This is a genomic window from Streptomyces sp. 150FB, assembly GCF_000818195.1.
GTDB lineage: Bacteria > Actinomycetota > Actinomycetes > Streptomycetales > Streptomycetaceae > Streptomyces.
Genome location: NZ_JTHL01000001.1, coordinates 7,483,852 through 7,541,057 on the forward strand (window position 1 = coordinate 7,483,852; position 57,206 = coordinate 7,541,057).

General features: G+C 68.5%; 51 protein-coding genes and 3 pseudogenes (1 of these 54 running past the window's edge). 28 read left to right on the forward strand and 26 right to left on the reverse strand.

Going from position 1 to position 57,206, the window contains the following annotated elements:
• Window positions 1–218: 218 nt before the first annotated feature.
• On the reverse strand, window positions 219–1,679 hold the full coding sequence (locus QR77_RS32085) for a glycosyltransferase family 39 protein (protein ID WP_236710893.1): 1,461 nt from the start codon (window positions 1,677–1,679) through the stop codon (window positions 219–221).
• Between the two features lie 605 nt (window positions 1,680–2,284).
• On the opposite strand from QR77_RS32085, the gene QR77_RS32090 reads away from it, so the two are divergent.
• The 7 genes from QR77_RS32090 to QR77_RS32120 all read left to right on the forward strand — a co-directional run bounded on the left by QR77_RS32090 (window position 2,285) and on the right by QR77_RS32120 (window position 10,087).
• On the forward strand, window positions 2,285–4,966 hold the full coding sequence (locus QR77_RS32090; RefSeq protein WP_078877411.1) for a M14 family zinc carboxypeptidase: 2,682 nt from the start codon (window positions 2,285–2,287) through the stop codon (window positions 4,964–4,966).
• A 197-nt stretch (window positions 4,967–5,163) separates the two neighbouring features.
• Entirely contained in the window at window positions 5,164–5,889 is a 726-nt protein-coding gene (locus tag QR77_RS32095; RefSeq protein WP_040029012.1) for an amino acid ABC transporter ATP-binding protein, read from the forward strand.
• 31 nt (window positions 5,890–5,920) lie between these two features.
• Window positions 5,921–6,832, forward strand: a complete 912-nt coding sequence (locus tag QR77_RS32100; protein ID WP_040025550.1) for a transporter substrate-binding domain-containing protein — start codon at window positions 5,921–5,923, stop codon at window positions 6,830–6,832.
• 2 nt (window positions 6,833–6,834) lie between these two features.
• Window positions 6,835–7,515: an amino acid ABC transporter permease gene (locus QR77_RS32105; RefSeq protein ID WP_040025556.1), complete on the forward strand. Its 681-nt coding sequence runs from the start codon at window positions 6,835–6,837 to the stop codon at window positions 7,513–7,515.
• Window positions 7,515–8,171, forward strand: coding sequence for an amino acid ABC transporter permease (locus tag QR77_RS32110; RefSeq protein ID WP_040025558.1), 657 nt, complete (start codon window positions 7,515–7,517; stop codon window positions 8,169–8,171). The genes QR77_RS32105 and QR77_RS32110 overlap by 1 nt, the downstream gene beginning before the upstream one ends.
• A 99-nt stretch (window positions 8,172–8,270) precedes the next feature.
• Entirely contained in the window at window positions 8,271–9,053 is a 783-nt protein-coding gene (locus tag QR77_RS32115; protein WP_063798105.1) for a GntR family transcriptional regulator, read from the forward strand.
• A gap of 62 nt (window positions 9,054–9,115) precedes the next feature.
• The gene (locus tag QR77_RS32120) at window positions 9,116–10,087 is read left to right on the forward strand and encodes an SDR family NAD(P)-dependent oxidoreductase (protein ID WP_040025560.1); all 972 of its coding nucleotides are present in this window, start codon (window positions 9,116–9,118) and stop codon (window positions 10,085–10,087) included.
• 107 nt (window positions 10,088–10,194) lie between these two features.
• On the opposite strand, the gene QR77_RS32125 is transcribed toward QR77_RS32120, so the two are convergent.
• The 9 genes from QR77_RS32125 to QR77_RS32165 all read right to left on the reverse strand — a co-directional run bounded on the left by QR77_RS32125 (window position 10,195) and on the right by QR77_RS32165 (window position 21,395).
• Window positions 10,195–10,968 (reverse strand): dienelactone hydrolase family protein, encoded by a 774-nt coding sequence (locus tag QR77_RS32125; RefSeq protein WP_040025561.1) that lies wholly within the window; start codon window positions 10,966–10,968, stop codon window positions 10,195–10,197.
• A 96-nt stretch (window positions 10,969–11,064) separates the two neighbouring features.
• A complete protein-coding gene (locus tag QR77_RS32130; protein WP_040025562.1) occupies window positions 11,065–11,589 on the reverse strand; it encodes an SUKH-4 family immunity protein in 525 nt (174 codons plus the stop codon).
• A 44-nt stretch (window positions 11,590–11,633) separates the two neighbouring features.
• Complete coding sequence (locus QR77_RS50080) at window positions 11,634–13,238, reverse strand: nucleic acid/nucleotide deaminase domain-containing protein (protein ID WP_040025563.1); 1,605 nt, start codon at window positions 13,236–13,238, stop codon at window positions 11,634–11,636.
• A gap of 132 nt (window positions 13,239–13,370) precedes the next feature.
• Window positions 13,371–14,852 (reverse strand): hypothetical protein, encoded by a 1,482-nt coding sequence (locus QR77_RS32140; RefSeq protein WP_236710894.1) that lies wholly within the window; start codon window positions 14,850–14,852, stop codon window positions 13,371–13,373.
• 188 nt (window positions 14,853–15,040) lie between these two features.
• Entirely contained in the window at window positions 15,041–15,916 is an 876-nt protein-coding gene (locus tag QR77_RS32145; protein ID WP_040025565.1) for a nucleic acid/nucleotide deaminase domain-containing protein, read from the reverse strand.
• A gap of 179 nt (window positions 15,917–16,095) precedes the next feature.
• Window positions 16,096–17,190, reverse strand: coding sequence for an NlpC/P60 family protein (locus tag QR77_RS32150; RefSeq protein WP_040025566.1), 1,095 nt, complete (start codon window positions 17,188–17,190; stop codon window positions 16,096–16,098).
• Between the two features lie 21 nt (window positions 17,191–17,211).
• Window positions 17,212–17,694, reverse strand: a complete 483-nt coding sequence (locus tag QR77_RS32155) for a poly-gamma-glutamate biosynthesis protein PgsC/CapC (RefSeq protein ID WP_040025567.1) — start codon at window positions 17,692–17,694, stop codon at window positions 17,212–17,214.
• On the reverse strand, window positions 17,691–19,085 hold the full coding sequence (pgsB, locus tag QR77_RS32160) for a poly-gamma-glutamate synthase PgsB (protein ID WP_078877415.1): 1,395 nt from the start codon (window positions 19,083–19,085) through the stop codon (window positions 17,691–17,693). The genes QR77_RS32155 and pgsB overlap by 4 nt, the downstream gene beginning before the upstream one ends.
• 6 nt (window positions 19,086–19,091) lie before the next feature.
• A complete protein-coding gene (locus QR77_RS32165; protein WP_052489211.1) occupies window positions 19,092–21,395 on the reverse strand; it encodes a cache domain-containing protein in 2,304 nt (767 codons plus the stop codon).
• A 494-nt stretch (window positions 21,396–21,889) separates the two neighbouring features.
• On the opposite strand from QR77_RS32165, the gene QR77_RS32170 reads away from it, so the two are divergent.
• Complete coding sequence (locus QR77_RS32170; RefSeq protein WP_150130471.1) at window positions 21,890–22,915, forward strand: hypothetical protein; 1,026 nt, start codon at window positions 21,890–21,892, stop codon at window positions 22,913–22,915.
• 31 nt (window positions 22,916–22,946) lie between these two features.
• Here QR77_RS32170 and QR77_RS47050 read toward each other — a convergent pair whose 3' ends face one another.
• Window positions 22,947–23,087, reverse strand: coding sequence for a hypothetical protein (locus QR77_RS47050; protein ID WP_160310977.1), 141 nt, complete (start codon window positions 23,085–23,087; stop codon window positions 22,947–22,949).
• Window positions 23,088–23,616: 529 nt separating this feature from the next.
• Window positions 23,617–24,435, reverse strand: a complete 819-nt coding sequence (map, locus tag QR77_RS32175) for a type I methionyl aminopeptidase (RefSeq protein ID WP_040025569.1) — start codon at window positions 24,433–24,435, stop codon at window positions 23,617–23,619.
• Window positions 24,436–24,529: 94 nt separating this feature from the next.
• On the opposite strand from map, the gene QR77_RS32180 reads away from it, so the two are divergent.
• Window positions 24,530–24,796: a helix-turn-helix transcriptional regulator gene (locus QR77_RS32180; RefSeq protein WP_040029016.1), complete on the forward strand. Its 267-nt coding sequence runs from the start codon at window positions 24,530–24,532 to the stop codon at window positions 24,794–24,796.
• A 398-nt stretch (window positions 24,797–25,194) separates the two neighbouring features.
• Here the strand turns inward: QR77_RS32180 and QR77_RS32185 are convergent, their stop codons facing one another.
• Window positions 25,195–25,437, reverse strand: a complete 243-nt coding sequence (locus tag QR77_RS32185; protein WP_040025570.1) for a hypothetical protein — start codon at window positions 25,435–25,437, stop codon at window positions 25,195–25,197.
• A gap of 701 nt (window positions 25,438–26,138) precedes the next feature.
• Between QR77_RS32185 and QR77_RS49390 the strand changes: the two genes are divergently transcribed.
• Window positions 26,139–26,330, forward strand: coding sequence for a hypothetical protein (locus tag QR77_RS49390; protein WP_236710895.1), 192 nt, complete (start codon window positions 26,139–26,141; stop codon window positions 26,328–26,330).
• 71 nt (window positions 26,331–26,401) lie between these two features.
• Here the strand turns inward: QR77_RS49390 and QR77_RS32195 are convergent, their stop codons facing one another.
• The 3 genes from QR77_RS32195 to QR77_RS32205 form a co-directional block, all read right to left on the reverse strand.
• Window positions 26,402–26,617: a hypothetical protein gene (locus tag QR77_RS32195; protein ID WP_040025571.1), complete on the reverse strand. Its 216-nt coding sequence runs from the start codon at window positions 26,615–26,617 to the stop codon at window positions 26,402–26,404.
• An 85-nt stretch (window positions 26,618–26,702) separates the two neighbouring features.
• A complete protein-coding gene (locus QR77_RS32200; protein WP_040025572.1) occupies window positions 26,703–27,320 on the reverse strand; it encodes a hypothetical protein in 618 nt (205 codons plus the stop codon).
• A 123-nt stretch (window positions 27,321–27,443) separates the two neighbouring features.
• Window positions 27,444–28,106: a hypothetical protein gene (locus tag QR77_RS32205; RefSeq protein WP_040025573.1), complete on the reverse strand. Its 663-nt coding sequence runs from the start codon at window positions 28,104–28,106 to the stop codon at window positions 27,444–27,446.
• Window positions 28,107–28,204: 98 nt separating this feature from the next.
• Here QR77_RS32205 and QR77_RS32210 point away from each other — a divergent pair, with 98 nt between their 5' ends.
• A complete protein-coding gene (locus tag QR77_RS32210; RefSeq protein WP_040025574.1) occupies window positions 28,205–28,813 on the forward strand; it encodes a TetR/AcrR family transcriptional regulator in 609 nt (202 codons plus the stop codon).
• Window positions 28,814–28,885: 72 nt separating this feature from the next.
• On the opposite strand, the gene QR77_RS49395 is transcribed toward QR77_RS32210, so the two are convergent.
• Window positions 28,886–29,029 (reverse strand): hypothetical protein, encoded by a 144-nt coding sequence (locus QR77_RS49395; protein ID WP_236710896.1) that lies wholly within the window; start codon window positions 29,027–29,029, stop codon window positions 28,886–28,888.
• Between the two features lie 614 nt (window positions 29,030–29,643).
• Between QR77_RS49395 and QR77_RS44235 the strand changes: the two are divergent.
• Together QR77_RS44235 and QR77_RS44240 are read left to right on the forward strand one after the other, a co-directional pair.
• A pseudogene (locus QR77_RS44235) lies at window positions 29,644–29,856 on the forward strand (ATP-binding protein); the annotation flags it as partial.
• Window positions 29,857–30,281: 425 nt separating this feature from the next.
• A complete protein-coding gene (locus tag QR77_RS44240; protein ID WP_078877417.1) occupies window positions 30,282–31,112 on the forward strand; it encodes an enoyl-CoA hydratase/isomerase family protein in 831 nt (276 codons plus the stop codon).
• A gap of 230 nt (window positions 31,113–31,342) precedes the next feature.
• Here the strand turns inward: QR77_RS44240 and QR77_RS42930 are convergent, their stop codons facing one another.
• From QR77_RS42930 to QR77_RS32240, 4 genes are all read right to left on the reverse strand, one after another.
• Complete coding sequence (locus QR77_RS42930; RefSeq protein ID WP_078877419.1) at window positions 31,343–31,813, reverse strand: helix-turn-helix domain-containing protein; 471 nt, start codon at window positions 31,811–31,813, stop codon at window positions 31,343–31,345.
• A 178-nt stretch (window positions 31,814–31,991) separates the two neighbouring features.
• A complete protein-coding gene (locus QR77_RS32230) occupies window positions 31,992–32,822 on the reverse strand; it encodes an enoyl-CoA hydratase/isomerase family protein (RefSeq protein WP_040025576.1) in 831 nt (276 codons plus the stop codon).
• A 524-nt stretch (window positions 32,823–33,346) separates the two neighbouring features.
• Window positions 33,347–34,300, reverse strand: a complete 954-nt coding sequence (locus QR77_RS32235; protein WP_040025577.1) for an alpha/beta hydrolase fold domain-containing protein — start codon at window positions 34,298–34,300, stop codon at window positions 33,347–33,349.
• 21 nt (window positions 34,301–34,321) lie between these two features.
• Window positions 34,322–34,684 (reverse strand): nuclear transport factor 2 family protein, encoded by a 363-nt coding sequence (locus tag QR77_RS32240; RefSeq protein WP_040025578.1) that lies wholly within the window; start codon window positions 34,682–34,684, stop codon window positions 34,322–34,324.
• Between the two features lie 134 nt (window positions 34,685–34,818).
• Between QR77_RS32240 and QR77_RS32245 the strand changes: the two genes are divergently transcribed.
• The 10 genes and pseudogenes from QR77_RS32245 to QR77_RS32295 all read left to right on the forward strand — a co-directional run bounded on the left by QR77_RS32245 (window position 34,819) and on the right by QR77_RS32295 (window position 44,799).
• Window positions 34,819–35,661, forward strand: a complete 843-nt coding sequence (locus tag QR77_RS32245; RefSeq protein ID WP_040025579.1) for a MerR family transcriptional regulator — start codon at window positions 34,819–34,821, stop codon at window positions 35,659–35,661.
• 857 nt (window positions 35,662–36,518) lie between these two features.
• Window positions 36,519–36,802, forward strand: a pseudogene (locus QR77_RS32250) (Hsp70 family protein); the annotation flags it as partial.
• Between the two features lie 259 nt (window positions 36,803–37,061).
• Complete coding sequence (locus QR77_RS32255; RefSeq protein WP_040025581.1) at window positions 37,062–38,738, forward strand: cyclic nucleotide-binding domain-containing thioredoxin-disulfide reductase; 1,677 nt, start codon at window positions 37,062–37,064, stop codon at window positions 38,736–38,738.
• 47 nt (window positions 38,739–38,785) lie between these two features.
• Window positions 38,786–39,226: a DUF1931 family protein gene (locus QR77_RS32260; RefSeq protein ID WP_173476384.1), complete on the forward strand. Its 441-nt coding sequence runs from the start codon at window positions 38,786–38,788 to the stop codon at window positions 39,224–39,226.
• 604 nt (window positions 39,227–39,830) lie between these two features.
• Complete coding sequence (locus QR77_RS32270) at window positions 39,831–40,688, forward strand: STAS domain-containing protein (protein ID WP_236710897.1); 858 nt, start codon at window positions 39,831–39,833, stop codon at window positions 40,686–40,688.
• The gene (locus QR77_RS32275) at window positions 40,685–41,122 is read left to right on the forward strand and encodes an STAS domain-containing protein (protein WP_063798107.1); all 438 of its coding nucleotides are present in this window, start codon (window positions 40,685–40,687) and stop codon (window positions 41,120–41,122) included. Before QR77_RS32270 ends, QR77_RS32275 begins: the two co-directional genes overlap by 4 nt.
• Complete coding sequence (locus tag QR77_RS32280; protein ID WP_040025585.1) at window positions 41,119–41,517, forward strand: anti-sigma regulatory factor; 399 nt, start codon at window positions 41,119–41,121, stop codon at window positions 41,515–41,517. The genes QR77_RS32275 and QR77_RS32280 overlap by 4 nt, the downstream gene beginning before the upstream one ends.
• A complete protein-coding gene (locus tag QR77_RS32285; protein ID WP_040025586.1) occupies window positions 41,505–42,746 on the forward strand; it encodes a SpoIIE family protein phosphatase in 1,242 nt (413 codons plus the stop codon). The genes QR77_RS32280 and QR77_RS32285 overlap by 13 nt, the downstream gene beginning before the upstream one ends.
• Window positions 42,743–44,074, forward strand: a complete 1,332-nt coding sequence (locus QR77_RS42490; protein ID WP_052489214.1) for a PP2C family protein-serine/threonine phosphatase — start codon at window positions 42,743–42,745, stop codon at window positions 44,072–44,074. The genes QR77_RS32285 and QR77_RS42490 overlap by 4 nt, the downstream gene beginning before the upstream one ends.
• A gap of 446 nt (window positions 44,075–44,520) precedes the next feature.
• On the forward strand, window positions 44,521–44,799 hold the full coding sequence (locus tag QR77_RS32295; protein ID WP_040029020.1) for an ATP-binding protein: 279 nt from the start codon (window positions 44,521–44,523) through the stop codon (window positions 44,797–44,799).
• A gap of 556 nt (window positions 44,800–45,355) precedes the next feature.
• On the opposite strand, the gene QR77_RS32300 is transcribed toward QR77_RS32295, so the two are convergent.
• Window positions 45,356–46,873, reverse strand: coding sequence for an amino acid permease (locus QR77_RS32300; RefSeq protein WP_040025588.1), 1,518 nt, complete (start codon window positions 46,871–46,873; stop codon window positions 45,356–45,358).
• 840 nt (window positions 46,874–47,713) lie between these two features.
• Here QR77_RS32300 and QR77_RS32305 point away from each other — a divergent pair.
• The 4 genes from QR77_RS32305 (at window position 47,714) to QR77_RS32320 (ending at window position 53,043) form a co-directional block, all read left to right on the forward strand.
• Window positions 47,714–49,204, forward strand: coding sequence for an FGGY family carbohydrate kinase (locus QR77_RS32305; protein ID WP_052489215.1), 1,491 nt, complete (start codon window positions 47,714–47,716; stop codon window positions 49,202–49,204).
• Entirely contained in the window at window positions 49,204–50,631 is a 1,428-nt protein-coding gene (locus tag QR77_RS32310; RefSeq protein ID WP_040025589.1) for an NAD(P)/FAD-dependent oxidoreductase, read from the forward strand. The genes QR77_RS32305 and QR77_RS32310 overlap by 1 nt, the downstream gene beginning before the upstream one ends.
• Complete coding sequence (locus QR77_RS32315; RefSeq protein ID WP_236710898.1) at window positions 50,628–51,932, forward strand: FAD-dependent oxidoreductase; 1,305 nt, start codon at window positions 50,628–50,630, stop codon at window positions 51,930–51,932. Before QR77_RS32310 ends, QR77_RS32315 begins: the two co-directional genes overlap by 4 nt.
• A 130-nt stretch (window positions 51,933–52,062) precedes the next feature.
• Window positions 52,063–53,043 (forward strand): alpha/beta hydrolase, encoded by a 981-nt coding sequence (locus QR77_RS32320; protein WP_040029023.1) that lies wholly within the window; start codon window positions 52,063–52,065, stop codon window positions 53,041–53,043.
• 144 nt (window positions 53,044–53,187) lie between these two features.
• Here the strand turns inward: QR77_RS32320 and QR77_RS32325 are convergent, their stop codons facing one another.
• The 3 genes from QR77_RS32325 to QR77_RS32335 all read right to left on the reverse strand — a co-directional run bounded on the left by QR77_RS32325 (window position 53,188) and on the right by QR77_RS32335 (window position 56,028).
• Window positions 53,188–53,904, reverse strand: coding sequence for a DUF998 domain-containing protein (locus QR77_RS32325; protein ID WP_107069016.1), 717 nt, complete (start codon window positions 53,902–53,904; stop codon window positions 53,188–53,190).
• 220 nt (window positions 53,905–54,124) lie between these two features.
• Window positions 54,125–54,814, reverse strand: a complete 690-nt coding sequence (locus QR77_RS32330; RefSeq protein ID WP_040025590.1) for a response regulator transcription factor — start codon at window positions 54,812–54,814, stop codon at window positions 54,125–54,127.
• Entirely contained in the window at window positions 54,811–56,028 is a 1,218-nt protein-coding gene (locus QR77_RS32335; protein ID WP_040025591.1) for a histidine kinase, read from the reverse strand. Before QR77_RS32335 ends, QR77_RS32330 begins: the two co-directional genes overlap by 4 nt.
• Before the next feature lie 407 nt (window positions 56,029–56,435).
• Between QR77_RS32335 and QR77_RS32340 the strand changes: the two genes are divergently transcribed.
• The gene (locus tag QR77_RS32340; protein ID WP_040025593.1) at window positions 56,436–56,699 is read left to right on the forward strand and encodes a hypothetical protein; all 264 of its coding nucleotides are present in this window, start codon (window positions 56,436–56,438) and stop codon (window positions 56,697–56,699) included.
• A 317-nt stretch (window positions 56,700–57,016) separates the two neighbouring features.
• On the opposite strand, the pseudogene QR77_RS49405 reads toward QR77_RS32340, so the two are convergent.
• A pseudogene (locus tag QR77_RS49405) lies at window positions 57,017–57,206 on the reverse strand (IS5/IS1182 family transposase) (its annotated part continues 8 nt past the right edge of the window); the annotation flags it as partial.

Here is a 57,206-nt window from a genome sequence, read left to right on the forward strand (position 1 = left end):
CCGTCAGAGTCGCGGCGAGCCGCGAACCGGCGATCGTTCGACGTGACGAGGTGGGGGGACGTCGACGCATCATCCTGGTCCTTTCGATGACATGGGGGGACGTCATCAAGGTGTGCGGGGGTCCCGAACGGTGTGGGGGCCGTCCGGGTCGACATCTTGACGGCGTACTGCCACGAGATTGGACTAGACCAGGTTCGGCGTCAAGACCTCCGACAGGCTCACCGGGGCAGGCGGCACCTGCCGGGCCGGGCATACACGGTGATCTGAGCGCCCCTCACCCGCGTGCGCGAGCATTGCGCGAAATGTGTCCGCAGGACCTCACGCTTGACGGTCTCCTGCGCGGAAGTGTCCTCGGGCTGGTCGGCCGGATCGCTGAGCACCACGAGTCGTACGGCCGACATCATCCTGGACCGGATCCGCGACGCCGGGATCTCGGTCCCCTCAAGAGTCCCCGACCGTACAGGATCCCGCGCCAGCGCCAGATCGTTCAAGCCGCTGAATTGACGCGGGTAGGAAAGCTTCCACTCGCGGCGGCGGGACGGCGCGAAGATGACCGCGTCCCCTTTTCGGGCGACGTTCTCCACGGTGTCGGCAATCGCGGTGACATTGTCCTTACGGCTTGACGGGGTACGCAGTTCAAGGGTCGGGGGGACCAGGGCGGCAACGATCGCACATGACGCGATGAGGGCCCCGGCCCGGTACATTCTCCTTCGGCTTCCCTGCCGGAGTGCATTTACGCGATCGAGCCCACGGCAGAACGCCGTCCCGAGCAGCAGCGATACGCCGATGCTGGAATACAGCACATATCTGTCCACGTACATCTTCTGAACAATCGAGCCCAGCAGAAGAAACAGGGTGGGGGCGATGGTCAACGGAATCGCCATCTGATTCAGTACGCGATACCGCCCGTCCCTGGGTGGATACTTCAGACACAGAGCGGCCAGGACGGCGAGTCCAGCTATCTGGAACCAATCCGCGAGCTTCGGGTTGCCGATCCAGGAGACCTGCCCCGACTGCCCCGCGCTGAAGTAAACGACCGGCAGCAGGCAGAGGAGGACGATCCCCGCCGACGTCCACCAGTGCCTCCGCATCCGGGCAGGGTGCGGGAGAGTCATCACCGTGACTCCGTGGGCCGCGAAGGCCAGAAGGGCGAATTCATGGAGCCAGGTCGCGGTCAGCGCGGTCAGCGTGTACGCCACCCAGAGTGCCTTCGACGCGTCCTCCAGTAGTCGGACAAAGAAATACGTCGCCAGAGCAACCAGCGCGCAGACAATGGCGTAGGACCGCCCTTCCTGCGCGTACATCTGCACTTCCGGGTTGACGGCGAAAACCAACCCCGCCACAACGCCTACACGTGCTCCCGCGATTCGGGATCCGATGAGTCCGACGAGACCGGCTGACGCGCAGATCGCCAGGACGGAAGGAATCCGCAGGGCGAACAGACCGCCGTCCCAGAACGAGAACAGCTCGTGCATGAAGAAGTAGTAGACACCGTGAACGGCGTCAGCGTTTCCCAGGAGGTGCATGATTTCCGAAGGACTGCGATGCGCCACCTGATAGGTGACCGACTCGTCACGCCACATGGAATTGTCCCGGCCCAGCCCCCACAGCCCCAGACCGAAGGCAGTTATTACCGGAAGCAGTACGGCCAGGAGTTTCCCATGTCCGGTCGACGACACGGCTCTTGCTGTCGGCGTCGCGCCCGCAACCGGATCCCCGGCCTCCGCGGCCGTACCCGCAAGGGCCTGATCGTGAAGTGCGATGCTGACCTCCGAAAAGCATGAAGGGGAGCGAACGGGCGACCTGCGCGATTCGTCCCACGTCGTAGTTTGTCAAGTCACCTTACTGGAAAGTCGTTTGCGGCTTATCGACCGGCTCGGTAAATGCGCGGTACCCGCTCCCGGGGACGCGGGGGGCACCGCGGGTCAGCCAAGTCGCCTGTGCGCGACCCGGGTTCGCGCGTCCCGAGACCGTCCCACCAGGCCCTCCTGCAACAGGCTTTTAACATTAAATCCAAGATGGAACCGTTGCCCTCCCTACCGCCGGGTGGCAGATTGCGTTCGCACGCAAGGTTTCTCACGGCCAGGGGTCGGGGCGCTCGCGGACACCGCGATCCTCCCGACAGCAGCGCGCGGCACCCAGGCATCGCGACAACCATCGTGGCGCAGCGTCGCGCCACGCGTGGCGTTGCACGACACCCATAAACGGCGGAGCCGGCCCACCCCGGCCCCGTGACGGACAACGGCCCTTTGCCCGGCCGGACCGTGAAAGGCGATGTCGGTAGATGACCAGCAGCGAAAGCTCAAGACTGTCCCGTCGAGCGCTTCTTCGGACCACCGCGGTCGGCGCCGCGGCGGCCGCCACAACGGTGATCAACCCGGGCGCCGCTTCCGCGGCCCCCGCGATACCCCCCACCCACGCCGACCAGGACCGGCCGTCCGCCGGAACGCGGCAGAAGGGGCCGATACCGACCCCGGCGGAGTACTTCGGAACTCCGATCGGAACCGACGGCTTCCTGGCCCAATGGGACAAGATGGTCCCGTACTTCCAGCTCATCGCTGCCCGCAGCGACCGGGTGAACTTCCAGGAGATCGGCAAGACCACCCGCGGATACCCGTACATCCTGCTGACCATCAGCTCGCGGAAGAACCTCGCCAATCTCGACAAGCTGGTCGCCACCAACGCCAAACTGGCCGACCCCCGAGGGCTGTCCGAGGCCGAGGCGAAGAAGCTGGCCACCGAAGGCAAGCCCTTCTACTACGTGCAGGCCGGCATCCACTCGACCGAGGTCGGCAACTCCCAGGCCGCCATCGAATGGGCCTACCGGCTGGCCACGGAGCAGTCCGACTACATCGAGAAGATCCTCGACAACCTGGTCATCCTGCTTCAGCCGTGCCAGAACCCGGACGGCATCGTCCTCGTCAACGACTACTTCGCCGCCACGGCCGGCACCGACTACGCGCGCACCTACCCCGACCTGTACAACAAGTACACCGGCCACGACGACAACCGTGACTGGATCATGCTGACCCAGATCGAGAGCAGGCACAACGTCTCGATTCTGAACAAGTACCGGCCGCATGTCTTCCAGGACTCGCACGGTGCCGGCGCCGGCGCTCCCCGGCTGTTCACGCCGCCATACCTGTCGCCGTACGACCCCAACATCGACACCATCCAGGTGCAGCAGACCGACACACTGGGCCTGGCGATGCAGCGGGGCATGACCGTCGCCGGCATGAAGGGCAACGGCTGGGGCTCCGAATACGACTACTGGTCACCCTCCCGGCAGTACTGCGTCTACCACGGTGCGGCGCGCATCCTCACCGAGGCGGCGTCCGCCTCCAACCTCGCCTACCCGCAGGTGGGCACGAAGCCGCTCGGCCAGCAGACCACCGACATCAACTTCATCGAGCCGTACGACTCGAAGACCTGGACGCTGCGCAACATCATCGACTGGGTCTCCCAGGCCTTCTACTCGGGCCTGGAGTCGGTCGCCTACGACAACTACAACTGGCTCTACAACTCCTACCGCATCGGCGCCAAGGCGGTCACCAGGACCAGCCCGTACGCCTATGTCATCGCGGCCGGACAGCGCGACCCGCAGGCCGTCCTCGACGCCCTGGAGATCTTCCACCTCGGCGCGGTCGAGATCAGCCAGGCGCAGGCCGCGTTCACCGCCGGCGGCAAGCAGTACCCCACCGGGTCGTACATCATCTATCTCCAGCAGCCCTACGCCGGGTTCGCCAAGACGCTGCTGGAGGTGCAGGACTACCCGCAGTTGCTGGAGTACCCGGGCGGCCCGCCGCAGCGGCCGTACGACACCACCGCGCAGACCCTGCCGATGCTGCTCGGCTTCGACGCCGATCTCATCGCCGAGTCCTTCTCGGCCAGGACGAAGCTGCTCAGCTCCGTCGAGCCCCCGGCGGTCAGCACGCCGTCCGCACCGCCGCGCACCGGGGCGTACGCGATCGGCCCGGAGTCCTACGGGGTGTTCCGGATCGTCGCCGCGCTGCAGAAGCAGAACATCCCCACCTTCCGCGCCGCCGCCCAATTCACCGACGGCGGCCGCACGTTCCCCGCCGGCACCTTCCTCGTACCGCCGACCTCGGCGGCCCGGAAGCTCCTGGAGACCCAGTCGAAGGACACCGGCATCCCGGTGTCCGCCCTCAGGTCCGTGCCCGCCGTGGCCGGCGTCCAGCTCAAGCCGGGTACGAGGATCGGCCTGCTCAAGCCCCCGGACAACATGCCCTCCGGCTGGCTGATGTGGACGTTCGAGCAGTACGGGGTGGACTACTCGGTCGTGGAGGCGAGCGACTACGCCAACCTCGCCGACAAGTACGACGCCATCATCATGCCGGACGGAGTCAGCAAGAACTCCATCGTCAACGGCCTGAACCCGAAGAGCTATCCGCCCGACTGGGCCTGGGCGTTCGGCGTCGGCACGACCGGCTGGAACCAGCTCCACGACTTCGTGACCGGCGGCGGCACGCTGGTCACCTACGGCAGCGGGACCGCCACGGCCCAGTCGCTGTTCACCCTGCCCATCACCTCCGTCCTGCCCAGCGGCTCCTCCTCGGACTTCTACTGCCCGGGATCGCTGCTGAGCCAGGAGCTCGACACGAACAACCCGGCGGCCTGGGGTGTGCCGGCGAACAACCCCGCGTGGTTCGTGTCGGACGACGCGTACAAGCTGACCAGCACGACCACCTACCCGGTGGAGGTCGTGGCCAAGTACCCCGACAGCGGTAACCAGTTGCAGAGCGGCTGGCTGATCGGCGGCGAAAGCCTCAACGGGGCGGTCAACGGCCTGTCCTGGACGATCGACAAGGGGTACGTCGTCACCTTCGGCAACGAGATCGGGTTCCGCACCTGGAACCGGTCCGAGCAGCGGATGCTCTTCAACGCCGCGTACTACGGGCCCTCGACGAAGCTCACCGCCAGTCAGTTCCAAGGCCTCGGAAAGTAGCTCGCGCGGTGGTGGGGGACGGGTCTCACCGTCCCCCACCACCGGCGGCCCCGGGCCGGACAGACAGACCGGACTGACAGACCGGACAGACAGAGAGGAAGGCACCGGTTGTACGCCGACGATCGGACACCGCGATGACGGAGTCGCCAGGAGTGGACGGTCCGCTCGCCCAGCCACCCGCCGACGCCCCGGCCGCGATGGTGGAGCTGCGCGGGGTACACAAGTCGTACGGCAGTGTCGAGGTGCTCAAGGGCGTCGATCTGACGGTGGCGCGCGGTGAGGTGGTCGCGATCATCGGTCCGTCCGGTGGTGGCAAGAGCACCCTGCTGCGCTGCGTGAACCTGCTGGAGCCGGTGACCTCCGGCCAGGTGCTGCTGGAGAACGAGGACCTGACCGGGCCCGGCGTCGACCTGAACAAGGTACGCCGGCGCATCGGCATGGTCTTCCAGCAGTTCAACCTCTTCCCGCACCTGTCCGTCCTCGACAACCTCGCCCTGGCGCCGCGCAAGCTGCTGAGGATTCCCAAGGACCAGGCGCGGGAGCGGGCCACCGCTCTGCTGGCCCGTGTAGGGCTGGCCGACAAGGCCGACGCGCACCCGAGGCAACTCTCGGGTGGACAGCAGCAACGGGTCGCCATCGCACGGGCGTTGATGATGGACCCGCACGTGATGCTGTTCGACGAGGTGACCTCCGCGCTGGACCCGGAGCTGGTCAGCGAGGTCCTCGATGTGATGCGCGACCTCGCCCGCTCCGGGATGACGATGCTCTGTGTCACCCACGAGATGGGCTTCGCCCGTGAACTCGGCGACCGCCTCGTGCTCATCGACGGTGGCGTGATCGCGGAACAGGGCCGCCCGGCCGATGTGCTGGACCGGCCCCAGAACGACCGTACCCGCCAGTTCCTGCGCAAGGTTCTCAGATAGCCCGCCCCAGCGGGCAGAAGGTAGTTACGCCGTGAGATCGAAATTCGGCATCGTCATAGGTACGGCGATGGTCCTGCTCCTCGCCGGGGGCTGCTCCTCCTCGTCCGACGGCGGTTCGGGCGGTTCCACCGCCGCCACCGCCAAGCCCGTGAACGTAGGGGCGCCACTGCCCGCCGAGGTGAAGAGCAAGGGGAAGCTGACCGTCGGCGTCAAGTGCGACTATCCGCCGTTCGGCTACATCGACGAATCGTCGAAGAACGCGGGCTTCGAGATCGACATCGCCCACCAGATGGCCTCCTACGCGTTCGGCGACCCCAACGCGCTGACCCTGACCTGCGTGACCGGATCCAACCGGGTGTCGTTCCTGACCTCCAAGCGCATCGATCTGATCGAAGCGACGATGAACTACACCCCGGAACGCGCCCAGACCATCGACTTCTCCACCCCGTACTTCGACAGCGGCGTGAAGCTGCTGGTCCCCAAGAACTCCCCGATCACCTCCTTCGAGCAGTTGGCCGGCAAGTCGGTCATCACCACCAGCGGCGCCACCGCCAGCCTCTGGCTGACCCAGTGCATGAAGGACGTCAAGCAGACCCTGTTCACCGAGACCAGCCAGGCACTGACCGCACTGAACCAGAAGCGCGGCGACGCCTTCGCCCAGGACGACACACTCCTGCTCGACCTGGCGGCGAAGAACCCTGAACTCAAGGTCGTCGGCGACGCCAAGGCCGACAGCCCCTGGGGAATGGGCGTCCGCAAGGGCGACGCTCAGATGCTCGCCTGGGTCAACGGCGCGCTGGCCCATATGCAGCAGGCCGACTTCTTCTGGACCGAATTCCAGAAGACCGTCACCGACCCCTCGGTGCAGAAGCAGTTCGCCAAGTTCGTGCCCCGCCCGAAGAGCGATCTGACCTACCCGTCCGGCTCCACCATGAAGTGCTGAGCATGCTCGACGCTTCCGGTTACGACTTCGACCCGGGCTTCATCGCCGACCATCTCGGCGATCTGGGCACCGGCCTGCTGCGGACGCTGGCAATCAGCGCCATCGGCATGGCCGGCGCCCTGCTCGTCGGTGTGCTCCTCGGCGCGATCAGCGCGCTGCGCATACCTGTCGCCCGACAACTGATCACGGTCTACGTCGAGGTGTTCCGCAACACCCCGCTGCTGGTGCAGATCTTCTTCCTCTTCTTCGCGCTGCCGGAAACCGGGCTGCGACTCGACGGCTTCACCGTCGGCTGGCTGTCGCTGCTTCTGTGGGGCGGCGCCTACAACGTGGAGAACTTCCGCGCCGGCTTCGAAGCCGTCGAGGGCGGTTACGTGGAGGCCTGCCGAGCCCTCGGCTTCCCCCGGCTGTCCGCCTTCCGGCAGGTCACCCTCCCCCTCGGCGCCCGCATCGCACTGCCGTCGGTCACCAACATCCTCATCTCCGTCTTCAAGAACTCGTCGTTCATGGTCGCGATCAGCTACCCGGAGCTCACCGAAACCGCTGTCAACATCGTCGCCGTCACCTTCCGGGTGTTCGAGATGTTCCTCGCCATCGGCGTCGTCTACCTGGGACTGGTCTGGCTGATGTCACTGGGCGCCGGAGCCGTCGAGCGTCGCTTCGCGATACCAGGAGGACACTGATGCCCCCATGGGTCGGACCCGTGGCGAGCTACCTCGCCGGCGGCCTGCGCGAAACCGCCCTGCTGGCCCTCGTCAGCATCGCCGCCAGCCTGCTGGCCGGAATCCTGCTCGGCGCCGTATCCACCCTGCCCAGCAGACCGGTCAGGGCGGTGGTCCGGGTCTACGTCGAAATCTGGCGGGGCCTGCCGATCATCATCATCCTGTTCTTCATCTTCTTCGTCCTGCCCATCATCGACATACGCGTGAACACCTTCATCTCCGCCGCCATCGGACTGTCCCTGTGGGGCAGCGCCAACATGGCCGAAGTCGTGCGCGGCGCCGTCCAGTCGGTGCCCCACGGGCAGGCCGAGGCCGCGGCGGCGCTGGGCTTCTCCTGGACCGGACGCATGCGACACGTACTCCTGCCGCAGGCCGCCCGGCGAGCGCTGCCCCCGGTCATCGGACTCGTCGTCAACCTCATCCAGCAGACCTCGCTGGCCGCCGTCATCGGACTGCTCGACATCCTCGAAGCGTCACAACGCTCCATCGAACGGCTCACCCTCTCCGGCGGCTCCACCCACGCGGTGCCGATCCTCGGCGCCGTACTCGCCGTCTTCTTCGTCATCTGCCTGCCACTGACGATGCTGTCCCGCTGGTACGAGCGCAGACTGCACTGACGCTTTCACTGACACCTCATGACACCTCACTGACACCTTGCTGACGGCTCACCGCCGTCTCACCGACGCTTCACGGAGAGAAGGGGGGCACCGGCGACCGTGACTGTCCAGCGCCACACCCTGCTGAACGCTGCCTACGACCACCTGCGGGCCGCCATCCTCGACGGCTCCCTCACCCCGGGCTCGCGCGTCACCGTCCGCCCCCTGACCGAACAACTCGGCCTCAGCCCGACCCCCATCAAGGCCGCCCTCGCCGCGCTGGAACGCGAAGGCTTCCTCATCTCCGTACCGCACCGCGGTTATTTCGTCCCCGAGGCCGGCACCGACGACCTGTTGGAGCTGTACGAGCTGCGCGAGACCGTCGACGGGATCGCGGCGCGGCGGACGGCCGGGGCGCCCAACCACGCCCAGATCGCCACCCAGTTACGCCGACTGCTCGCCAGGCAGCGCAAGGCCATCGAGGCGAACAACCTTCAGCGCTACGGGGAGTTGGACCTCGCGTTCCACCGCCTGATCTGGGAGGGCGCGGGCAGCCGACGGCTCATCCCCATCGCCGAGAACCTGATCGCTCAGGTGCGCATGGGCAACCGTCTCTCCGCGCGGGCGACCGGCCGGCTGCCGGTCGCCGTCGAGGAGCACGAGGCCATTCTGGAGGCGATCCGGCGGGGCGACCCGGGGGCCGCGGAGGCGCACATTCGCGGCCATGTCCGCGAGGCGGGCCAGGCGCTGCGGCGCTACCTCGCGGTGCAGGAGGAGGCGCCGGAGCAGCCTCGGCAAGCCGTGACTTCACGGGACCGGCACGCGCCCGGTCCTCCTCGTCCCGGCTGTCGGTGTGTTGCGGGGTGTCTGTCGGTGACCTGTAGGCAGTTGCTGCGATCTTGAGGTGTGGGCAGGCGGCGCGTGTGTGCCTGTCCAGCCACCCCGAGCGCGAGGAGCCTGCTGCCATGACCCCCGAATCCCGGACCCGTACCCGGACCCGGACGTGGGACGTTCATCGTCTGCCACCTGCCGAGGGCAAGACCTTCCTGGTCACCGGTGGCAACGCGGGGATCGGCTACTTCGTCGCCGAACAGCTCGCCGGAACCGGGGCCGACATCGTGCTCGGCAGCCGGGACCCCGTGAAGGCTGAAGCCGCCATGGCCTCGATCCGCTCCCGCGTCCCCGGCGCGCGCGTGCGTCACCTGCGGCTCGACCTCGCCGACCTGTCGTCTCTCAGGACCTCTGTGGACACACTGGAACTCGACCACCTCGACGCCGTGGTCCACAACGCCGGGGTCGCGCTCGACGAACCGCGGCGCCGCGAAACCAAGGACGGCAACGAGCTCATGTTCGGGACCAACCATCTCGGCCACTTCGCGCTGACCCGATGGCTGGCACCCCTGCTGTCGGCCGCGCCGGGGGGCCGTGTCGTCACGGTCGGCAGCTTCGCGGCGAAGTCCGAGCGACTGGATCTGGACGATCTCCAGTCCACCGAGGACTACCGGCCGAAGCGCACCTACGGGCGGTCGAAGCTGGCGCAGATGTACTTCGGCCTCGAACTCGACCGCCGGTTGCGGGCCGCCGACAGCGCGGTGCTCAGTGTGGTGGTCCACCCGGGTGGCGCACTGGATTCCCTTACGCCCGACCGCCCGCCGCTGCACATGAGGACTGCCGGTGAGCGGCTGGGCGGCCTGCCCCCCGGCCTCGTCCTCCAGGGCAAGGACGCCGGAGCGTGGCCCGCGGTGCGGGCCGTCCTCGACCCGGAGGTGCGGGGAGGGGAGCTGTGGGGACCGAGGCTTTTCGGCCTACGGGGCAGGCCACGGCCGGAGCCCCCCTACAGTCACCTGGCCGATACCACGGTCGCGGCTCGCCTCTGGGACGCCAGTTGCGAACTGGCCGACGTCGACCAGGATCTCGGTCTCCTCCGGGCGTCCTAGGTTCCGACAGATCCTGGCGTCACCGCACCGCGGGTACGCCAGGTGTCGAGGTCGACGACGACCTGCGGGCCGGGCTGGACCTCAGTTGGCCCGCGTGGTCAGGAGCGTCAGCCCTTGCCCAGGCTACGGTCGAGGAGGGGGAGCAGGCGGTCCCAGTGGCGCCGCATCGCTGAGGCGTTGAAGGCCTCGGTGTCGGCCATGGTGAAGCCGTGGATGGTGCCGGGGTATATCTCGGCGGTGTCGCCGATACCCGCCTCGCCCAGGATCCGGTTGAGCTCGCCGATGCTCTCGGCCGTCATGTCGCCTTCGGCGAGGCCGAGATGGAGCTGCGCCGTCAGCTTGGGGAAGAGGCAGTGCGGGCTGTCGGCCGCGTCGGAGACCAAGGGGCTGGGGTGGAATCCGGCGACGGCGCCCACCTGGTCGGGGTGAGCGGCTGCGGTACGTATCGCCAGGGGGCCACCCATGCAGTAGCCGATCACGGCGACCGGCCCGGGGCTGACCTCGGGCCGCGCGGTGAGGAACCTGAGATAGGCGTCGGCGTCGCGCAGGGCACGTTCGGTGGTGTGCGCCTGGATCAACGGCATGAGCCGCGCGAAGACCGCGGGCCGTACCTCTTCTCCGATGTACTCGGGAAGTTCCACCACCGGTGCCGGCCCGTGCCGGTAGTAGAGGTTGGGGACGAGTACGTAGTACCCGTGCCCGGCCAGCTCGCAGGCCATCTCCTCCAGCACGGGCCGCAGTCCGAAGGCGTCCTGGTACAGCAGCACCCCCGGGTGCCGCTCGCCATCCTCGGGGAAGGCGGCGAAAGCGTCGGCCTGGCCGTCGGTGGTGGGAATCCGCAGTGTCCTGGTGGTGCTCACGTGGGCGTGTTCGTGATCCATCTCCGTGACCCTAGTGGGGGAGTTCGCCGTTCGTAACGTGGTTTCGCAGAGCGGGCGCCGCGGCGCGAACCCGGTCGATGTCGGCTGGAGTGGTGGTCACCAGATCTCGTCGACCAGTTCTTGCAGGGAGAGGTTCCACTGGGAGTCCTCATCGGCAAACGGTGTTGTGTCGAACTCCTCGACGGCCAGCCTGAAGCGCTCGGCGAGTTCCACCGGCTCCAAGGTCTCGTTCTCGTGGTCGACTTCGAGCTTCCGGAACTCGATCAGCGCACGAAGGAACGACTCGACGTCCCGGTGGAGAAGGATGTAACCCGTCTCGCCCTCCGGGAACGCGTATACCTTTCCGGACCCCGGATCAAGCGCGATGAGTGAGGTGAACAGATTTCCCAGCATCCACCAGGACCGGCTCTCCGGGGGGCACGGGAAGTTGTAGTAATCGAATCGGTTTCCGAGAGCTACCGGGTCCATTTCCGCGTCATACGGGTCTTCGGGATCGATCCGCGAAGAGAAGACTTCGGAATGAGGTAGCCCCACGAGGCTCAGAAGGGATCCGGCACGCGGATCAACGTCGGCATATTGTGGAAAAAATACCACGTTCTCCAGGCCGTAGGCTTCGATCATTCCCGCAGGGGACACTGAAAAATTCACTGGTACATCCTAGCGCATCACAGAACTAGCAGTTTCTTCAGTTGATTGACATAGGCTATGTGCTCCTTGTTGGTCGTCTTCCCGCTCGCGTCATAATAATCTGCGGCATGCGTGACTTTTAAGTCGTCAGAGAAATGGTAATCGAGCCAGCGTGCACAGACGGGGTTCTTCTGACAGGGTTCGCGCGAGCTGAACACCTCGGTGAGGCCGTTTTGCAGCCCACCATGGATCAGCGGCCGGCCGATCATGCGCTCGGAGTGACCGAGTTTGTTGCTGTAGCCGACGAGGATGGACTCCCGGCCCTTGGCGTCGAAGTAGCGACCGGCGGCGTAGTTGGTTCCTTTGCTGTCGCCACGGGCTTTGCGCGCCGCATGTGTGGCCTCCGCGAGGTCGTAACCGTAAGGGTCCACCTTCTTTGAGACGACCCGCCCCTTGTGGTCACTGTCGGCGTGAAAGTCCGCCTTTTCCTTGTCGGTCTTCGGGATGTAATAGGTGTCCGTCGGCCTGACAATCCCGTCGAGGCGCGTCCTGTCGTGGTCGTCGAGTTTACCCGTGGTGCCGTCGGGATGGACTCTCTGTATTGTTCCGTCAGCGTTCAGAAGGTACGTCCGCTGCTCGGCGTCCGGCCCCTTCTTCTCCGCAATACGGTTGACTTCGTCGCGGATATCTTGGTCGTTGTCCTTGTGGATCTTGGATGTTGACTTGACTCGGTCGGGTAAGGTCTCCGTGACATGCTTCGTGATCTTTCCGAGTGCACGGTCCGTGCCTTTGATGGCGCCGTTCAGAACACTGTCAAAAGCCTGGGTGAACGGGTCACGCCCCTTGCTCCTTCCGAAAGCGTTTTTCGCCTTCGTCAGGTGTGTCGAGGCGTTCAGGTGCATTTCTCTGCCGTGCGCCGAGACTTTCCCTGCTCCGTCCTCGAACTCGACGTGATCGATATGTGTGACCACCGCGCCCGACCCCGATATCCCACTCGCCGAGGCCAGTTGCATGCCGCCGTGGCCGCCCTTGCCACCGGCCGTGCCACCTCCGCCTGCGGAGGGTACGGAGAACGCACCCGAGACGAGGTCGAGCGCCACGTCCTCGACCATCGCCTCCAGCTTCGCGTTGACCGGCTCGGTGATCTTGGCGAGGACCTCGTCGACGATCCGGTCCACGGCCTCGTCGATGATCCGCTTGACGAGCTGTCGCATCGCGGTGACCTCGGCGGCGCCGATCAGCGCGGAAAGGCCGCCGGTGACGACGGCGAGTCCCGCGGAGATGCCCACCGAGGCCGCCATGCTCGCGAGTTCGATCTCGGCCTTGGTCTTCAAGCCGAAGATGATGTCCGCGAGGACGTCACAGGCAGTCGCGAACAGCCGGGCCAGCGCCGGTAGTTTCTCCAGGTGACTGGCCTTGACGTGGCCCCAGTGCTTCTCCATCGCGTCGACGGACCAGCCCTCGGAAGAGGACAGAATCCGGGTGACCGCCTTGTGCGCGTCCCCGCCGTGTCCCTCGAACTTGTCCGCGAAATCTCGCATGGCGGTGGCCATTTCGCGGTAGTCGTCCTCGTCCACGTTCGGGAACTTGATCCCGATGAAGTCCAGGACGTCGTCGAGCCAGCCCGGAATCGTGTAGCCCATCCCCCGTCGTCCCCTTCTCGTCGGCCCCTACGATGCGCGTGCGAAGAACGTAGCGACCCAACTGCCAAGTAGGTAAGGGGAATTGAAGGCTATGGCGGGACTGTGGCAACACTGTTTCCAGATTGGCCTGTTTCAGGCGAGGCGAAGGCAGACGAGCGTCTCGTCCGTGCCCACGATCATCTGCTCCGCAGGTGTCAACACCACTGCGTTCACGTGGATGCCGGGGCGGAAGCGGCGCACAGTGTCACTGTCCAGGGCACGGTGTTCGACCAGGCCGTCGGCCCAGGCGGTTGCCAGCACCGGGCCGCCCTCGGTGGCTGCCACGGCCAGCGCTGTCACGGCGCAGGGCCGCGACAGCACGGGAGAGGCCATGGGATCGGCGTGCGGCGCCCAAGCCCGGACCGTACCGTCCATACCCCCGCTGTAGAGCACGGGAACAGTCCCGCCACCCTCGGCGAGCTGAAGATCCAACGCCGCCAGAGCCGTCACCGGTCCACGGTGGAGTGTGGCCGTATGCGGATCGGCGCCGTTCTCCGTGAAGGCGTGCACTGCCCCAGCCCCGTCGGCCACCGCCAGCACCCTGTCCGCGGACGCCAGCGCCGTCACGGTGAGTTTCCGCGCGTAGGCCCTTACGTCGTCCAGGAGTTGCTCCAGTGGCGTGGCACCGCCACCCAGCAGTGCGGAGAGCCCCGTGCCGGAGGCTGTTGGGGCGCCGCGCTGGGTGTGCGGCCGCCCCTGGGCGTCGACAGTCGTAACGGTGCCGTCCGGATGCGCGGCCAGAGCCGTCGGCAGAGGCACCGGCGCTGAGAGACGCCCGACGGGTACGGCGTCCTCGCTCCGCAGCAGACGGATGGTCCCCTGGTGGTCGGCCACCACCAACTGCCCGGCGAGCGGCCCGCGTCCGGCGGCGAGGGCGCGGGTCGGGCCGGTCCACGGCGGCGCGATGTCGCCCCTCACGCGCCGCCAGATGACGCGCCACGGGGCGCCCTCGGTCAAGCTCGCGAGCGCCTGCGGCAAGCGTGGGTCCGCGTCGTCGCCCAGCGCGGCCAGCAGTACGACGGCCCGGTCCGCTCTTTCCTGCTCCCGCGTCAGGGAGGCGCCCGCCCGGAGCCACGCCGCCCGCAGACCTCCGTGACCATCACCGGACCGCTCGTACAGCGTGGAGACGCGCCAGGGGTCCGCCGCGCAGACAGCGGCGGGGTCGTCGAGATCGAGCAGCTCCTCATCCACGGTGTCGGCGTCCGCCGCGACCGGCCTCGGCTCCGCTGCCCGTTCGGCGTACCGCTCCTGGTCGGTCCACCGGGTCTCATCAAGATCCATGACTGCGGACCGGACGGTCGTGAGTCTCTCGTACTCGGTCTCCGTACTCCCGCTCCGCATCTCGACGATCAGCCGGACATGTCCAACGTCCAGGAGCGCCAAGGCCAGTTCGGTGACCGCTCCGGGGTCATCGGCTGCGTGAAGGTCCGGGAGTACGATCACGGTGCGGCGCGCGTCCCGCGCCAGCATGCTCACCAGCTCCCCCGGAGTACGGGCCACCACCGACAACTGATCGGCAAGCATCCATGCCGCCGTCGTCGCTGTCCGGCCCGCGAGCGGCACGAAGCCATGCACCCTGCGTTCCACCTCCGTGGCCGGCCGGGTGCCGTGGGCGATCAACCAGGCCAACAGTGTCGACTTGCCGCACCTCGCGCCGCCGGTGACCATGCACAGCCTCGGGGCCGCGGAATCGGCCAGCCACGAGAGGAGTGCGGCGGCTGCCGGTTCCCGCCCCGCCGCCGGCCGCCCCCACCGTCCCGCGGTCACTGAGGTCCGGTCCGCTGCGCGGCGTACGTGATCAGCTCCTTGAGTCCCGCTTCCCGCGAGTCCGCCGTGTCTCCGTAGTCGAAGCTGTGTGTGAACTCCGCCTGTGGGAAGGTCTGCTGGAGCCACGCCGCGCAGTAGTGGCCGGGCATCACGCAGGGCTGGAGCTCGCAGTACACCCGGCGCACCCGCTCCGGAGCCACTCCCTCCGCGGAGAGACGCGCCCACAGCAGTTCCTCGGGGTGCGCCTTGCCAGGGCCCGTCATCTCCGTGGCGATCTGTTTTCCTCCGGCGTCGTCCACGTACTCGAAGGCCGACGAGAACGGGAAGTTGAGCGTGTGACGTACATCGTCCAGCACGCGCGGCCACCAGCTCTCGTGGTCCTCGAAGGCGTCCGGGTCGATCTGCCGCAGCTCCGCGGTCAGTTCCCGGAAGGCTGCGGCCGCCTCGGGGAGGCTCCTGGACGAAGCGATCACCGGGAGGAGCCGGTCCAGCGAAGCCAGTGATGTAGTGAACGCCTCGACATCGCCGCTGACGAACAGATCGGGCTCGGGACGTGCCAGGAACACCGCCCGTACGTCTCCCTCGGGCCGCACGCACAGGTGAGCCAGGCGATCCGTGCCGAGCCGGATCCAGTCGACTCGCTCGTCCCGCATTACGAGCCCGCGGTGACCGGTGAACATTCCCAACGTCAGGCCGTCGGTCCCGCCGGCCGCGGTGAAGTACGGGGCCACGTGCAGGGGAACGCCTACTTCGCGCAGCACCCGGCGGACGGTCTCGGACAGTCCTGCTCCGTACGAGCTGGGCACCACGATCCGGCGCAGGCCCTCAGGACCGAAGTGGGCGACGGACGGGTCCGGAACGTGCTCGGACATCGGGCTCCCTGGTCACGGCAGGCTGGCGGACGCCATCACCCTAAGGTGTGTCTCCCCGATGAGGTAGTTCGTTGTTCCGGCCATGCTCAGCGGCCGGGATCCGGCTGACGGGCGGCCGTCTCGGCAACACTCTCGGCTCCCCGAACTGAACATCTCGCCCACCGAGAGGCCCCCGCACGTCAGAGGCGCTTCGCGCTGCGCAGCGCCGTCGCGTAGTAGCCGTTGCCGTCGAGGCGTGATGTGCCGCCTATGTCGCCGATCGTGGGGCCGTTGACCTCTTTCCTGCTGGACACGAACATCTGGTGACCGTCTCTGTCGTTGCCCAGATACATGCCCACGTGGTCGAGCCGATCGTCGGTGTCGTTGTCCAGCTCGAAGAACACCAGGTCGCCCGGTTGCAGGACGCTGATGAGATTCGGCCGCTCGTATTCCGGTGCCGGACCTGAGAGTTTGATGATGTCCGTACCGACCGTGGAGCGTGCCATTCCGTTCGCCGTGCGGGGCAGGCCGGCTCCCGAAGTGTCGGACGACATCAGCGGAAAGTGGGCCCGATAGCCGAATATCAGCCGCATGAAACCCGAACAGTCGACGGAACGGTAGCGCGCGCTTTTCGGTCGTGCGGTGACGCCGTCGCTGAACGTGTGGGGGCTGCCGAGGTAGTCGTAGAAGTCGGACTGCTCCAGCCGGAGGTCGCGGGCCTCGCCGCCCGCCGGATTGATCGGCCCGTAGGCCGCGTCACCGGCGTACGCAATGCCCTTGGCGTCCTTCTTGACCGGCGCGCCCTCGACGTACTGGAAGGCGTGGGCGAGGAGGTCGTCCTCCTCGTTTCCGGCGAACTCGCCGTACCAGTCCATGAACCACTTCTCCTTCTCGGCGCCCTTCTTCCACACCGCGGGCATCAGCCGCACCCAATTCTCGGTCACCACACGGGAGTTGGTGTCGGCCGGCTCGGCGAAGGTACGGCTCGGGCCCGTGAGCGTCGCGGTGCGCGCGCCGTCGGTGAACGTGGCGAGGACGTCACCGTCCTTGCCGCGCAGCGCGGAACGGGCCGGGTTCGACAGCCGTTCCCAGGTCGGTTCGCCCGGTTCACCCGGTTCGGCGTCGCCGGCCGACGTCAGGTCCGGGGTGTCGGTGATGACCTGGACCGCGGGTGCCTTCGCCTGTTCGTCCTTGCGCAGGTCGTACGTCAGGAAGACGCTGCCGGCCAGCAGCGTGAGGAGCGTCAGGGCGTGCAGGAACCGGCGGGTTCCCCGCCCCTCGGACTGAGCACTCATGAGGATTCAGCTCCCGTGGGGTCAGGCTGACGGCAGGGCGCCGAGCAGGATGCCGGCGGTGAGGACGACGTACGCCATGAGCGTGACCGAGCCGGTGGCCAGCACGGTCGCGCCCTTGGGCTGGCGGACGAGCTGGTAGGCGATGAGCCCCGGCACGATGAAGCCGAGCGTCTGGTTGGAGTACAGCAGGGGGAATTCCAGCGACAGCGCGATCATCACGGTCCCCTGGAGGAGCACTCCGATGAGGACGACGGCGGAGAACAGCCGCTTCCCGTAGAGGATCACGAAGCGCTGGACGACCAGCGTGCAGAGGTACGTCAGTACGGTCACGCCGACGACCATCGCGGCGCGCTGAAGGTCCTCGACGAGGGTCAGCGCCAGCCAGCCCGGGGTGATCATGCCACCCGGCGAGAGGTTGGTCGCGAGATAGCAGACCAGGGAGAACATCAGGCCCAGACCGATGCCGATCGCGGCGATCTCGGGGGTGAGGACTGAGGGGATCAACGGGGTTCTCCTGGGTTCAGCGGCACAGCGGTGTGGGGGGAGTTCGGGGTCCGGGGGTGCGTTTCGTCGTGGTACGGGTGTTCCACGGCCTCCAGGGGGGAGGGGGACCCGGCAGCAGGGGCGGGGGAGGTCTCGGTGGCCGCGCAGGGCTCCCCGGGCGCGACCGCCGGATCGGCGTGATCGGCGTGATCGGCGTACGGGTCCGGCGACTCGTCGGCCGTCAGCCCGGCCAGGTGCTCAAGCAGCGTCTCGCCCTGGCCGTGGAAATTGCCGATCGCGACAAGCGAGGAGTCCGGGCCCAGTTCGCCGAGGAGATCCCGCATGAACTCCTCGGGATCGCGCCGGTCACCGCCCAGGTCCACAGCGCGGGAGCGCCAGGGCGCGGGGATGGCGTCGATGGCGCTCTTGGCGGGGTGCCCCACGACGAACACCTTCTCCGGCCGCAGATCGGGCACGATCCCGCCCATCTGGCCGTTGCGCTCCACCCGGTCGGGACGGCAGTTGATGAGGACATGGAGCGGTCGCTCGATCGCGCCGAGGGAGATGAGCTGGTTGATGTTCATCAGCGTCGACTCGGGGTCGTTCGCCGCGAAGACGTTCGCGAACCGCAGCCTCTTGCCATCGGGCGTGAGGTAGCGCTCCACCGAGAGGACCCCCGGGTCGGGCGGGGCCTCGTACATGCCCTTCAGCGCCGTATCGCGCTCCACGCCCAGCAGTTCGGCCACCTTCAGCGCGATGGCCACGTTCTCCTTGAACGTGAACCAGCCGAAGCCGCGCAGCTCGGCGTCCGAAACGGTGTCCGGATCCGCGTAGACCAGCTCGCAGTTACGGGCATCCGCCTCCTCCTGGAGAATGGCGAAGCGCTCCTTCTCCGCCGTGACGCAGACACCGTCCTCGGGCATGGAGCGGGACAGCGAGCGCGCCACATCGTCGAGGGTCGGGCCCATCTCGGCGAGATGGTCTTCACGGACGTTGCAGAGCACACCGATCGTGGACCGGATCAACTTCGACTGGTTGATCTCCTGGAGCGCGGGCATGACCGCCATGCACTCGATCACCAGCGCGTCGGGGCGACAGGCGGCGGCTCGCCGTACGATGCCGATCTGCTCCACCACATTGGCGATGCCGAACTTGCGGTGGACAGGCTCCTCGGTCGCGTCCGGGTGGATGAACCTGGCCGCTGTCCCGGTGGTCTTGGCGACCGTCACCAGCCCACCGCCGCGCAGCGCGCCCGCGCACAGCCGGGTGATCGACGACTTGCCGCGGATGCCGTTGACCAGCACACGCGTGGGGATACGGCGCAGGTTGGAGAAGTGGCGCCGCTGCTCGACGAGTCCGGCGACCAGCAGGACCACGCTGCCGACGAGCAGTACCGAGTAGAGGAAGAGCATGCTCGGTCAGCTCCTTCCGGCGAGGGTCGACGACTCCGACTCCGACGGGATCCCGTCCCACGCGCGTCGCTCCTGAAGCTGCTGCCGCAGCAGTTCGAGGGAGCGGGTGACGGCGCCGACCTCGTCGTGGTGGCGCGGGAAGAGCACAGTGCGGCGGTCGCCGTTCGCCAGCGCTTCGGCCTGCTCGGCCAGCGCGCGCAGCGGACGTACGACGACGATCTGTAACCAGCCCAGGCAGAGGGCGGTGGCCGTGACCCCGAGCAGCCCCGCCAGGACCGTACGGTTCTGGGCGCTGTACTCGGGGATGGCGAGCGCGGAGGCCGGCTGCCAACTGAGGACCGTCCAGCCCAGCGGCTGGGCGGCGCCGCCGGAGAACGGGGCGGCCGCGGCGAGCTGGATCCCGCCGCCGTCGCGGAAGAGCACACCGCTGGAGCGCGCACTCCCGGTTTCCTTTTGGGCGGCCTCGACCAGCGAGTCGAGCCGGTCCGACGGCAGCTTCTCGAAAGCCAGGTAGCCGTTGTTCGACCCCAGCACGCGGCGCTCGGCGTCGACGATCCGTATCTCGCCGAGGCCGGGCCGGTTCAGCAGCGAGTTGAGGAAGTCGATCCGGAACTCGCCGACGAGTGAGGCGCCGTTACGGCCCGGCAGTTGGGCGTACCCGGTGATCCGGGGCTCCTTGGAGCCGGTGCCCAGTACGGTGATCCGCGCACCGCCGGGCTCGTGCTCGCTCCCGGTGGGCGGAGGCGCGTCGCCCGCCTTGGCGAGGACCTTGCCGTCGGCGGACAGGACGTACAGCGATCGGTAGCGGGGCTGCGCGGTCCTGACGCGTTCGAGGACGGCGGACATGTCCTCCGGCGTGGTCCTGTCGCCGACGAGGGTCGCGACGGAGAGGAGGTCGGCGTCCCGTTCGTCGAGGGCGCGGCGCACCCGGTCGGTGAGGGTGGCGGTCCGGTCGCGCTGGTCGTTCACGAGTTGTCGCGGTACGACGGCGGTGCTGCCAGCGCGGTTGAGCAGCAGCATCATCGGGACGGACCAGAGGAGCAGCAGGATGCCGCTGCCGGCCAGCAGTGCGCCGGTGCGTACGCGGCGGCCGCGTCGCCCGCGGCCGGTGGCGGACTCGCCACCGCTGCCCGGGGCGCCGGCGAGGCCGCCGAGCAGTTGGCGGCGCAGCCTCTCCAGCGCCTCGCCGACGCGGCGCGCCTCACCGAGTCGGGGCACGGCCGTCGGGCGGGTGAGATCGCCGCCGGCGAGGCGGCGGCTCTCCAGGAGGAGCACGATCAGCGGGCGCTGAACCGTACCGATCAGCAGGGCCACGGCGAGCGCGCCGATGAGGAGGAGCGCGGCCGCCGACAGCAGTCCGAACAGCCAGTCGTCGGTGGTACGACCGGTGTTCTCGGGGGCGTTCACCACGGTGACGACGGAGAGGCCGAAGCCCGTCGCCTCGGTGTTCGTCCCCGCTTCGGGCGCGGCGAGCGTGGCGTATCCGGCGAGCGGGCGTTCACCGCTGATCCGGGCGCCTGTCATGGTTCCGCTGACGCCGAGGAAACCGCCGGAGCCCGGATCCCCGCCGGTCCCAGGGTTCTCCTCGGCCTTCCCGGGCACGAGTTTCGCGAAGGTACGAAGCTGCTCCTCGGCCCGCTTCGTCTCGGTCCGCTTCGTCCCGTCATCGGCGGACCCGGAGGCGACGTCCTCCAGCCCGCCGAGGCCCGCGAGACCCCCGAGGCCGTCGCTGCTGAGGATCGCGCCGCCCGCGCCGACCACGGCGATCGCCCGGGACGTGCCGAGACTGACCTCGGGGACCTTCAGGGGGTGCGACGTGATCAGAAGCTGCTGCGGATGCCCGGACCAGGACAACAGGGCGAGGGTGAGCAGGCGTTCCTCGCCGTCCGGCAGCCGCACGAGCCGGGGCGCGAGTCCGTCGTCGCCGGACAGCTTCCGCCGGTCGATCGCGAGGAAGGGGATGTTCTCACCGTGCGCGGCGAGCAGCTTGCCGGACTTGATTTCGATGACCGCCGACCCGGTCCACTTCTGGTAGACGCTCCCGAGCTTGTCGAGAACGGTCTCGGCGGCGACCGGCTCGCCGGCGTTGAGCAGCGAAGCCGTCCGGTCGAGATCCGTGATGCTCTCGTCCAGCGAGGTCCGCAGCGCCATCGCGCCGTCCTCGGCGAAGTGCTGCTGCGAGATCCGTACGGCCTTGGGAAGCGCCCCGCCGCCCGGGGTGCCGAGCCCTAACGCCGTGAGGCCGGCCAGCGCGAGTAACAGGGCGGAGAGGAGCGCGATCGGCGGGCGTATGCCACCCAGCAGTGACATGTCGTCATATACTCTTCCGACCTTCCGCCGTCGAATCTTCTGCCGTCGTTGCGCAGACGAGATGGCCATGTGGGGGGTTCCTCTCGCAGAGCGGGCGGCGGGCGGCGCACGCGGGCGCGCGCCGCCCGTCGGCAAGCGGTCTTCGAGGGCGGCGAAGGCGCGACGAGACAATTGGATGAAACGGCTCGCGCCACCCATTCGAATAATTGTATACAGTATTCTGATGAACGTATGCAATGGCTTCTCCGATGGTGTTACCCACGAATGTCTGACACGTGGCAACGGTGGTCGACGGACTGAATCAGCCGTCAGTCGAATAAGGGCACGGCGTGCCAAAGGCGGTGCAACGGTAACCATTCGCGGTTACGGCAACCGGTACCCGTGCCGGCAGCGCACTGAAGATCTATACCGCGCCCGGACGCCCGGCGCGGCCTATCTGCTTACTGGAATTTGACCGAGATATGACACGAGCGCTTCTTGTGAAAACAAAGATCATGGCAACTCTGCTGGTCGGTGCATTGATAACGACTGCCGCTGTACTGATCACCACGGTGGGGGAGCGCCCTTCCAGTGAGCGTCCCAAGGAGGCCGAAGGCAAAGGCGCCGAACTGGAGGTCGACCTGGGGCGCCGGATTGCGGAGTTCAGCGCGGAGGTGGTCACCGACGCGCATTACCGGCCACCGGACCGTACCGAACGCGACACCGTGGCCGACGGGGTGGCGTTGTATCTGGACGGAAAGCGCGAGGAGGCGGCCCGCAGACTCGCCGAGGCCGACTTCCGGATACAGATCATCAGAGACACCGCGGCGGGCGACGCCGGGGCGAACGGCGCGGACGGCACCGACGGCACCGACGCTTCGCGTGGGCGCCGGTACGCGGAGATCGCCGACCGGGGCGGCGCGGCAGCCGAGTCCCGCCGCGGCTGGGGCCGCGTCTACATCGCCCTCGGCGCACCGGTCAGCTACTCGGTCCAGGTCCCGCACCCGGTCGCCGACGCCCACAGCGACGCCCTCGGAGTGGGGATCCTGCGGGGCGCTCCTGGTGGGGTCCTCGTCATCGCGGGGGCTCACCGCAGGGCGGGCGAGGGCAACGCGGCCGACATGGCTCACCGTACGGACACCGTCTTCCACGCGGTCTGCGAGCAGTTCGCCGCCCGCCGGATGCCGGGCATCCAGGTGCACGGATTCGCCGACGCGAGCGACCCGGCCCACGACATCGTGGTGTCCCCGGGAATCGGCGAGGAGGGCCGCCCGCGGGCGGAGACCCTGAGCGACGACTTGGGCGAAGACGGCTTCCGCGTATGCCGCGCCTGGTTGGACAGCCGCTGCCAACTGGCAGGCCGTACCAACGAACAGGGCAGGCTCGCGGCCAAGGAGAACCTGCCGTTCCTCCACGTCGAGGTCAACCGCACGGTCCGGGACGACGGGAAACTGCGCGCCCTGGCGGTGGAGGCGATGAGAGCCGCCACGTGGCCAGGGACCGCGTCGAGATCACCGGCGCCGGGGCCTCTCGGGCGCTGAGCCGCGCCCCGCCGGCGCACGGCTGTACGCCTCAGCTCAGGTGCTTCGCGATCTCCCAGCTCGCCGCCAGTTCGATCTCACCGTTGATGCGTACGTCGATCACCACCGGGCCTTCCTCGGCCCCCAGCGCCAGCGCCTTGTCGATCTCGCCCAAGTCGTCGGGCGTCCGCACGGAGAAGCCCTTGGCGCCGAGCCCGACGGCCAGCTTGGCGAAGCCCGCGGCCTGTCGGCGGGCTGCTCTCTGCCTGGCGCCGGTGCTGGCCCTCAGGACAATACGGTCAGAGTGTGGTCAGGTCGGACATCTTGCCACTCCACGACCACCGCGGAAACGGCAGACAGGGCGTCCAGGCGGAGCGCGCCGACGTGCTGAAGCGGGCGAGGTCTCGTCATACGTCCCCGCGCGGAAGGAGGCGTCGATACGAAGGCCGGTGCGATCGGGCGTCACCGTCCGGTGGGCCGTGCCCGCCGCGGAAGGGAGGGTCCGCGCTCTTACCGGGGCCGGCGTCCGCCTGCTCCTCCAGAACGCGGCGAACCGTGAAGCGGCCCGCAGCCGGCCTCGCGCCGCCGACGAGCCCGGTGCGCCTGGGGTCGGCGCTCGCCCGGCCGACCGCGCGGCGGCTGAAGTCGGCCCGGCTCGTGGCCGATCATCGCGGTCGCCGTGTCGTCGGCCACCGAGGGGCTCCTGCTCGATGAAGCTCTCGTCAGCGTCCGGTCGCCGATGATCCCCGGTGGTTCTCCAGCCCCTTTGTGCTCTGGGGGCGCCGCGTGAGCACGAGCGGGCCGGTCTCGGTGATGGCGACCGTGTGCTCGGAGTGAGCGGTGCGTGAGCCGTCGGCCGAGCGGATCGTCCAGCCGTCCGGGTCGAAGACGATCTTGTTGGTGCCGGCGGCGAACCAGGGCTCGATCGCGATCGTCAGGCCGGGGCGCAGCTTCCAACCTCGTCCAGGACGACCGTCGTTGGGGATGTGCAGGTCCTCGTGCATCGTGCGGCCGATACCGTGACCGCCGAACTCCAGGTTGACCGGGTAGCCGTACTCGGAAGCGACGCGGCCGATCGCCGCCGAGATGTCCCCGAGCTGTTTGCCCGGCAGGGCGACCTTGATCGCGGCTTCCAGGGCGACCTCGGTGGCCTCGATCAGCCGCCGGTCCTCCTCGGCCGGGGTACCGACGATGACGGAGTGGGCCGAGTCCGCGGCCCAGCCGTCGATGGTCACCGCCATATCCATGGTCAGCAGGTCCCCGTCGCGCAGCTTGTAGCTGTGCGGCAATCCGTGCAGCACGGCATCGTTGACCGAGAGGCACACGACGTTACGGAACGGGCCCTTGCCGAACGAGGGCTCGTAGTCCCAGTAGCAGGACTCCGCGCCGCGCTCCTTGATCCGGCGGCGAGCGTGATGCTCCAGGTCCAGCAGGTTGACCCCCACTGCGGCGAGGTCGCCGAGCTCGGCCAGCACCTGACCGACGAACTGTCCCGTGACGTGCATACGCGCGATGTCTTCGGGAGATTTGTGCTCGATCACTGCGATCCTCGATTCTCCGGGGCGACCGACAGGTATATTTATACCAGGGGCTGGAGTGGTTGCTGCCTGTCACCTGCGGCTCTAGCATGTGCGCATGGTTCGCTATCCGCTCGCCCCCGAACAGATCGAGGCGGGCCGACGCCTCGGGGCCGCGTTGCGCTCCGCCCGGGCCGGACGCAGCCCCGTCGAAGTGGCCTTGGCGGCGGAGATCTCGCCGGAGACCCTCCGCAAGATCGAGACCGGCCGACTGCCGACGCCCGCGTTCGGCACAATCGTCCGGCTCAGCGAGGTACTTGGCGTACCACTGTCGGAACTCGCCATCGTCTGGCGCACCGATCCTGCCTTGAGCGAGGCCTCTTAGTGAGCGGGTTGTGAGTTCGTTCGGCACCTCGTGAGTCGTCTCCCGAGATCGCCTTGTGCGAGCGGACCACGGACCGTGTGGGCAGATCCTCGGCACTCGGCAGGATCGCCCGTTCCCGGGCAACTGGCCTTGGGGGCCTGGCGGATGCGCCGCCCGGCACCTGCGCGAAGCGCCCCGTCCGAGGCAGGCTCTACTGGGCTGAATCAGGGCGATGTCGCCGCGGACGATGTTGGGAGCTTGCGGTCGCGATGTCGGCTGCCGCGCCGGGACCTTCCAGGGCCCATCCGCACTCCTGACGCGTCGCGTACACGCCTGACGCCTCTCCCCTTCCTGGGACGAGGAAGGGGAGAGGCGTCAGGTTCGCCGTCTCGGGCGCGAACGGCTGGGCCGACGAGGCGTCAGTCGTCGGTGGGGGCGGGCGCGGCCGCGGACGAATTGTCGAGCGTTCCGTCGACGGTGCAACCGCTGTTCTGCTCGGGGCTGCCGACGGGGATGATGGAGCCGATCAGGGCAGGGCCACTACCGCAGCTCGCCGAACCGGACACCTTGGGGCCCTCGTCGGCGGTGGCGATGCCCGCTGTTCCGGCGGTGAACAGGGCGGCCGCGGCGAGAGACACAGCGGTGTACATGATTTTGCGCATGGAGCGGGATCTCCTTCAGTGGGGCGGAACCTCATGTTTACCGAGCCGGACCGCCCCGACCCGTACCGGCCGGGCCAGTCACCCGGAATACGCCTCGGTGCCACCCGTGGGACGCAATTGTCGTACCGGGCCCCGGCCGGAGATCCCCCTGCGATCCGTTCGGCGGGCGCCGACCGCAACCGGCTCGCCCGCCCGCCGGGTGCGGCCGCGCCTGTCGTTCAGATGTCGCGGAACTCCCATACGACGCATCTGACCTGCAGAAACGAATCGTCCGCAGATCATCTTGCCCGGACGTTGCACAAGCCGAACAGCGCAGGAGTCACGCGGCCCTCATGTAGGCGCTCCGGACCGCGATGCGGATCTTGGAACCGGCTCCGGCGATCCTATGCACCTACTTACGCAGAGTAAACGCAGACGGCGGCACCACCGCCATGCTTCTGTCCACCCTCGTCCTGGTCACCATCGCGCCGCACGCTGGCACACCGCACGCGGCCACGCCCAGCAAGCCGCCGCCGCCCACCACACGCGACCGTGGCCGCGCGCTGCCCGAACCCAGCCGCGAGCGGCCCGCTGACACAACTCCACTACGAGACGCAGCCTCCCGCAGGTCCCCACGCCCACCGGTACCTCCGGCACCCGGGGGGAATCTCCCTGCGCGGCATACCCGTCATGTGGGCAGACGCGGAGCCCGTCGAGACTGGATGCTCACCAACTACCGCCGCGACGTGTGGATCCGCTGTCGCTGCCGCCACGAGTGGCTGGAGCCCGAGATCACCCGTACCCACTTCGACACCATGACCGCGCTCCCGGACCACAAGACCTACCCCACAGTCGAACAGGCCCTGACCGACCTTGGGTTCGAAGGAAGCTTCGCCGGCATCTACCTGGAGTAGCCGAGCGGGGGCAGGCAAACGCCGAAGAGCGCCACCGGTTTCCCCGTGGCGCTCCTTCGTTGTGCGAGTGCTCAGCCGCGGTTGCGGTTCTTGGGTGGCCGGCCCCGGAAGTCACATCTGGGGCAGGCGTCCTCGCCTTCGATGTGGCCTTCGTACCAGCCGTGAACAGCGGCGTGCACGATCGCCTCCTTCCAGTCGGCTTCGCCGCTCTCCACGGAGGCGATGGCGTTGCCGACGATCACCCGGAGCAAAGGGCTGTCAGGTGACGGGTACGGCGGTGAGGGCATCGGCGAATCGGTGATGCCCCGAGCCCTTAGGCGTTCACCCACGAACTACCATGCGCAGCCCGGCCCGTCAGCCGGCCTGATCCCGTCAGGTGCTGAGCACCAGCGGAACAAGGAAGTAGATTTCGACGGTTTCGTAGACGGCGCCGATGGCGAAGAGCGCGAGTGCGGGGATCCAGAGCCGGCCGAGGCGGCTCAGACCGCGCGCGTAGGCCTGGCGGCGCGTCCGGGCGCCCACGGTCGTCGGCCGGAGCCAGGACCTGCCCAGCAGGTAGGCGCCGAACATCACCAGTGCGTAGGCCTGGAACTCGATCAGGAGGGTCAAGGAGTGCGGGATGAGGATCAGTGTCGATGCCCGGTCGACGGGCGCGAGGATGATCCCCAGGTCGATCGTCTTGATGGCGAAGACCGCGAGACCCGCGAAGGGGATCACCATCGACGGCAGGACTATGAGCAGCAGGGCCGTCTCGAACACGTTGACCAGGAAGATGATCGTGCCGAAAAGCCAGGGGTTCCCGACCACAGTGTCGACGAGCGCGCCCTGGTCGCCGTTGGCGAACGAGGAAGTCCGCGCGGCGTGGAGGTCGGGGAAGATGATGGCGAGGGCCATGCCGACGAGCAACACCCCGTAGACGAGGGCATTGATGAGGAGGTAGGCGCGGAGGTCGGCGCGAATGATCTGGAACGGTCCGCGAAGGCGGTTCATGATTCTCACGTACATTTCTCTGATGAAGTGTCGTCAGCGGGCCTGGCCGGCGTGTGGAGGCCTGGCGCGTGAGGGCCGGGGACGTGGGGGTCCGGGCTGTGGGCCACGCTCGAAGTGGTCGGTTCAGTGGCCTCCGGCGTCGAGCAGCCAGTGGTAGCGCAGGCGGAGAGCTCGTTCCATGCTCGCCAGCGCGGCGCCGAAGGCGAGCGTGAGGTTGAGCCAGAGAGGCAGGCGGATGGGCGAGTTGAAGGTGCCAAGGCTTTCCGCGACGGGCGGCACCTGAGAGATCGGTTCCATGATCTGCAACAGGTTCAGTCCCACGCCGATCACGAGCATCAGCACCGAGCCGGCGGCGATCATGCGGCTCACCGCTGGGTGGTCACGCTCGAAACGAGCCCGCTTGCCCTCGCGCGACTTCGGGTCGGGAACGAGCTGCTGCTCCTCCCCTTCGGCGGTGACGTAGTGGCAGCGCTTGATCCCGAAGTTGCTCCTCGCCACCTCGATGACACCGCCCTCCAGGGGGAACACGGCGGGGATCGTGGACCGGGCGTGATGCCGGCCGTCGAGATACAGGTGTGCTGTGACCTCGCCGCCCGACTGGTTGCCCCAGTACCGGACGTCGACGGCGTAGGTCCCTGGCCTCCGGCCGTCGGGGGACGGACGGAGGTAGAACAGCGCACGTCCCAGCGGTATATGCCACCAGCGGAAACGCTTCAGAGGCCGCCCGTCGCCCTGCTTGACCCGCCGGATGGCCCGGCGGCGCCGCCATGTCGTGGACGCGTTCATTTCGCTCCCCTCGGCTCGACTAACACACTGTGTTAGTACCTGGATGGCAAACTATCACGGTGTACTAGTTGGGTGAACGGGTGGCGGAGGTTGATGTGATGACGGATCACGACGAGCAGTTGGGAAGCCGGGACAAGGTGTTGCTGGCGGCGATGCAGATGATCGGGGAGAACCCCGGCGCGAAGCTCAGCGTGCGGGCGGTCGCCGCGCGCGCCGGAGTGAGTACGGGTTCCCTCCGGTACCACTTCCCGACGCAGCGCGAACTTCAGGACGAGGTGCTCTCCCGCCTGTACGACGTGGTCATCGCCGAGGACCGGATCCACGACCGCACAGTGCCGGCCCGTGACCGTCTCGTCGACTGCCTGCGCCAGGTACTCGCCCCCGCCGGAGTAGGCGCCGGCGCACGGGAGGCGTCCCGCGTCATCCACGAGCAGTTCATCGCCACGGAGCCGACCGAGCAGGTGCAGGACGCCTATCTCGCCCTCGAACGGGAAGGGCGGCGTCGCGTCGAACACTGGCTGACGACGCTGACCCATGAGGGCGCTCTCGCCGCAGGTGACACCTCGCGGAGCGCGAAGTTCCTGCTCACCGTCCTGAACGGCCTCGCACTCGAACGGGCCCTCCCGGCCGAGGGCTCCATCCTGCAGGCCGAGAACGACACCCTCTACATGGCCGTCGACGCCGTCCTGCACTCCGGAGCCTCCTGACTCTTCGGTCCGAGCGCACGCATGCCGGTCGACATGGGTCGGCCTTCCGCGGTCGCTGTGGGGCGGGTTGGGTCAGATCTCGGACAGGCGGCGGGACAGGTCCAGGACGGCGGTGGCGAAAGTGAGGGCGTGGCGCAGGCCGGTGACCTCGTACAGGGTGGGGCGGACCAGGTCGGGCCAGTCGTCGGGGACTGCGGGCCGACGGGCGAGCAGCACCTCGGGGGTGGCGAGGCCGAGGTGGGCGTGGACGTTCCACCCCGTACGGGGGGCGGATTCCCAGCGTGGGCGGATGCGGCCGAGAGGGAGCCTGGTGGTGTCGGCGGGGCACCAGGCGACGTCAAGGGGGGCCGTCGGGAAGGCCGGAGATACGGCGGACGAGCGCGCCGTCCGCGTCGTTCGGCATCGGCTGAAGGGCGAGGCTGCGTAGAGGCAGCGCGGGGGAAGCGCGGGCTGGGGTGGGGATGATGGGTGCCTCAGGAGCAGGTGGCCGGGCGGATTCAGTTCCAGGCGAGGAGGTCGCGGACTCCGGTCGGTAGGTAGCCCTCCTGCCCGTTCTCAGCGATAAACACGACACCGTTGCTGATGACGATGCTTGCGCCGACGAGATGGGCGAAGGGCCGGTCGGGGGTGATGGCGAGGCGGATCGGCAGGGCGGGGTCGAGGTCGTGGAGCTGGCTCAGCAGGTAGCCGACGTCACCTCATGGGGCACGGGAACCTCCGAAGTGGGATATGTAGGTGACGACGGTGGTGCGGTGGGGCTGTCCCCTGGAGGGCTTCACGCGCGACATGCGCGGCGTCGGCCACCTCGGAACGGGTGACCTGGAGGTACGGCGGCGATGGGCAAGTCCGACTCCCACGATGGCCTCTCAGCGCTGTCCGACGCGCCGGCCGGCCTCGTCGTCATGATCCTGGTCCTGCTCTGCCCGTACGCGACGTACAAGTTCGTCCACTGGGCGAGCGGCGGCGGCCACGACCTCCACCGCAGCGGCATCGCCGGACTGACGGTCGCCGCAGGCGCGGCCAAGACCGCAGGAAGCGTCGCTGACGGCCAGCGCTCCGACCACCGCGATGATCGCGAACAGGTTGAGGGACCCCATGACCTCCTTGAGGACCGCAAGCAGAACCTTGGGGCCTTTCGGCGGGCCCGGTTCCGGTAGGCGATGTGTGGCCAGGTGACGGCGGCGTGACTGGGGGCCGTTCGGATCGGGTTGCTCCGGGGGCGTTCGACCCGCCCTGCGTCCGTTCCCCACCGGAGAAATGTCCGCCTTGGTTGCGGCGTCTCGGAAGCGTGAACGCTCCGAGTGATGCGACTGACGCGACTGGTGCGGGATCCCTCGCGCGCCGACCTCAACGTGGCTGATTACTCCATTCCAACGAGAGAATCGGACATGGAGCAACGTCGAACCCCACCGGACCTGTACGGGGGTACGTTCAAAGCGCAGCAGTTCGGAACGGCATCGGGGTACGCATGGTAAATCAGGAACAGCGTCTTGTTGTAAATGAAATCCTTCCTGAGTACTGGCAAATTACGATTGACAATCCGCCCATCAATCTTTACGACCCGGAGATGTTTGCGGAACTTCGCATGCTTATGGATCGAATCGAAGCGGATGAAAATCTTAAAATTGTCGTGTTCGACAGTTCGAATCCCGACTACTTTATCGCCCACTACGACATTACCAGGGGTAATGTTATCCCGGACATGCCGGGGGCTGCCAAATTCACTGAATGGCCGTCCTTCGTCACTCGCCTGGCGAACACTGGGGTTGTGAGTGTGGCCAAAATTCGCGGGCGCGCCCGCGGGCACGGAAGTGAATTGGCACTCGCATGCGACATCCGTTTCGCCAGTCGCGAGAAAGCCATTCTCTGTCAAGTGGAGGTGGGAGTCTCCGTCGTCCCGGGAGGTGGGGCCACGGAGTGGCTCACCTCCCTCGCCGGGAGGTCCAGAGCGTTGGAGATTCTTGTTGGATCAGAGGACTTCGACGCGGACACGGCAGAGAAGTACGGGTGGATCAATCGTGCTGTCCCGGATGCTGAACTGGACGGCTTTGTGGACTCTTTTGCGCGACGTGTTGCCCGTTTTGACAAGGGTGCAATCGAACTTGCAAAGAAACTCGTCAACTCCCGCGCGGGAATTCCCTCCGAGGCTGATCGATGGTCATCGAATCATTCATTCTTGGAGACGAGTGAGTGGCCGTCGACTCAAAGAACCAGCCGTATGATCCTTGAGCTGGGATATTGTAAAGCAGGAGACTTCGAACTCAACCTGGGTCGTCACCTGGGAGAGATGGAACGGTAGGAGTGGGGCTCGTGACGGCGTCCGCCGCGCTCCATACTGACGTCAGCGACGGAGTGTTGTCACGACGCCCGAATCTGTTACGTCCGCAGGCAGCCCCGCATACGCGGAGCCAGTGCTGGGTGAAGCCGAGGCGTCGGCGGCGGCCCGTGGCGATGTGCCCGCCCGGACCAGGACCGCGCTCGAAACCTTCGATGAGGGGCGCGCCGGGCGGTACGCCCCATCGGCGACCATCAGTAAAGACAGCCGAGGCCCGCAGCCGGTACTACCTCGTCGAGCCCTATGTCGGTACGGCCCTTTTCATCGATGAAGGCCAGACGCACCTGTGCGCCGTCCACCGCCGAGCACAGGACCGCGGCCGGACCCGCCTCATCGGCGAGATGCCGGTCTCCCCACTGCATGAGCGCGGCCAGCACCGGAAGGATCTCGTGACCCTTGTCCGTGAGCTGGTAGGCGTCGCGCACCCGCGATCCGGGCTCCTTGTAGGGCACCCGAATCAGGATTCCCTCCTCGGTAAGCGTCTGTAGCCGCTCAGTGAGCAGGTTGCGCGCACAACCGAGTACGCGGTGGAACTCCTCGAAACGGTAAGCACCGAGAAAAGCCTCCCGCAGAATCAGGAGAGTCCACTTTTCTCCAAGGATCTGGAGTGAACGCCCTATGGAGCAGTTTTGGGTGTTCTCCTTCGTCCTGTCTTCATGTTTCACCGTTGTTGCACCCACTTCCGCCCGGACGGACTCCGATAGATCTGGGTTGACAACTTTAACTCAGGCGCCCGCGATCTCGGCGGGCCGCGTGCGGCACCCAGGAGGGTGGCCGCCTTCTCCGAAAGGGGGAGGCCGCACCGCCGAGCGGGTGTCGCACGCCGTCCTCGGCTCGTCGCTGTCAGATCTCGTTGCCGAGGTTCCTCAGGAAGTCACCCGCCCGCAACTCGACGTGAGTGCGCTCCTGGAGCCCCCTTCCGGACGCGGCACCCACACGGCGCTGCGCACCCTCACGACCGACCGAGTCCCAGAAGGTGTCGAGGGCAGGCGGCTGAAGGGAGTTGTCGGGGAGGGACACCTGGCCGACGTACCGCTTGGTCTCGGCGAGGGCGAACTTGTCGAACGACGCGAGACGGTCGGCGACGTCGTCGACGAATCCGTCCAGCCCCGCATCGGGCAGGGCGCGGTTGACGTAGCCGTACCGCTCCGCGAGTTCACCGTCGTAGTCCTGGCTGGTCAGCAGGATCTCCAGGGCACGCCCCCGGCCCACAAGGTAGGGCAGCCGGAACATCGGTCCACCGCCGGGCACCAGTCCGTACCCGACCTCAAGCTGGCCGAGCAGTGTGTGCTCCCGGCTGGCGAAGCGCATGTCGCAGGCCAGGATGAACTCGCTGCCAGCCCCGCGCGCACGGCCTCTGATCTTCGCGATGCTTACCGCGGGGGCGCTGGCCAGCCGGGTCAGCACATCCAGCCAGGGGTGCATACCGGTCGGACCGGTCACCTCCATGCCGGTGGTCTCGGCCGGGTCCCGGGCGATGTCGTAGTGCGCGAGGAAGAAGTCGGGGTCGGCGCTGTCGAAGACGACCACCGTGACCTCAGGGTCGGTCTCCAGCTCCCCGACCAGCGCCTCCAGTTCACGGATCATCTCGGGGTCGATGAGGTTCATGGGCGCGTGATCGAACGTGACGTTCCAGCGGTGCGGGTTGCTTCGGTCGATCCGAATGGTGGACATAGCGCACTCCTGACATTTCGTGTGGGGGCGGAATTGATCCACACACTAGCATCTGGATTTAATTTTTAAACTCAGCCCTTGGTCGTATACCGCACAGCACGCCCCACCCCCTGGCGGGGCGCTACGTCTGCGGCCTCGAAACCCTCACGCGTCCGAAGCCCAACAGACCCTTCCCACTCTGTGGGACGACCTTCGCCGCGCACCCGCGCCGCTCCGCACGCCACCGAGGACGGGGTTCGACCCAAGCCGGCCCGCCGCACCCGCCCAGACAGGGCCGAGTTTCGAACTGCGCACTCTGGAGGGTGAGCGCGGTACTGCCGAGTCGGGCCGACACTCTGCTCTGCGGTCCTCCGCTCGTCGGACGGGGCCGGCCTTCGCGCGGTCGTCGGGTGCGGCACCGGTGCGGGCAGCGGGTAAGGAAGCTGGCATCCCCGCGAGTCGGCGAGAGCGACGCGCGGTAGCCGGGCCCAGGGCGACGGGGATCTCGCCCGCCATACGTTCGATCGCTGAAGGTCAAAAATCTCTCACAGCGAGGTGATGACGCGCAGCCGGTCCTGATAAGCACGGCGAGTCACGGCGGCGTGGGGAGCGAGGCGGTCGAAGCCGTGGGGCGCGCCGGGGTGGACGTGCAGTTCGACGGGTACTCCGGCGCGGGCGAGGGTAGCGGCGTAGAGGATGTCTTCGGTGCGGAAGATGTCCAGGTCACCGGTCTCGATGTAGGCCGCGGGCAGGGTCGCCGCGTCCGTGAGGCGGGCAGGCGCCTCTACGGGTGAGACGTGGTCGCTTCCGGCGCGCTCGCCGAGGAGTGCCTGCCAGGCGGTCGCGTTGTTGTCGTACGTCCAGGTCGCTGTCCCGGCCAGTCCGGGGTCGGCGTCGACGTTGCGGTCGTCGAGCATCGGGTAGATGAGGATCTGGCGTGCGACGGGCAATTCGCGCTCGCGGGCGAGGATGGCGGCGCCTGCAGCGGGTGCGCCGCCGCCGCTGTCGGCCATGATCGCGATCCGATGAAGGTCTACACCCAGCTCTTCGGCATGCTGGTGCAGCCATAGGAGTCCGGCATAGACGTCCTCGGCCAGTGCGGTGCCGCAGGACTCCGGTGCCAGCCGGTAGCCGACCGACAGGAACGGCACCTTGGACTGCTCCGCGTACCAGCTGAGTAGCCGTTCGTAGGCGTCGAGGCTGCCCAGGATCATCCCTCCGCCATGCACGTACAGCACGGCAGGCCCCGGAGCGGTGTGACGATGCCGGTGCCAGCGCAGCTCGAGGGTGGCGCCGTCGGCTGTCGGTGTGGTGTAACGGGTGCGGGTGACGTCGGTGGATGCCGGGTCGAGTGAGGCCATGTACGCCTGGCCGGCCGTACCGACTTCGCGCAGCGCGGCCCAGTCCCCGCGGGCCGTGTGCGGGCGGGGCCCGCTGAACAGGTGGGCGAGTTCGGGGTCGAGCGCGTACTGGACGAATGGGTGCTGTGCGGTGCTCATGCGGTTGCTTCCGATAATCGGTCAGTACTGGGACGGCTTGAGCATGACGGTGATCTGTGAGGTGACCTTGTCGTCTCGTACCTGGAAGTAGTGGGTGAGGATCACCGGGTCGGGCAGGCGGGCCTTGTCGAAGGTGCCGTCAGTGACGGCCCGGACGATGATCTGCCCGGAATGTTCGAGCACCTCGGTAATCTCATAGGTGACCTTGTCTCCGACGATCTCCTTCGCCAGGAACGCCCGGATGGCCGCCTTCCCGGTGAACTCGCGAGAGGCGTCGGTGATGTAGGCGTCATCGGCGAAGGTGTCGACGATCGCGTCCAGGTCGAAGGCGTTCGTGGCGCGGAAGTTCTCCGCGAGCACACCGGGAAGCGATGTGGGCGTCATGGGAGGGTTCCTCTCTCTGCTGGTCCGGGCTGGTCCGGGCACCGGCGTCATCATGTTCCGGGTGACCGCGAGGGAGGCTCCAAGCCCCGCGAGCAGGAGAACCCTCCCTTGGGGGAGGGCTGATACTGGAAGTCATGGCCACCCTCCACATCGGCGACTTCTCCCGTGCGACCCACCTCGGTGTGAAAGCGCTGCGGCACTACCACCGGGTCGGACTATTGATCCCGGCCGAGGTCGACGAGGTGACCGGGTACCGCAGATATGGCACAGACCAGATCGGCAACGCGCTGCTGATCAAACGATTCCGTGAGCTCGATCTGCCCCTCGATCACATTCGCGCTCTGCTGGACGCACCAGGCGTGGAGGAGCGCACAGCACTGCTCGAGGACCACTTGTCCAGGATGATCGGTGACCTGCGACGGATGCAGACGGCGGCGGTGAACCTCAGGGCTTTGCTGAAACCGGACCCGAAGGCAGAGCGGATACGCTTCCGCATCGCCCCCGCTGCCGGCGGCGCGGCGATCCAGGCCGAGGTCGACACGAGCGCAGTCACGCCGTGGTTCCGAGGGGCGACCGCGGAGCTGTTGGCCACGGTGAGCGCCACCGGCGCCTCGCCGCAGGGCCCGGTCACGGGCCTGTACGACAACGAGATCTTCACGGACGGTGCCGGCCTGGCCACGGTCTTCGTGCCAACCGCCGACAGAATCCGCCCGCTTGGACGCGTCATCCCGCTGATGTGCCCCACCGCCGAGCTGTGCGTGGTGACCCACCACGGTGCCCACGCCACCATCGACCGCGCCTACGCCGCGCTGGGTTCGCACGTCGCCCGGCACGAGATCTCCACACCAGACCCGATCCGCGAGACATATCTGACTGGTCCGGGCGACACGAACGACGAGGACACCTGGGTCACCGAGATCGGCTGGCCCGTGTTCCACACCCACAGCAGCCCGGGTACCGACCTTGCGGCCACGTGAGCGGATAAGCGAGGGCACCGGCCGGTAACCCACTTTTGCCGGAGCGGTCCGGGGGCCGGAGAGCGGTCGCACGAACAGACCCGCACGAGGCCTTGTCGTCGAGCGCCTTGAGGCCGACTGAGCCAACCGGCGCTCGGTGGGTGATGTCCTGCTCGGTTCGGAGTCTTCCGCGATGCGGGTCAGTTCAAGACGATCAAGGGGCCAACCGCCCTGGTCAGTCCCCCCGGAGGGGTCAGGCCACGAGCCCACGTACCCGGCTCGTAGCCGTCACGCGCTGGATGTTCCGCCTCGTCCCGAGTCCTTCAGTGAGCGAGGCACGACCAGAGGTCCGCACGGACGGCTCGCCCGTGCAGTCCGTCGTGTTGTTTCCGCAGTGCGGGTGTCGACCCTGTGGTCTGTCACCTGCGGAGATGACCATGCCCGGCTTCAGAGTCCTGCGGATTTTCGCCGCAGCCCGCCCGAGCTACCCACAGGGCCGAGGGGCCCCTCATCTGGCGGCCCGAGCCCCTCTCGCGAGCATGACCATCGCGACGCCGCCCACGGCGGCCGGCACGGAGAGACCGGTTGCGACGGCAATCTGCTCGGATGAGCCAGTCATGGCGAGACTGGGCTTGGCCTTCCCTGAGGACGAGTCGGCTTCCCTCCCTTCACGCTACGCCGCTCGGCACGCGGTCTCACCTGCGAATCGTGTCGCGTCCCCGTCCTCGCGGGCCGGAACGTCGGCGCGGATTGGTCCTGCCGGGGCGAGGAAGCGCGCCGCGTACCGCGCGAGGCTAGGCGAATGGGCGCGGTATGCCCCGGCTGCGTACGTCTGGCAGCCCGCCGACCGGTCCCGCGTGGCGACGGAGGAGATTCTCATGGCGAAGGCAGGAGGCATCGATCTCGGCACCACCAACCCGGTCCTCGCGGTCCGGGAGGGCGGCGAGCCTTCTGTCGTCCCGAATGCGGAGGGGGCCAGGACGACCCCGTCGGTGGTCGCCTTCTCCGATGACGGCCGGCGGCTGGTCGGACAGCTCGCGTGCCGGCAGTCGATCCTCGACCCCAACGGCATCACCTCCGCGAAGCGGTTCATCGGACGTCGCCGCGACGAGATGTCCGACGGGCCAAGGCGGTCTCCTTCGACGTGGTCGAGGGGCCCGGCGAGGTGGAGCGACTTCCCGGCGTTATCGGCCGGCTTGCGCAGCACCTGCGCGCTGATCTCGACCGACGGGCACCCGATCGTCCGGTTGTTCGAACCCGGCGAGGACTGGCGGTGGTGTTTCGTGCACGAAGCGATGGTCTGAGCCCGGCGAGCGCGCCCGGCGCTTCTTCCGACGCTGTGGCTTCTGCGACTGTCTCCGCCGCTGTTTGCCAGCTCTGCTTTCCGCTTCCGCCTCCGTTTCCACCGAAGGGAGCGAATCATGCCGATGCGCACGCCGACAGCCGACGTCTACGGCGCCTACCCGCCGCTGACGGACGACCAGATCGCGATCCTGAGATCCTGCGGACAGGTACAGCCGGTCCGCGAGGGGGAACAGCTCTTCCGGGCGGGCGAACCCAGCGAGGAGTTCTTCGTCGTCCTCAGCGGCACGGTGGCCGTGGTCGAAGGCCACAGCGACCAAGAGCAGGTCGTCCAGTTGCACGGTCCGCGCAGCTTCCTCGGCGAACTCGGCGTACTGGAGGGCCAGACCGCCTTCCTCAGCGCGGTGGTGAGAACACCGGGCGAGGTGCTGGCGGTGGGTTCGGCCGCCCTGCGCGACCTGCTCAGCCGCGAACCCGCACTCGGCGACGTGATCCTGCGGGCCTACCTGCTGCGCCGTACGATGCTGGCCGGCGCCGGCACGGGCTTCCGCATCATCGGCTCCGCCTTCTCCTCCGACACCCGGCGGCTGCTGGAGTTCGCCGCCCGCAACCGCCTTCCTCACCGCTGGGCGGATTTGGAGAAGGACACCGAGGCTGAGGCGCTGCTGATGCGTCTTGGGATCGCTCCGGAGGAGACTCCGATTGTTGTCTGGCACGACTACCGGGTGCTGCGCAATCCCTCCAACGTCGAACTCGCCCGGGTCATCGGGCTGCGCGCCGAGGCCGCCGCGAAGACCGTCTGCGACTTGGCGGTGGTCGGCGCGGGACCTGGTGGCCTGGCCGCCGCGGTGTACGGCGCCTCCGAGGGACTCTCCACCGTCGTCCTGGATGCCGTGGCGACCGGCGGCCAGGCCGGCACCTCCTCCCGGATCGAGAACTACCTCGGTTTCCCCGCCGGGATCTCCGGCATGGAGCTCGCCGAACGGGCCGTCGTACAGGCCAACCGGTTCGGCGCCCGGATCGACGTCCCCGCCGAGGCCGCCGGCCTCGAACAGCGCGACGGGAACAGCGCGGTGCGGCTCGCCGACGGCGGCACGATCACCGCCACCAACGTCGTGGTGGCCACTGGTGCCCGCTACCGGCGGCTGACCGCCCCCGGCATCGAGCGGTTCGAAGGACTCGGGGTCCACTACGCCGCCACCGTCTGGGAGGCGCGGACCTGCCGCCTCGACACGGTGGCGGTCGTCGGGGGCGGCAACTCCGCCGGCCAAGCAGTCCTGTTCCTGGCGCGCGAGTCGCCCGCCGTCCATCTTCTGGTCCGTGGCGGAGACCTGGAACACAGCATGTCCCGCTACCTGATCGACCGGATCGAGCGGCACCCCCGGATCCACGTCCGGCTGCATACCGAAGTCCGGGAGGTGACCGGCGAGGAGCGGGTCGAATCCCTCGTCGTCGAGGACAACCGCACCCGCGAGCAGCAGGCGCTGGCAGCCCGCGCCCTGTTCGTCTTCATCGGCGCGAGTCCCGCCACCTCCTGGCTCGCCGACGCCGTCACCCTGGACCGGCGCGGCTTCATTCCGACCGGGCAGGACGTGGCCCAGGTAACAGCGGACATCTGGAGGCCCCTGGCCCGCGCCCCGCTCGCGCTGGAGACCGGTCTGCCGGGAATCTTCGCCGTCGGCGACGTCCGCAGCGGCTCGGTCAAGCGGGTGGCCTCCGCAGTCGGCGAGGGTGCCATGGCCGTCCGCCTGGCACATGAGCACCTCGGGGAGGTGGGACCACCGGCTATCCGATGACCTCAACCCATCCACCGCCGCGAGAAAGCGAAAATCACATGCCCGTCATGGGAGTTCCCAAGTTCGAGCGCTTCTTCCGCGCAGCCGCCGGCCTTGATGTCAACAAGAACGACCTCAAGCGCTACAACGACTTCGTGGACGCCAAGATCTACGACCTCTTCCTTGTCGGCACCGCCGACGCCAAGGCCAACGACCGGGACATCATCGAGCCGCAGGATCTCCCGGTCACCAAAGGTCTGCAAGAGAGCATCCACGCTTTCAAGAAGCTGGAGGAGGGCATCGAACTACGTCCTTTGCTCGATCAGCTCACTGCCCGCCCCGCCCTCGGCATGGACGCTGCCGAGGACACCCAGCAGCAACTGCCGGACTTGGCCGGCGGCGTCAGCGTCGCCCTCGCCCGCGCCCTCAAAATCATCGCCCGCGACACCCGCCGTCCCTCCACGGACCAGTGGGACGAGGCCTTCGAACTCTTCGATCTCCTCATCTGAGCAGGGCCATTCGCCCGGGCGGGTTCGAGGCGGTGATGTCGTGTTGGCGGGTACTGGTGTCGCGGCGGACGATCGCGTAGCCGCCCTCGGCCAGTACGGCCACGGAGGCGAACCGGACGGGGTCGTCCCCTTGCGTGTGCTGATCGTTCCGGTGGTCAGGGTGGCACGGTCCGGCGGCCGGCCGGTGGTTCACAGCCGCTGGCCGATCGCCGCGACGTGAACGGCCGACTCGAAACGCGCGGCGAGCTTGTCGTATCGGGTCGTTACGGCCCGCAGTCCGGCTGTATAACGGTGAGCAGGGGCGCGGTGTGACATGGCGATCCCACGTCACTCGGAGGAACACACCAGACAGTGCGGCGGCGCTCTGTCGGGCGTTCACGGTTGCCGCAGACGCGTGCGAGGCGCTGCCTCCCGACGCTTGGGGTCTCGCCGGGATCCGAAGCCACGGCGCCCCACAGCCCCAGACTGCTGGGTACAGTCCGCGAGTGAATTTTCTTACCCGCGCATCGAGCCCGGAGATGGCGATGTAGTACCGAGGGAGATTCACCGATGGCCTAGTGTTCGGGAAGCCGCTGGATCTCCATACTGAGCAAGGATGTGCGTTGTGGCTGCTGAAAACGTTACGGGGCGTCTCATAGCCCTGCTTTCCGGCGGTGGCGACGACCTCGCCGCGAACTGGGTGCGCGAGGTTGCCAGTTCTCTGGGCGGGCGAGTCAGCCGCACCGAGGTCGAACTCGAACTGCGTGAGCTGTACGCGGCGCTGCTGGCCGCCCTCAAAAAGGGGAGCCTCGACGCGCAGGGCGAGGCGTTCGGCGAGGTACGCGCCCTGCTGACCGAGCTTTCACGCAACCGGGCCCGACAGGGCTTCACCCCGTCCGAGACAGCGATCAGCGTCTTCGCGCTGAAGTCTGTCCTCGAACCGGCGCTCGTTGAGGGTGACGCCAAGGACTTGGGCCCTTATCTCCAGTTGTCCCGGCTCCTGGACAGCCTCGGCCTGTTCACCATCGAGACCTACACACAGGTCCGCGAGGAGCTGATCGGCGCACAGGCGGAGCAGTTGCTGGAGCTGTCCACCCCGGTGGTCAAGCTCTGGGACGGTGTGATCGGTGTCCCGCTGGTGGGCACTCTGGACTCGGCGCGCACGATGGTCGTGATGGAGAAGATGCTCCAGGCCCTCATCGATACGGGATCCGAGCAGGCCATCATCGACATCACCGGGGTCCCGGCCGTGGACACTGAGGTCGCCCAGCACCTGCTGAAGACAGTCGTCGCCGCCCGGCTGATGGGGGCGGAATGCACCATCTCCGGTATCCGGCCCCAGATCGCGCAGACCATCGTCGCCCTGGGTATCGATTTCGGCGACATCACCACGAAGGCCACCCTGGCCGACGCCTTGCGGCACGCTCTGCGCCGCTCGGGCACCACGCTGTCCGCCTCCACGAAGAGCGGGCAGGGCCGATGAGCGAGCAGGTCCCGGTCCTGCGCATTGGCCAGGTTCTGCTGGTTTCCATCCAGACCGACCTGGACGACCAAGCAGTCATGCTGTTGCAGGACGACCTGGCGGCCAAAGTAGTGGAGACCGGGGCACACGGTGTGGTGATCGACATCACCGCGGTGGAGATCGTCGACTCCTTCGTCGGTCGGATGCTGTCCACCATCGCGTCGATCTCCCGGATGCTGGATGCGGAGACGGTTGTGGTGGGCATGCGCCCCGCTGTGGCGATCACCCTGGTCGAGCTGGGCCTGTCCCTGGGTGGTGTCACCACCGCACTGACCTTGGACAAGGGACTGCGTGCGCTGGAGCGCTCCCGGGCCCTGTCCCTCTCTGTGCCGGGGACTGCCGACGACGAGGCGCCGGACGACGAGGCGACCGATCCCGACCAGGTCCTGCGGTGACCGAGCAGGTGCTGTCGATCACCGCCAACGACGGTGTCGTACTGGCCCGCCAGCTTGTCCGTACGCTCGCACAGGAGTGCCGCTTGTCCTTGGTCGAGCAGACAAAGCTGGTGACCGCCGCGAGCGAGCTGGCCCGTAACACTCTTATCTATGGAGGGGGCGGCACCATGACCGCAGCCCTGGTCTCGGACCGGGGCCGACGCGGAGTACGCGTGATCTTCCTGGACCACGGTCCGGGCATCGAGGACGTCGACCTGGCCCTGACCGACGGCTGGACCTCGGGCAAGGGCATGGGCCTCGGTTTGTCGGGCTCCAAGAGGCTGGTCGACGACTTCCTCCTGGACAGCACCCCCGGGCAGGGAACGACGGTCACCATCACCAAGTGGGCCAGGTGAACGCCGGCCCGCTCCTCGTCGACTGCGAGGATGTCGCATGGTTCCGTGAGCCCGAGGCCGCACGCGGCGCCGCGGCCGCGCTGGGCCGCCGGACCGGGCTGAGCGAACAGCGCACCGCCGAACTGGTCCTGGCCGTGGCGGAACTGACGAGCAACCTGACCAAGCACTCTGTCGACGGATCGCTCCTCCTCCGCGCGGTACGCACCCGTGAGGTCGCCGGTGTGGAAGTGGTCGTGGTCGACAACGGGCCAGGAATATCGGACGTGTCCGCAGCCCTGCTGGACGGCTCCTCCACGGTCGGAAGCCTGGGCATCGGACTCGGAGCCGTGCAACGACTCGCGGACGTCTTCGACATCCACTCCCGGCCGGGTCACGGGACCGTCCAACTCGCCCGCTTCTGGCCCCGCCCCCTCACACGGGGTCTGGTGGCACGGGAACCGGCCGTTGGCGGGCTGACCCGCCCCATCAGCGGCGAGCGGGTCTGCGGAGACGCATGGGCCACCCGCATCGACCCACATGAGCCGGAAGGCGACACCGAAGAGGCCGGCCGGGCCACTCGTACCCCGGCCGAAGCGGACCGCGCCCCCTTGGCCCCCTCTGTCACCAGTTGGGCGGCACTCACCCGCAGACCGTCGCCGGACCACACCGTTGTACCCCCGCGCTCCTCGGCTCGTCCGGCCGGATCGGCTCGTTCGCTTCCCGTACGCGGGGCGACCGCGGGCCCCGGCCCCGCCGTCATGGTCATGCTCTGCGACGGACTGGGGCACGGCCCCATGGCAGCCCTCGCCGGCCAGGCGGCGGCCCGGGCGTTCCGTACGGGAACCACCCGCCTGCCGGAACAGGCGATGCAGGACATCCACCAGGCGCTGCGCGGGACACGCGGAGCGGCCGTGGCGGTGGCCCGGATCGAACCGCTCAACGGACGACTGCTGTTCTGCGGCATCGGCAACATCACCGCCTCCCTGGTCACCGCGACAACCCGGAGTAATCTGTTGTCGCATCCGGGCATCGTCGGTCACCAGACGCACCGGCCCCGCACCTACGAACACGCGTTGCCGGAGCATGGTGTTCTGGTCATGCACTCCGACGGCCTCACCGAACGCTGGACCCCCGCCGACCTCATCGGCCTGCTCGCCCACCGTGCCACCGTGCTGGCGACGGGGCTGATGCGGCAGGCCGGAACGCGTCGCGACGATGCGAGCGTAGTGATCGCGAAGGGGCTCTGGTGACCTCGTCCGCCGCCCTGATGACCTTCTCGGTCGCTTCCGAACAGGACGTCTTTGTCCTGCGCCGGCAAGCCAAGACCGCTGCAGTCGCCGCCAGCCTGGAACCCCGCGACCAGGTACGCCTGGCCACCGCGCTGAGCGAACTGGGCCGCGACCTGCTCCGCCCGGGAATCGCGATGACGGCCACCTTCCTCCTCGACGAGAATTCCCTCCAGCTACGGGTCGATCTGATTTGGTCGGACGAACGGGCCCCGAGCCCGGAATCCCTCGACGCTGTCAGGCGCCTGCTGCCGCATACCCACTACCGGCCCGCGACGCCCGGTGGCCGTATCGAGGTGGGCTGCGCCCTGCCGCGGTCCGTCGCCACGCGGGCATCAGCGAAGGCTATTGGGGTGGCACTGCGTGCACAGGTGCCCGCCACCGGGGCGCTGGAGGACCTCCGGGCCCAGACCGCGGACCTGATGGCCGCCCTGGAGGAGTCCCGAGCCCAGCGCGACGAACTCGCTCGCCTGAATGAGGAACTCGTGGAGACCAACCAGGGCGTCATGGCCCTGTACACGGAGCTGACCGCCGAACTGGACGCGACCAACCGGGGGGTGGTGGCTCTCTACGGGGAAGAACACCAATTCGCCCTGACCCTCCAGCGCACCTTCCTGCCGACCCACCTGCCCCAGGTACCAGGGGCAGAGCTGGCGGTGCGCTACCTGCCCGCCGCCGCCGAGAAGGAGATCGGTGGCGACTTCTACGAAGCCGTCATCACCCCCGCGGGCCTCCTCTTGGCGGTCGGCGACGTCGTCGGACACTCACTCCAGGCCGCGATCGTGATGGGGGAACTGCGGCACGCTCTGCGCGCTTACGCTGCCGAGGCGCACCAGCCCCACGAGCTGCTGGAACGCCTGGACCATCTGCTGGGCCTGCACCACAGAGGTTGGACCGCCACGGTGTGCGTCATCCTCGCGGAGCCCGGCCTCACACGTATCCACGTCGCCAACGCCGGCCACCTGCCACCCCTGCTGGTCACCCCGGACGGCAAGGCCGACTTCCTCTCCGAGCACGGACCACTTCTCGGGATCGGGCTTCCGCAGCCTGCCGCCACCGTCCACGACACCACACCCGGCAGTCTGCTCCTGATGATCAGCGACGGGCTCATCGAGACCCGCGACAGCCACCTGGCCGACCGATTGGACGAGCTGCGCCTGGCGGCTCTCGTCGCGCCCGCCGAGCCCGAGGCCCTGTGCGACAGCCTGTTGGCGACCTTCGGGGCCGAGCAGGAGGACGACACCATTATTTTCACGGCTCGCCTGAACACACCGGCCGGCCCCTCCTCATGACCAGGGCCGCCGCCGGGCGGTTGCCGGTCACCGGATACGGCCCACGGCCGCCCATGTGTGTCGGCTCGACAGGTGAGGTGTGGGACGTATATGGGATCCGCAGGTGTGGGACGTCATGTACGCGACGGGGGAGTCTGCCCCGAACGGGCGGCACTACCGAAGCGGCTCCGCGGCTCGCACCCAGGTAGGCGGGAGCCATGACAAAGTGATCAGAGGGTGGCGTCGGCTCCGTCCGCCCAAGCGCCCAGGGCCTTGCCGTGCCGGTACGCCTCGGTGATCAGCAGCACCCGGGGGTCGACCTCGGAGGCCGGCGCCGCGATGTCGTCGACCTTGGCGTCGCGGGCACCATTCGCGTCGGCGCCCGGCGCCGTGAGGAGTCTCCGCGCGGACCGAGGCTGTCAGCATCAAGATCGCCGCGAGCCTCAACGACGGCGGTGGCGTCCGACATGTTCACCCCCAGCGAGCTGGTGACCAACACCCGCAAGTACGCACCCGGGCTCTGCCTCCTCGACCTGGAGCTCGACGAGACTGGGGCGGAGATTGCCGTATGGGACACCAACCCCGCCCTGCCAGCCCTCCACGGACGCGGGCCCGACCGGGTGGGCAAGCACGGCCTTGAAATCATTCTCGCCCTCTGCGAGAGCTACGACGTCCAGCGCGAATCCATCGGCAAACGCGTCAAGGTCCGCATCCGCCTCACAGACCATTCCCCCCGACGCTTCTGAAGATCACCCAGCCGCATGACCTCACAGCCTCAGAGTGTGCTGGTCAGGAGAAGGCTGAGATTGCGCAGCGGGCGACGACGCGCTGTTGGATCAGTGTGTTGAAGCGGATCTACAGGGATGGGTGTTGTGGTCGGTCGGAGTGTTTTCTGGGTGCCGGAGCATTGTGCAGAGCCCTCGTCGCGGGTCCAGAGGCCGGCCTGACGATCCTTCACCGGTACCGCGACAGCTGAGAACGGCCGTCCACGGGGGGCAGCCGTCCGGGAGGGCGCGCGGGCCGTGGGCGGGCGCCGGCGGTTCGTACCGCCGGCGCCCGCCCGTATGTCCCGAAGCTCCCCACACGGGCAGGTGCCGTCGCGACGGCTCGCTGCCCTGACCGGTCCGGTCTGTACGGTCGAACCTCCGGAACCGGTCGGCTTCACGGACCTTACGGAGGAGGGCGTCGAACCAGAGGTCACCACAGTCGGCGCGCGACACCTCACGGTCGGCCTTGCCCCATGAGGCGTTGGGCGAGCAGGTTCAGCACGTGGCTACTCGCCCAAGGACGCTCGTTTTGTGCCTATATGATCTGCTCGTAGATCTGAGACCGGGTGTTCTCGTACGGTTTGGGGGTGCCGTAGGAGTCCCGGGCGATGTACCACCAGATGGTGGCGAGGACGAGGACCGCGGCCAGGGCGATCGCCGCGTAGTTCATGGAGTCGACCGTCACGGGACTTGCCTGGGGGAGGCAGAACAGGACGGTGACGAGGATGACCCAGACGACGGCGATGATGCCGATCGGCCTGCTCCAGCGGCCGAGGTGCCAGGGGCCTGCCTCGAAGTTCTTTCCGGCGCGCAGGCGCAGGAAGATCGGGATCGCGTAGGCGGGCGTGATGCCGATGACGTTGATGGCGGTCACGGCGCCGTAGGCGGTGGCGGAGTAGAGAGAGGGGACGGCGAGCAGGCAGGCTACGGCCACTGCGAGCAGGACCGCGTTGACGGGTGTCTGGGTGCGGCTGCTGACGCGCCGCCACAGTGCTGAGCCGGGCAGTGCGTTGTCGCGGGAGAAGGCGAAGACCATCCGGCTGGCAGCCGCGACTTCCGCGTTGCCGCAGAAAAGCTGGGCGCCGATCACGACGAGGAGCAGGGCAGTGGCTCCGCTGTTTCCCAGGGCGTCGAGGAAGATCTGGGCGGGTGGCACGCCGGTCGAGGTGTTCTGGGTGCCGGCGTAGTCCTGGATCGCGAAAGTGAGGCCCGCCAGGAGGGCGAACCCGGCAATCCAGGAGACCCAGATGGACCGCACGATGCCACGGGCCGCGGAGACGGAGGCGTTGGCGGTCTCCTCGGAGAGGTGCGCCGAGGCGTCGTAGCCGCAGAACGTGTACTGCGCCAGGAGCAGCCCGAGTGCGGCGACGTAGATCGGGCTGTGCCAGCCCGTGTCGTTCACGAACCGGGTGAAGACGAAGGAGGGGGTCTGGTGATGGTCGGGCACGATCGCCAGGGCGCCGACGATGACGGCGACGCCGGCCAGGTGCCACCACACGCTCACCGAGTTGAGCACGCTGACCAGCCGTACACCGAACAAGTTCAGTGTGGCGTGCAGCAGGAGGATGCCGATGAAGAGGACCATGGTCCAGCCGGGGGTGGGCTGGAATCCCCACTGGAGGTTGAGGAAGGCGCCGGTGAACAGCGCGGCGCCGTAGTCGATGCCGGCGATCGCACCGAGCAGTCCGAGCAGGTTCAGCCAGCCCGTGTACCAGCCCCATTTGCGGCCGCCCAGGCGGTCGGCCATGTAGTAGAGAGCGCCGGAGGTGGGGTAGGCGCTGGTGACCTCGGCGAGAGCCAGGCCGATGAAGAGGACGAACAGGCCGACTCCGGCCCAGCCCCAGAGCATGACCGCCGGGCCGCCGGTGCCCAGGCCGAATCCGTAGAGGGTCATGCAGCCGGAGAGGACGGAGATGACCGAGAAGCTGATGGCGAAGTTGCCGAAGCCGCCCATCCGGCGGGCGAGGACAGGCTGATAGCCGAGCTCCCGCAGCCGTGCTTCCTCATCGCGCTGGGGTGCTGGGTTTTCCGGCCCGGCCGAGTGGGATGACATGGAAGATGCCTCCAGAAGCGGGGGGTAGGACTGAGGTGGAGGGGCGGGAGGGCGGCGGACAGGGGTGTCGGGGGAAGGCGGTACGCGGCCGGCGGTCGGTCCCGGGCGTGCGGGAACACCTCCTGTGTACGGGCCTGAAGTCCTGCGGCGAGGCCTCGGAGGGATCCGCGCGGTCGAACCTTCGTTCCTCCGCACGCTGAGCGTCGCGGAGCAGGCACACCCGCGGCACCGGGTCGGCGGGCGCGAGCCGGAGGGCGGTGCCGCACCGTCCCGGGCCTGTTGCCGCGAGCCGTCCGTACGCGGACGCTCCTGGCTGGGGGCGTGCGGCGTGCGCTCCACAATGACGCGGGCGTGCGATACGGGCGTGCTGATACGGGCGGCATCACGGTGGCGTCGGCATTACCGGGATCGTCGGCCGACCAGGTCCGGACCGTGTCGGTGCCCGCCGCCACGGCGGTGAGGATCCGCGTACGCCGGATCCACGACGGGCCGGCCGTCTGTCTCGGCCGGGAGAGCGCGCGTGGACATCCAGCGTCCGGCGTGCACGTCCTTGATGCTGGTCCGCAGAGGGGTTTGACGCATGCATGGGAACCTCCGGCGCGGGTGACAAGCGGTCCGGTGTGGCGGGCACGGAGAAGTCCCTTGTGGAGGCGTCGGGTTGCCCATGTGCTGCCGCCGCTCGCCGGTCAGTGTAGGGCGTGGATCACCGAAATTCGAACAGTCAGTTGATCTTCGGCGACTCTCCGTGCCCCCCGGCGCGCCGCAGGGGTGGCTCTTGACGTCCGCTTCGGCCGGCAACAGGCTGTGTGATCACGCTGTCGTCCGAGTCAGAAACGGGATATGTCTCCTGCTCAGCACTCCGCGGGTACGGCTTCGGCCACGGGCCCGGTCCTCGCCATCGATCAAGGCACCTCCGTCACCAAGGCGCTGGTCATCTGCCCGGAGCGCGGTGTGATCGGCGCCGGGTCGGCGCCGGCCTCTCCCCGCTACGGTCCCGGCTCAGTGGTGGAGGTCGATCCCCGCACGCTGCTCGCCTCGGTCATCGCCGCGGGACGCCGTGCCCTCGACGAGGCGGGGGAGCCCGTCGTGGCCGTCGGTCTGGCCAATCAGGGGGAGACGGTCCTCGCATGGGACCCCGCCACCGGGGACCCGCTCACCGACGCGGTGGTCTGGCAGGACCGGCGGGCCCAGCCTTTGTGCGAGGAACTCGCCGGACACAAGGAGCAGTTGCGCGCTCGGACCGGTCTCCCGCTGGACCCGTACTTCGCAGCGCCCAAGATGGCGTGGATCCGTCGCCATCTGACCCGCGAGGGCGTGGTGACCACCAGCGACGCCTGGCTGATCCACCAGATGACGGGCCGCTTCGTCACGGACGCGTCGACCGCTGGACGCACCCAGCTCCTCGACCTCGACCGGGCCGAGTGGTCCTCGGAGGCACTGGAGATTTTCGGTCTCGCCGATGAGCGGCTGCCGCAGATCGTCGACGCGGCCGGCCCCGTCGGTGAGACGACCGCGTTCGGCACCCCGATCCCGCTGACCGGGCTGATCGTGGACCAGCAGGCCGCGCTCCTCGCGCAGAGCGCGATCGACCCGGGCACCGCCAAATGCACCTACGGGACCGGCGCGTTCCTCCTCGCCCAGACGGGCCACCAGCCGCTCCGCTCGGCCACCGGCCTGGTCAGTTGCGTCGCCTGGCAGCTCGGCGGCCGGACCAGTTACTGCCTCGACGGACAGGTCTACACCGCTGCCTCCGCCGTGGACTGGCTGGCAGGCATGGGCGTGATCTCCGGCGCGGCGGACCTCGATCCGGTCGGCGCGAGTGTCCCCGACAGCGGTGGTGTCACCTTCGTACCGGCATTCGCCGGACTCGCCGCCCCCTGGTGGCGCGGAGACCTGCGCGGCACGGTCACCGGGCTCGGCCTGGACACCCGACCCGGACACCTGGTGCGTGCCCTGTGTGAGGGCATCGCCGCCCAGGTGGCCGAACTCGCCGACGCCGTCGCCACGGACCTCGGCTCGCCGCTGACCGCCCTGCGCGTGGACGGCGGCCTGACCCGGTCGGCGCTGCTGATGCAGACCCAGGCCGACCTGCTGCAAAAGCCGGTCGAGGTCTCCGCACTGTCCGAAGCGACAGCCCTGGGAGCCGGCGCGCTGGCCCGGATGGGACTCGACCCCACGCTGCCGCTCGACCGGGCGGTGCCCCCGTGGAAGCCCTCCGCACGCTACGAGCCGCGCATCGGGCCCGATGAAGCGGCCCACCGCCGGAACGCGTTCCGCCACGCGGTGCGCACACTGCTGGCCCACCCCGCGTCCGACTCCGGAGCCCCCTGATGCCTGTCACCACCCAAGGCCCGCTGCCCGAAGAGGACTACGACGTGGCGATCGTCGGCGCGGGCGTCGTCGGCTCCGCCATCGCCCGCGAACTCGCCCGCTATCCCGCACGAGTAGCCCTCGTAGAAGCGTCCGACGACGTGGGGGACGGCACGTCGAAAGCCAACACAGCGATCCTGCACACCGGATTCGACGCGGTTCCCGGCTCGCTCGAAGCCCGGCTCGTACGGGAAGGACACCACCTCCTCACGGCCTACGCGGAAGAGACCGGCATCCCCCTCGAGCCGGTCGGCGCGCTGCTCATCGCCTGGGACGCCGAGCAGCACGCGACTCTGCCAGATCTCCTCAAGAAGGCCGCGCTCAACGGTTATCACGAGGCACGGATCGTCGGCGCGGACGAACTCTACGACCGCGAACCGCACTTGGGCCCCGGTGCGCTCGGTGCGCTCGACATTCCCGGCGAGAGCATCATCTGCCCGTGGACCACCACCCTCGCCTACGCGACCCAGGCCGTACGCTCCGGCGTCGACCTGCACCTCAACGCCCGCGTCCGCGACGTCCGGACTTCCACCGGCGACGCCGCCCGCCACGAACTGGACACCGCACGAGGTGTGTTGCGGGCACGGACCCTGATCAACGCGGCCGGACTCCGCGCAGACGAAATCGACCGGCTTCTCGGCCATCACGACTTCACCGTGACCCCCCGCCGCGGCCAGCTCATGGTCTTCGACAAACTCGCCCGCCCCCTCGTCCGCCACATCCTGCTGCCCGCGCCCACCGCGCTCGGCAAAGGCGTCCTGGTCGCGCCGACGGTGTACGGGAACGTGCTGCTCGGCCCCACCGCCGAGGACCTGGACGACAAGAACGCCACCGACACCACTGCCCAAGGACTTGCATTTCTGCGGGAGAAGGGCCGGCGGATCATGCCCGAACTGCTGGACGAGGACGTCACAGCTCTCTACGCGGGACTCCGCGCCGCCACCGAACACGATGACTACCGGATCCGCGGCCACGCCTCACAGCGCTACATCGCGATCGGCTCCATCCGTTCCACCGGACTGACCGCGTCCATGGCCATCGCCCGCCACGTCGTCCACCTGCTGACCACCATCGGCCAGAACCCGGGGGCGCCACGCGAACTGGCGACGCACACGATGCCCAACCTCGGCGAGGCGTTCACCCGCCCCTTTGAGCGCGCAGACCTCATCGCCACCGACCCGGAGTACGGCAGAATCCTCTGCCACTGCGAGCGCGTCACCCGAGGCGAGATCCGCGACGCCCTCAACAGCGCCATCCCACCGCGGAGCCCTGAGGGCTTGCGGCGCCGGACGCGCGCGCTCGGCGGTCGGTGCCAGGGCTTCTACTGCGGCGCTACCGTGCGCGCCCTCTTCACCTCCGAGAACTCACCGCGGGAGAACGGGCAGTGAACACACCGGCACACGACCACCTGCCTTTTTCGGATCCCGGCCGGCCCGCACGCACCGTCGATGTCCTGGTGATCGGCGCGGGGCCCGCCGGTCTCGCCGCCGCGGCAGGCATCGCGGCGGCGGGCGCCGGCACCGTCGAAGTGATCGACCGGGAGGACGAGGCCGGCGGAATCCCCCGGCACTGCCTCCACCAGGGATTCCGGGTACGTGAACCCGGACGCCGGATCAGCGGCCCCGCCTACGCCCGGCACTGGCGCGAGCGGGCAACCACCGCCGGGGCCACACTCCGTACGGGCGTCACCGCGACCGGCTGGGCAGGCGCCCTCACACTGGACACCACCAGCGGCCTGGGCCTCGAACGCCTGACCGCCCGCGCGATCGTGCTGGCCACCGGGGCCCGGGAACGCCCCCGCACCGCACGCCTGGTACCCGGGAGCAGACCAGCGGGAGTGTTCACCACAGGAGAGCTTCAGCAGACCATCGCCACACACCGCCGGCCGGTCGGGAAACGAGCCGTCGTCATCGGCGCGGAACCCGTCAGCTACTCCGCCGTCCAGCTTCTGCGCAGAACGGGCACGGAGATCGCCGCCATGGTCACCGACCAGCCCGGCCGACAAGCACCATGGTCCGCCGCGACCGACGCCCGCCTCCGCCACCGAATCCCGCTGCTCACAGACGCCGTGGTCACGGGAGTGCGCGGGCGCGGCCGGCTCACGGGCGTGACACTGCGTCACACCGATGGCAGGACAACGACCCTCGCCTGCGACACACTGGTCTTCACCGGTGATTTCATCCCCGACCACGAACTGGCGGTACGGGGGGAGGTCGCACTCGACCGCGACACCCGTGGCCCTGCGGTCGACATGGCGTTCCACACCGGGCGGCCCGGAATCTTCGCCGTCGGTAACCTCCTGCACGCCGTCGAACCCGCAGCCACCGCCGCACGGGAAGGCGTACTCGTTACCGGCCCGGTACTGCGCCGTCTCTCAGGCCGGCCGTGGCCTCACGGACATCTGACCGTCGAGGTGACCGGAGAGACCCTGCGCTGGGTCACACCGAACCGCGTCACACCTGCCGACCCACACCTCGCGCCCGGCACCCTCACGCTGCGCACAGCTCGCCCGCTCGCCCGCCGCGTGACGCTCCTCATCAGCCAGGACGGACACGTAGTGCACCGCGAGCGACGGTTGCGCGGTCACCCGGCGAACAGCTCGCTCCACGTCTCGGCGGACTGGATCCGCAGAGCCGATCCGAGCGGCGGCCCTATCGTGATCACCATGGACCCCGCGATTCCATGGTGAGGAAGGTGTCGCTGGGGGGGATCGAGTTCCTTCGCCACTCGGCGGGGGCTGTGGTTGTGTGTGCCTGTCAGGGTGGTGCTTCATGACCGGCGGCCGGGACTCCTCGTTCTCCGAAAGGCACGCCGCGCGTATGCCTCCGCCGTTCGACCCCGAGCTGACTGCCGCTCTGGAGGCTCTGGGTGGCCTCTCGCGGGAGCGGATCACCCCCGAGAATCTCGCTGTGCATCGGCAGCGAGACGCGGCGAGCCGGCCCCGGCCGACGGTGGCCGAACTCCGTGCGGACGGTCACTTCGCCGTTGAGGAACTGAGCGTGCCTGGGGTCGGGGGCGGTCCGGACATCACTCTGGTGCATGCGCGGCCCGTGGGCGAGGCCGGCCCACTGCCGGTCCTCTACTACATGCACGGTGGTGGGCTGGTCATGGGGAATGCCTGGTCCGTCCTGCCCAAGATCCTCCGCGACTGGTCCGCTCCTCTCGGCATGGCCGTGGTGTCGGTCGAGTACCGGCTGGCGCCGGAGACGCGTTATCCGGGACCGCTGGACGACTGTCACACGGGGCTCGTGTGGACCGCCGGTCATGCGGATGAACTCGGTCTCGACGCGGAGCGGATGATCATCGGGGGCAAGAGTGCGGGCGGAGGGCTCGCCGCGGCTCTGACCCTGCTCAACCGGGACCGGGGTGAGGGGCCGACGCCGGTCGGACAGCTCCTGCAATGCCCGATGCTCGATGATCGCCTCGATACCCCGTCCGCGTTTCAGATGGAGGAGATCGGCTTGTGGGACAGGTCCTCGACAGCCGTCTGCTGGCGGGCCTACCTGGGTGACCACCATGGAGACCCCGACCTGTCGCCGTATGCCGCACCCGGCCGCGCCACCGACCTGAGCGGTCTGCCGCCCACCTATATCGACGTCGGGTCGGCGGAGACCTTCCGGGACGAGAACATCGCCTACGCACAAGCGATCTGGTGTGCCGGCGGCGACGCCGAACTCCACGTCTGGCCCGGCGCCTTCCACGGCTTCGACTCCTTCGCCCCTGCCGCGGCCCTCACGCGGCAGGCCCGGCACGCCAGAACCCAGTGGCTCAGCCGCGCACTCGCGCGGTCCCGTCGATGAAGCCGACCCCTCGCCGGGTCCTGACGTGTGTCAGGCACGGTCGGCGTGGACAGGCCGGACCGAGCCGGGGCGCGCTCGCGGCGCGGACCCCGGGGTACCGGAGCACGTGAACGCAACGCTCGCTGCCGGCGCCCGGCGGGATTCTCACGTCCGTCGCAGGATCCCGTAGGCGAGCGCGGCGAGCGCCGCGGCGCCGATGAGGGCGACCAGGCGCTCGAACAGGCCACCCAGGCCCGCCTGTTGGGTCAGCACGAGCGCCACGACGACGGCGACGAGCAGGCTCGCCGTCCAACGCGTCGGCCGTGCCCAGGCTTGCCAGCCGGGCGCTCGCCGCATGGCGGCTGCCAGAAAGAACCCGGCGCTCACGAGCAGGAACACACCGGCCGTAGTGAGATTGCCGTCGAGTCGTCCGCCGGCGTTGGATACCTGTCGGGCGGCGGTGCATCCCGGGTCGGCCATGCGGCAGGCGAGCCGTTCGCCGACGCTCAGCAGATTGCCCAGGCCGGGGACGGACAGCGCGAGCAGAAGGGAACCCACCCCCGCGCTCCAGCCGCCGGGACGCAGCGCCGGCCACACGGAGCGCAGCGCGAACACGATGGTCGCGGCGCCGCATAACGTGAAGACGACCACCAGGAACATCGCTCCCGGCGCGGTGATCGCGGACATGTCGCTGATGGAGTGCGCCAGAACGCTGTAGCGCGGGCCCTGCCACGAAGCGGCGACGAGCATGCTCACGGTGAAGGCCACCTGGGCTGCCACGCCCCCCCGCGCCCAGCGCCGGGCGCCTGCACGCCGCCGTGCCGCAGATGTTGCCAGGCTGTCGTGGGTGGGACCGAGCGCTTGCGCGGATCCGCTGGTCATCGCTGTTCTCCTCCGTGCGGCCGCGGCGCGGTGCCGCGGCATGCGTTCAGGACGCTACGGCCGGGGCCTGGGAGGATAGTCACCCGGCGGTGGACATCTGCGGGTAGCTCTCATGGGGGACCAGCCGCTCTGAAAGGCGTCGCCGGGACCACCGTCGGGGAAGCAGCAGCCGGAGCAGGGCATCGCGCCCCCACCGGAAGCGGCATCGGTCACGGGCGGCTCAGTCGCGCCCGGTCACCAGACCCACGCGGTACGCGAGGACCACCGCCTGCACCCGGTCGCGCAGTTGGAGCTTGGCCAGGATGCGCGAGACGTATGTCTTCACGGTCTCCCGGCCGATGACCAGGACCCCGGCGATCTCGGCGTTCGAGAGCCCGGTCGAGATCAGTTTCAGCACCTCGACCTCGCGCGGGGTCAGGGACGCGAGCGGGTGCCCGGTGTCCGGCCTTGTGGGATCGTCCGGCCGGATACGGGCGGCGAAGCGGCCGATGAGCCCACGGGTGACCGCCGGATCCAGCAGGGACTCCCCGGCGGCGACCGTGCGAACGCCGTTGACCAACTCGGCGGGCAGACAGTCCTTGAGGAGGAACCCGCTCGCGCCGACTCGCAGCGCCTCGTACACGTACTCGTCGATGTTGAAGCTGGTGACGACCAGCACCTTCATGGGAGCCGGCGCGTCGGGGCCGGCCAGTCGGCGGGTGGCCTCGATGCCGTCCAGGACCGGCATCCTGACGTCCATCACCACCACATCCGGGCGCAGTCGGGCAGCGATCTCCACCGCCATCTGCCCGTCGCCGGCCTCTCCCACCACCTCAAGTCCGGGTTGCGCCCCGAAGATGGTGGAGTAGCCCGCGCGTACCAGGAACTGGTCGTCGCAGACCAGGATGCGGATGGGCGCTGAGCCGGTCACGCGCCCGCTCCGGAGGGTATCCGGGCGCGGACGCCGAAGCCGCCACCGGGCTGACCACCGGCGGTCAGCTCCCCGCCGCACGTGCTGACCCGATCGCGCAGGCCGGTGAGCCCCCGTCCCGCCGTGAAGGCCCCGGCAACGATGACCGGCCCTTCGGTGGTCACATCGACCTGGATCACCTTCCCGTACAGCACGCGTACCACTGTGCGGCGGCCGGGCGCGTGCTTCACGGCGTTGGTGAGTGCCTCCTGTACCACGCGGTACACGGCGAGTTCCGGCTCGGCGGCGATGAACGCCGGCTCGCCGTCTTCGAAGAGTTCGACCGGCTGCCCCGCCAGCCTGGTCCGCTCGACCAGATCTCGGAACCGGCCGGGCGCCGGGCCCCGGCCCGCCCCCGGAGTTCCGTCGGAGCCCGGCGGGTGATCGATCGCGCCTGCGGGGCTGTCGAGCACGCCCAGGAGGTGCCTTAATTCCGCGAGCGCCTGCCGACCGGTTCCGCTGATGGCGTTGAGGCTGTCAGTGACCCGATCCGGCGCGGTGGCCGTCAGATACCGCGCCGCGTCGGCCTGCACGACGATGCCGGCGACGTGGTGCGTCACCACGTCGTGGAGGTCCATGGCGATGCGGGCGCGCTCCCGCGCCGTGGCCAGCCGCGCGTCCTCACGGCGCAGCGCGGCCTCCGCGGCCTGCCTGCCTCGTACCCAGGTGCCCGCACTCCAGCAGGCCACGAGCGCGACGAAGAAGGTGCAGTAGTCGAGCGGCCGTTCAGGCGATCCCAGGCTGTGCAGTGTGAGGGCGAGCGCGAGGTACGCCGTGGTCGCGGCGATGGACAGCCCGCGCCGGAAGCGGTCGGCGTGCGCTCCCGCGCTGTACAGCGCCGCGAACAGCCCCGCACCGGCGAAGTTGGACTGGTAGCCGAGGGATTGGTACGCCGCGAAGCAGCCGGCCACAAGCGCCAGGCACACCTCGGACCACCGGCGCCGTACCGACAGGGGCAAGCACTGACCCAGGGTCAGTACGACGGCCCACGCGTCGGCCGGGCGCGCCGCCAGTTGCCCCAACTGCACACCGTTTCCCGCGAGTTGCGGTACGTAGGACGCGACGGCGAGGCTGGCCGCCAGCCCGCCGTCCCACAGTGCGGCCCCCGTGCGTCCCCACCTGCCGGCTGCAACAGTGCGTAGACGTCTGGACTTTGCTGGAGCCGCCTCGGACACAGCGCGAGTCTATCCCCTCCGAACTGGCGGATCGCTGTGCGACGACAGGGAACGCGCTCACCCTGGAGGCGGGCCGGCCGCCGAGCCGGAACCCGTGGATCCCTGCCCAACGAGGTGGTGCGGATCAAAGGCGCCCAGCGTCGGTGCGTCGCATCCGCCCATCGGACGACAACTGGCGGCTTCGCACGCCCCGCCCTGCGGGGCGCATTGATCATGCCCCGCGACGGTCCTTCACACCGCGAGACCGGCCAGCCCCTTCGCGATCCCTGGACGGGCCCTCAGCCTGCCGGGGGACGGCTGCGTGGGCGAGTCGTCCTCTTGGCCTGACCTCGGCCTTCCGCGCCTCGGCGGCACCGTCTTCGTCATGCTGTTGACGAACCCGTAGAGCATGCCGCGATGCTGTTCCCATGGCCCCGTGCGACCGGCAGTCCGAGGTTCAACTCCTCCTCTACGATCTCTGTGTCGACCTCGGCTTCTGCCTTCCCCCGCGCGAGCACCGTCGGCTGCGGGACGCACCGCCTGCTGACGCGAACAGCTTCGCCGATGCCGTCTTCGCGGCGGAAGGGATGGATCCCGGATCGCACAGGCATCTGTGGGGGCAAGTGCGGGAGACGGTCGACCGGCACATGCGCGGCTGGGCCGATCCCGCCGAGCGCGAACCGGCCGATTGAGGGTGGCTGTCTCCGTACGAGGCGGCGTCCTCTCCTCCACCATGCTGCCGCGGCACCGGCGCGCGGGCCCCCCGGTGAGGGAGTTGGGCTGGGGTCGCCCGAGTTGGCGGGCAGGTTGTCGCGGCCGAGGAGCTGTGGTTGAGGGTGCCGCCACCACGCAGGGCCACCACGCCCGCCCGTCGTTCCGCCACCGACCCGGGCAGAGGCTGTCGGCCGTTCCTTCGACGTACAACAGGATGCGAAGACGTGGCTTGCCGGGGCACAAACGGACGCGCGGCGTGGGGAGTTCGTCTATTCGCGGGATGGATGCTGATGCGCGCACGGACGATGGTCGAGTCGACCGAGATGTCCCAGTCGATCTCACCCCCGGCGTCCGCTGCGGCCTGGACCTGCCGGAGCAGAAGTTCCCAGCTCCCGTCGGCCGACCAGAGCCGGTGGCCACAACGCCTGTTGCTGACCGGCAGGAACGGCCGCAGCCGCTCCCACTCGGCATCACTCAGAACACCC

Bases quoted from the DNA above. Each gene is read 5' to 3' on its own strand.
- QR77_RS49390 (WP_236710895.1), top strand. From the start codon at position 26,139: ATGCTCACCAACTACCGCCGCGACGTGTGGATCCGCTGTCGCTGCCGC.
- QR77_RS32165 (WP_052489211.1), bottom strand. From the start codon at position 21,395: ATGTCACTGCTGGGTGGCATACGCCCGCCGATCGCGCTCCTCTCCGCC.
- pgsB (WP_078877415.1), bottom strand. From the start codon at position 19,085: ATGCTCTTCCTCTACTCGGTACTGCTCGTCGGCAGCGTGGTCCTGCTG.
- QR77_RS50080 (WP_040025563.1), bottom strand. From the start codon at position 13,238: ATGGGCTACACGATTCCGGGCTGGCTCGACGACGTCCTGGACTTCATC.
- QR77_RS32310 (WP_040025589.1), top strand. From the start codon at position 49,204: ATGCCTGTCACCACCCAAGGCCCGCTGCCCGAAGAGGACTACGACGTG.
- QR77_RS32125 (WP_040025561.1), bottom strand. From the start codon at position 10,968: ATGGATCACGAACACGCCCACGTGAGCACCACCAGGACACTGCGGATT.
- QR77_RS32130 (WP_040025562.1), bottom strand. From the start codon at position 11,589: ATGATCGAAGCCTACGGCCTGGAGAACGTGGTATTTTTTCCACAATAT.
- QR77_RS32255 (WP_040025581.1), top strand. From the start codon at position 37,062: ATGCCGATGCGCACGCCGACAGCCGACGTCTACGGCGCCTACCCGCCG.
- QR77_RS32145 (WP_040025565.1), bottom strand. From the start codon at position 15,916: ATGTCCGAGCACGTTCCGGACCCGTCCGTCGCCCACTTCGGTCCTGAG.
- QR77_RS32180 (WP_040029016.1), top strand. From the start codon at position 24,530: ATGGTTCGCTATCCGCTCGCCCCCGAACAGATCGAGGCGGGCCGACGC.
- QR77_RS32320 (WP_040029023.1), top strand. From the start codon at position 52,063: ATGCCTCCGCCGTTCGACCCCGAGCTGACTGCCGCTCTGGAGGCTCTG.
- QR77_RS32295 (WP_040029020.1), top strand. From the start codon at position 44,521: ATGTTCACCCCCAGCGAGCTGGTGACCAACACCCGCAAGTACGCACCC.
- QR77_RS32235 (WP_040025577.1), bottom strand. From the start codon at position 34,300: ATGAGCACCGCACAGCACCCATTCGTCCAGTACGCGCTCGACCCCGAA.
- QR77_RS32185 (WP_040025570.1), bottom strand. From the start codon at position 25,437: ATGCGCAAAATCATGTACACCGCTGTGTCTCTCGCCGCGGCCGCCCTG.
- QR77_RS32170 (WP_150130471.1), top strand. From the start codon at position 21,890: ATGGCAACTCTGCTGGTCGGTGCATTGATAACGACTGCCGCTGTACTG.
- QR77_RS32230 (WP_040025576.1), bottom strand. From the start codon at position 32,822: ATGTCCACCATTCGGATCGACCGAAGCAACCCGCACCGCTGGAACGTC.
- QR77_RS32245 (WP_040025579.1), top strand. From the start codon at position 34,819: ATGGCCACCCTCCACATCGGCGACTTCTCCCGTGCGACCCACCTCGGT.
- QR77_RS32095 (WP_040029012.1), top strand. From the start codon at position 5,164: ATGGTGGAGCTGCGCGGGGTACACAAGTCGTACGGCAGTGTCGAGGTG.
- QR77_RS32210 (WP_040025574.1), top strand. From the start codon at position 28,205: ATGACGGATCACGACGAGCAGTTGGGAAGCCGGGACAAGGTGTTGCTG.
- QR77_RS32120 (WP_040025560.1), top strand. From the start codon at position 9,116: ATGACCCCCGAATCCCGGACCCGTACCCGGACCCGGACGTGGGACGTT.
- QR77_RS32300 (WP_040025588.1), bottom strand. From the start codon at position 46,873: ATGTCATCCCACTCGGCCGGGCCGGAAAACCCAGCACCCCAGCGCGAT.
- QR77_RS32340 (WP_040025593.1), top strand. From the start codon at position 56,436: ATGGCCCCGTGCGACCGGCAGTCCGAGGTTCAACTCCTCCTCTACGAT.
- QR77_RS32150 (WP_040025566.1), bottom strand. From the start codon at position 17,190: ATGAGTGCTCAGTCCGAGGGGCGGGGAACCCGCCGGTTCCTGCACGCC.
- QR77_RS32090 (WP_078877411.1), top strand. From the start codon at position 2,285: ATGACCAGCAGCGAAAGCTCAAGACTGTCCCGTCGAGCGCTTCTTCGG.
- QR77_RS32195 (WP_040025571.1), bottom strand. From the start codon at position 26,617: ATGCCCTCACCGCCGTACCCGTCACCTGACAGCCCTTTGCTCCGGGTG.
- QR77_RS32305 (WP_052489215.1), top strand. From the start codon at position 47,714: ATGTCTCCTGCTCAGCACTCCGCGGGTACGGCTTCGGCCACGGGCCCG.
- QR77_RS32105 (WP_040025556.1), top strand. From the start codon at position 6,835: ATGCTCGACGCTTCCGGTTACGACTTCGACCCGGGCTTCATCGCCGAC.
- QR77_RS32200 (WP_040025572.1), bottom strand. From the start codon at position 27,320: ATGAACCGCCTTCGCGGACCGTTCCAGATCATTCGCGCCGACCTCCGC.
- QR77_RS32275 (WP_063798107.1), top strand. From the start codon at position 40,685: ATGAGCGAGCAGGTCCCGGTCCTGCGCATTGGCCAGGTTCTGCTGGTT.
- QR77_RS32240 (WP_040025578.1), bottom strand. From the start codon at position 34,684: ATGACGCCCACATCGCTTCCCGGTGTGCTCGCGGAGAACTTCCGCGCC.
- QR77_RS32260 (WP_173476384.1), top strand. From the start codon at position 38,786: ATGGGAGTTCCCAAGTTCGAGCGCTTCTTCCGCGCAGCCGCCGGCCTT.
- QR77_RS32325 (WP_107069016.1), bottom strand. From the start codon at position 53,904: ATGACCAGCGGATCCGCGCAAGCGCTCGGTCCCACCCACGACAGCCTG.
- QR77_RS32110 (WP_040025558.1), top strand. From the start codon at position 7,515: ATGCCCCCATGGGTCGGACCCGTGGCGAGCTACCTCGCCGGCGGCCTG.
- QR77_RS32205 (WP_040025573.1), bottom strand. From the start codon at position 28,106: ATGAACGCGTCCACGACATGGCGGCGCCGCCGGGCCATCCGGCGGGTC.
- QR77_RS44240 (WP_078877417.1), top strand. From the start codon at position 30,282: ATGGTAAATCAGGAACAGCGTCTTGTTGTAAATGAAATCCTTCCTGAG.